Below are 51,458 nucleotides of genomic sequence, written 5' to 3' on the forward strand. Positions count from 1 at the left end.
GTCATGCCCCGGGCCTTCAGGGCCGGCAGGGCGTCCGGCAGCAGCCAGATCGGCGACAGCGCGAAGACGGTGGCGGCGCCCGGCAGCTGCTCGGCCAGGTCGTCGCCGCGCAGGTCGGCGTCGATCCAGCAGGCGTCTCCTCCGGGAGGACGTCGCGACAGCCCCATGGGCTCGTGGCCGGCGGCCTGCAGCCGCGCCATCAGGAAGGTCCCGATCAGGCTGGTGGCGCCCAGCACCAGGATCGGCGTCTTCAGGGTGTTTTCCGCGCTCATCCTCCTTCTATAGTCGCGCTACGGGAGGTTCGCCCATGCCCATGACCTATGAAGAGGTTCGCGCCTTCGCCTTTTCCTTGGCGCTGGTCGCGGACGGGACGTCCTATGGCTATGCCTGCCTCAAGGCGAACGGCAAGTTCCTGACCCGGTTGAAGGAGGACGGCGACAGCCTGGTGCTGACCGGCGTGCCGTTCGACGAACGCGAGATGCTGATCGAGGCCGCGCCGGAGGTGTTCTATTTCACCGACCACTACCGCAACTACCCGATGGTGTTGGCCCGGCTGTCGGCGGTGGAGCCTGGCACGGTGAAGCGCATTCTCGAACGGCAGTGGCGCGCCAGCGTCCCGAAGAAGGTTTCCAAGGCCCATGACCAACAAGGCTGAGCGCGCCTGGCGCCTGGTCGCTGCGGCGATCGTCTGGTTCGGCGTCATGCTGCAATACGGCCTGATGGTTTCCCACAAGGATCCCCTGGCCCAGACCGTGAAGTTCTTCAGCTTCTTCACGATCCTCAGCAACATCCTGGTCGGGACGGCGCTGGCCGCGGCGGCCCTGGCGCCCGCGAGCCGGCTGGGGATCTGGGCGCGGCGGGCCGGAACGCGAGTGGCGGTGGGCGTCTATATCGGGGTGACGGCGCTGGTCTATCACGTGCTGCTGGCCGGACTGTGGGATCCCAAGGGCTGGCAGCTGGTCGCCGACACCCTGCTGCACACCGTGACGCCGCTGTTGTTCCTGGCCGACCTGCTTGTGCTGCCGCCGCGCGAGGCCGCGCGCTGGGGGCAGGCGTGGAAGGCCCTGGCCCTGCCGTTCGCCTTCGGCGTCTGGACCCTGGTCCACGGAGCGTTGTCGGGCTGGTATCCCTATCCATTCCTCAACGTCGCCAAGCGCGGCTATCCGTCCGTGCTGTTGACGATGGTGGTGATGGCCGCCGGCTTTTTCGCCCTCACTCTGGTCCTGACGGGCGTCCAACACCTGCAACTTCGGCTAGCGAAGCGAGGCTGAGCGCCTATATCCGCCTGAGCAGTTTTCAGGAGTATCCCATGTCGCAATCCTATCCCGGCATCCGTTCGGGCGACGTCGTCATGCCGTCCATCGGCCTGGGCACCTGGCAGCTGGAGAACGGTGCGGCCCAGGTGATGACCGAAAAGGCGCTGGAGGTCGGCTACCGCCACATCGACACCGCCCAGATCTACGGCAACGAGCAGGACGTCGGCGCGGCCCTGGCGGCCACCGGCGTGCCGCGCGGCGAGATCTTTGTCACCACCAAGGTCTGGGTCGACAAGTTCGCCGACGGCGACCTGCAGCGCTCGGTCGACGAGAGCCTGAAGAAGCTGCGCGTCGACCAGGTCGACCTGCTGCTGCTGCACTGGCCCAAGCCCAAGCCGGCCCTGGCCGAGACCATCGCGGCGCTGAACGCCGTGAAGGCCGACGGCCGCACCCGGGCCATCGGCCTGTCGAACTTCACCTCGACGCTGATGCAGGAGGCCGCCGCCCTGTCGGAGGCCCCGATCACCACCAACCAGGTCGAGTACCATCCCTATCTGTCGCAGAAGACCCTGCGGGCCACGGCCGACAAGCTCGGCGCCTCGCTGACCGCCTGGTCGCCCCTGGCCCAGGGCAAGGTCGCCGACGAGCCTGTCCTGAAGGCGATCGGCGCCAAGTACGGCAAGACGCCGGGCCAGGTGACCCTGCGCTGGCAGGTGCAGCAGGGCGTGGTCACCATCCCGCGGACCAAGAACCCGGCGCGGCTGGCCGAGAACTTCGCGATCTTCGATTTCGAACTGACGGATGAAGAGATGGCGCAGGTCTATGCGCTGGCGCGTCCGGACGGCCGCATCGGCGACTGGATCGACGCGGCGTACAAGTGGGATGCGGAATAACGTCCTTCTCCCCTTGCGGGAGAAGGTGTCGGCGATAGCCGACGGATGAGGGGTCTCTCAGATCTCGAACGCCGCGACGGGCCTAACGGCTGTCGCGGCGTTTTGCGTTGGTGCGACCCCTCACCCGACCCGCTTCGCGGGCCACCCTCTCCCGCAGGGGGAGAGGGACCAAAGAAAAAGGGGCCGTTTTCACGGCCCCTTCGATAAATAATCAGCGTTGATTATTTTTACAGGTCCAGCAGCAGGCGCTGCGGGTCTTCCAGGGCTTCCTTGACCTTCACGAGGAAGGTCACGGCGCCTTGGCCGTCGACCACGCGGTGGTCGTAGGACAGGGCCAGGTACATCATCGGGCGGATCTCGATCTTGCCGCCCACGACCATGGCGCGTTCCTTGATCGCGTGCATGCCGAGGATGCCCGACTGCGGCGCGTTGAGGATCGGGGTCGACATCAGCGAGCCGTAGATGCCGCCGTTGGTGATCGTGAAGGTGCCGCCCTGCATGTCCTCGATGGCCAGGCCGCCGCTGCGGGCCTTCTTGCCGAGGTCGCCGATGGCCTTTTCGATTTCGGCCAGGTTCAGCACGTCGGCGTCACGGACGACCGGAACCACCAGGCCCTTGTCGGTGCCGACGGCGACGCCGATGTCGTAGTGGTTCTTGTAGACGATGTCGGTGCCGTCGATCTCGGCGTTGACGTCCGGCACGGCCTTCAGGGCGGCGACGACGGCCTTGGTGAAGAAGGACATGAAGCCCAGCTTCACGCCGTGGCGCTTTTCGAAGACGTCCTTGTACTGGGCGCGCAGGGCCATCACCGCGCTCATGTCGACCTCGTTGAAGGTCGTCAGCATGGCGGCGTTGTTCTGGGCTTCCTTGAGGCGACGGGCGATCGTCTGACGCAGGCGCGTCATCTTCACGCGCTCTTCGCGCTCGTGGATCGGACGCGGCGCGGCCGGGGCGGCGGCCGGAGCCGGGGCCGAGGCGCGGGCTTCCAGGGCGGCCAGGGCGTCGCCCTTGGTCACGCGGCCGTCCTTGCCGGTGCCGGCGACCTTCGACAGGTCGAGGCCGGTCTCGGCGGCGATGCGGGCCGGGGCCGGGCTGACCGGAGCGGCGGTCGGAGCGGCCGGAGCAGCAGCAGCGACCGGAGCCGGGGCGGGCGCGGGAGCCGGAGCGGCGGCCTTCGGGGCAGGGGCGGCGGCGGGAGCGGCCGAGGCGGTCGCGCCTTCGGTCACCACGCCCAGGACCGTGCCCGGAACCACGGTGGCGCCTTCCTCGGCGCTGATGGCGGCGAGGACGCCGTCGGCCGGGGCCACGACTTCCAGGCTGACCTTGTCGGTTTCCAGCTCGACGAGCAGCTCGTCCTTCTTCACGGCCTCCCCGGCCTTCTTGGTCCAGCGGGCGACCGTCGCTTCGGTGACGGATTCGCCCAGGGCGGGGGTCATGATGTCGGCCATGGTTAGGTTCCGATGTCTCTTTTTGATCTGGCGGTCAGGGTCGGGTGCGAACTTAGACCGCCGCGCCTATCGAACAAGTCGAAGGGCGCGGCGGCTTGAAGGTTTGAGCTCTTAGGCGAAGGCTTCGGTGAGGAAGGCTTCGAGCTCCTTGAGGTGGCGGCTCATCAGGCCGGCGGCGGTCGAGGCGCTCGCCGGGCGGCCGACGTAGCGGGCGCGCTTGGCCTTGATGTCCATCTTGTCGAGGGTGAGCTCGATCCAGGGATCGACGAAGGTCCAGCCGCCCATGTTCTTCGGCTCTTCCTGGACCCACAGCAGGTCGGCGTTCTTGAAGCGGTTCAAGACGCCCATGACCGACTTCATCGGCCACGGATAGAACTGCTCCAGACGCAGGATGTAGACGTCGTCGCGGCCGTTCTTGGCGCGCTGGTCGATCAGGTCGAAGTAGACCTTGCCCGAGCACATGATGACGCGCTTGATCTGATCGTCGCTCTTCAGCGTGATCCCGCCGACGTCGCAGCCGGCTTCGGCGCCGTCCACCATCACGCGGTGGAAGGCGCTGCCCTCGGCGAAGTCGGCCAGGTTCGAGACGGCGCGCTTGTGGCGCAGCAGGCTCTTGGGCGACATCACGATCAGCGGCTTGCGGAACTCGCGGTGCATCTGCCGGCGCAGGGCGTGGAAGTAGTTGGCCGGGGTGGTGCAGTTGACCACCTGCATGTTGTCTTCCGCGCACGACTGCAGGAAGCGCTCGAGGCGGGCCGAGCTGTGCTCGGGGCCCTGGCCTTCGTAGCCGTGCGGCAGCAGCATCACGAGGCCGCTCATCCGCAGCCACTTGCGCTCGCCCGAGCTGATGAACTGGTCGATGACCACCTGGGCGCCGTTCACGAAGTCGCCGAACTGGCCTTCCCACAGGGTCAGGGTGTTCGGGTCGGCCAGCGAGAAGCCGTACTCGAAGCCCAGCACCGCCTCTTCCGACAGGGCCGAGTCGATGACCTCGTAGTGGGCCTGGCCCGGACGGACGTTGTTCAGCGGCGTGTAGTGCTCTTCGGTCTTCTGGTCGATGACGTCGGAGTGGCGCTGGGTGAACGTGCCGCGGACCGAGTCCTGGCCCGACAGGCGGACCGGGAAGCCTTCGTCGAGCAGGGTGGCGAAGGCCAGGTGCTCGCCGGCGCCCCAGTCGATGCCTTCACCCTTCTCGAACGCGTCGCGACGGTTCTCGATGGCGCGGCGCACGGTCTTGTGGGCGTCGATGCGCTCGGGGATCGTGGTGATCTGGCGGGCCAGTTCCTGCAGGCGGGTCAGGGCGACCTCGGTCTTGCCCTTGCGCTCTTCGTCGCCGGGCAGGGCCAGGCCCTTCCACTTGCCGTCCAGCCAGTCGGCCTTGTTGGCCTTGTAGCTCTTGCCGGCTTCGAACTCGCTGTCGAGGAAGGCCTCGAACTCGCTGACCCAGCCGTCGGACTCGCCCTGGGTGATCAGGTTCTCGGCGATCAGGCGGTTGGCGTAGAGCTCGCGGGTCGGCGGGTGACCCTTGATCTTCGCGTACATCAGCGGCGACGTCATGGTCGGATCGTCGCCTTCGTTGTGACCGAAGCGGCGATAGCAGACCATGTCGATGACCACGTCCTTGCCAAACTTCTGGCGGTACTCGGTCGCGACCTTGGAGGCGAAGACGACGGCTTCGGGATCGTCGCCGTTGACGTGGAAGATCGGGGCTTCGACCATCAGCGCCATGTCGCTCGGGTAGGGCGAGCTGCGCGAGTAGCGCGGGCTGGTCGTGAAGCCGATCTGGTTGTTGACGATGAAGTGGATGGTGCCGCCCGTGCGGTAGCCCTTCAGGCCCGACAGGGTGAAGCACTCGGCCACCACGCCCTGGCCGGCGAAGGCCGCGTCGCCGTGCAGCAGCAGCGGCAGCACGTGGCCGCGGCCGGCGTCCGGCTGTTCGCGCAGGGTGAAGGCCTGCTTGGCGCGGGCCTTGCCGATGACGACCGGGTTGACGATTTCCAGGTGCGACGGGTTGGCCGTCAGCGACAGGTGGACCTTGTTGTCGTCGAACTCACGGTCCGACGAAGCGCCCATGTGATACTTCACGTCGCCCGAACCCTCGACGTCCGAGGGCACCGACGAGCCGCCTTGGAATTCGTGGAAGATCACGTGATAGGGCTTGCCCATCACGGCGGCCAGCACGTTCAGGCGGCCGCGGTGCGGCATGCCCAGGACAATGTCCTTCACGCCCAGCGCGCCGCCGCGCTTGATGATCTGCTCCATGGCCGGGACCATGGCTTCGCCGCCGTCGAGGCCGAAGCGCTTGGTGCCGGGGAAGCGCTTGTGCAGGAACTTCTCGAAGCCCTCGGCCTCGATCAGCTTCTTGAGGATGGCGACCTTGCCCTCCTTCGAGAACACGATCTCCTTGTCGCGGCCCTCGATGCGCTCCTGCAGCCAGGCCTTCTCGTCGGGGTTCGAGATGTGCATGTACTGCACGCCGACGTTGTCGCAGTAGGTGCGGCGGACGATCGACAGGATCTCGCGGATCGAGGCGGTCTCGAGACCCAGCACGAAGTCGAGGAAGATCGGGCGGTCGTAGTCGGCTTCGGTGAAGCCGTAGGTGGCCGGGTCGAGCTCGGGCGCGGCCTTCGGCGGCTCAAGACCCAGCGGATCGAGGTTGGCGGCGAGGTGGCCGCGCATCCGGTAGGCCCGGATCATCATGATGGCGCGCAGGCTGTCCAGCGTGGCGGCGCGGACGGCTTCGGACGAGGCGCCCGGGGCCTTGGCCTCGACGGCCTTGGCGATCTTGGCTTCGACGGCGGGGGCGACGGTCGCCCACTGGCCGTCGAGGGCCGAAAGCCAGTCGGGACGAACGCTGGGGACCTTCTTGGGGGTCCAGGCCGGGTCCTGCGCGGCGCGCTTGACCTGGTCGGCCTGCTCGGCGAGCGAGGCGAAGAAGGCGTTCCACGAGGGCTCGACCGATCCGGGGTTCTCAGCCCACTGGGCGTAGAGGTCCTCTACGAAGGCGGCGTTCGCGCCGTAGAGGAAGGAGGTCTCGGTCAAGACCTGATTGATGATGCCTGCGTCGTCCGCCATCGTCTTCGCCTCGATGCTCGCCCGCCGAGGCCAACCGGCGGGATCACGAGCTCGTTTGAAACATGAAGCGCGACGACCGGTTGGCCGCTATCCATTTTCGGCCGCCACGCTTCGGATCCGTTTACGGGACCGGTGGTTAGACCGGTCCCGTAAATATAGTCTGTCAATCTCCCGTCGCCCGCGCCGGATGGCGAAGCCCAGGTGATTTTTTCGGATCGTCGACTGGCGGTCGCAAAAAACCTGGGCCCCGCACAGGGCGGGGTTTCGGTAGTGTCTTAGCCCTTGAGGACGTCGAGCAGGGTTTCACCCAGCTTCGCCGGCGACGGCGAGACGCGGATGCCCGCTTCTTCCATCGCCGCGATCTTGTCCTCGGCGCCGCCCTTGCCGCCCGAGATGATGGCGCCGGCGTGACCCATGTGACGGCCGGGAGGAGCCGTACGACCGGCGATGAAGCCGACCATGGGCTTCTTGCGGCCGCGCTTGGCTTCGTCCTTCAGGAACTGGGCCGCTTCTTCTTCGGCCGAGCCGCCGATCTCGCCGATCATGACGATCGACTTGGTGGCTTCGTCGGCCAGGAAGAGTTCGAGCACGTCGATGAACTCGGTGCCCTTGACCGGGTCGCCGCCGATGCCGACGGCGGTCGTCTGACCCAGACCGGCGTTGGTGGTCTGGAACACGGCTTCATAGGTCAGGGTGCCCGAACGCGACACGACGCCGACCGAGCCTTCCGAGAAGATGCCGCCCGGCATGATGCCGATCTTGCACTGGTTCGGGGTCAGGACGCCCGGGCAGTTCGGGCCGATCAGGCGCGAACGCGAACCCTTCAGGGCCTTCTTCACGCGCACCATGTCCAGCACCGGGATGCCTTCGGTGATGCAGATGATCAGCGGGATTTCGGCGTCGATGGCTTCCAGGATCGAGTCGGCCGCGAAGGGCGGCGGGACGTAGATCACCGAGGCGTCGGCGTTGGTGGCTTCCTTGGCTTCGCCGACCGTGTCGAACACGGGCAGGCCGATGTGGGTCTGGCCGCCCTTGCCGGGCGTGACGCCGCCGACCATCTTGGTGCCGTAGGCGATGGCTTGTTCGGAGTGGAACGTGCCCTGGGCGCCGGTGAAGCCCTGGGTGATGACCTTGGTTTCAGAACCGATGAGGATCGACATTTAGCGGGCGCCCTTCACAGCGGCGACGATCTTTTCGGCGCCGTCGGACAGATCGTTGGCGGCGATGACGTTCAGGCCGCTTTCCGAGATGATTTTCTTACCGAGTTCGACGTTGGTGCCTTCCAGGCGCACCACCAGCGGAACTTGCAGGCCGACTTCCTTCACGGCGGCGATGACGCCTTCCGCGATGATGTCGCAGCGCATGATGCCGCCGAAGATGTTGACCAGGATGCCCTTCACGGCCGGATCGGCGGTGATGATCTTGAAGGCCGCGGTGACCTTCTCCTTGTTGGCGCCGCCGCCGACATCGAGGAAGTTGGCCGGCTCGGCGCCGTACAGCTTGATGATGTCCATGGTGGCCATGGCGAGGCCCGCGCCGTTGACCATGCAGCCGATTTCGCCGTCGAGGGCGATATAGGCCAGGTCATACTTCGAGGCTTCGATTTCCTTGGGGTCTTCTTCGGTCTCGTCGCGCAGGGCGCGGATGTCCGGGTGACGGAACAGCGAGTTGCCGTCGAACGACAGCTTGGCGTCCAGGACGCGCAGGTGCTCGTCGGCCGTGACGATCAGCGGGTTGATCTCCAGCATGGCCATGTCCTTGGCCAGGAACGCCGTGTAGAGCTGCGTCAGCAGCACGGCGGCTTCCTTGGCCAGGCCGCCGGTCAGGCCCAGGGCCTTGGCCAGCGCGCGCTGGTGGGTCGGCCACACGCCGGTGGCGGGGTCGATCGAGAACGAGTGGATCTTTTCCGGGGTGGCGTGGGCCACGTCCTCGATGTCCATGCCGCCTTCGGTCGAGGCGACCACCGAAACCATCGAGGTTTCGCGGTCGACCAGCAGCGACAGGTAGAATTCCTTTTCGATCGCCGCGCCTTCTTCGATGTAGAGGCGGTTGACCTGCTTGCCCTTGGGGCCGGTCTGGTGGGTCACCAGCACGCGACCGAGCATTTCCTCGGCCGACGCCTTGACGTCCTCGACCGACTTGACGACGCGGACGCCGCCCTTGGCGTCGGGGGCCAGGCCCTCGAACTTGCCCTTGCCACGGCCACCGGCGTGGATCTGGCTCTTCACGACGAAGACCGGACCGCCCAGCTTCTCAGCGGCGGCGACGGCTTCGTCGACAGTGAACGCCGCGAAGCCACGCGGGACGGGGGCGCCGAACTCCGCGAGGACGGCTTTGGCTTGATGCTCGTGAATGTTCATGAGGGACCGGTCTTCCGCGACGGTTCTTGGAATGTGGCGGCGTTATAGGAGCGTGATTTCGCAGGCGCAACCGCATGGGGGCGATAAGGTGTCGCCTTCTGCTGATCGATTGTGTGAAAGAACGTCGGCGCCCGAGCGATAAGCCCGAGAGGCAGGAAAAACCTGCACTTTTTCCAAACCGCTCACAGGCCCCGGCGACGCTTTCGGCAAGCCGCCGTGCGACGAGCGGCGTTTTGCAGCGCACAAGACGGTGAAGGGGGCGATCGCGCCCCTGCCGTCGCAGGCTTTCGGGCGGAAGGCGCGGCTTCGGGCGGTGACGCCCGAACGCGTCGCAGGGGACAAATCTTGCCGCCTTCCAGGCCTCGTCCAACACCGTTCTTGCGGCTTTTCGGCGAGGATCGCTCCACTTGGGGGCGATTGTTGCGGCGATGAGCGCTTTCCCACCGCCGCCGGCCTGTCTCAGCGCTTCGGCGACACCGCCGCCGTCGCTCGGCGTTCCAGCTTGCCCCAGCCGACGCGGCCGCCGCGGGCGGCGGTCAGCACCGATTTGACGACCACGTAGTACATCAGCTGGCGATAGCCGAAGCGCTGCACCGGCAGGTAGGGCAGGTCGGCCCAGGGGGCGCGCTTTTCCAGGGCCATGCCCAGGGCGCCGGCCGACAGGTCGACCAGAATGAACACCGCCCAGTAGAGCAGGCCGCGCACCGTGTCGTCGGGCCGCCATTCCAGCGGGTGGGCGATGGCGCCGTAGAGGCCCGAGATCAGGCTCCAGACGACGGCCAGATCCACCAATGGCGCGGCCACCGCCAGCAGGATCTGGAACAGCCAGATCTGCGGCAGGGCCACGAAGCCCAGCACCGGCGTCTTGGGGTTGAACGTCGCCGAGCGGTGCTTCCACACGCACTGCAGGGTGCCGAACGACCAGCGGAAGCGCTGCTTGAGCAGGCCGGCCACGGTGTCGGGCGCCTCGGTATAGGCGCGGGCGGCCGGGTCGAAGGCCACCTTCCAGCCGGCGCGCTGGCAGGCGATCGTCAGGTCCTGATCCTCGGCCAGGGTGTCGGAGGGATAGCCGCCCAGGGCGTCGAGCACGCTCTTGCGCCAGGCCCCGACCGCGCCCGGCACCACGGTGACCGCGCCCAGCGCCGCCAGCGCCCGCCGCTCCAGGTTCTGGGCGGTGACGTATTCCAGGGCCTGCCAGCGGGTGACGATGTTGAGGCGGTTGCCGACGATGGCGTTGCCGGCCACCGCGCCGATCTTCGGGTCCTGGAACCAGCGCACCAGCCGGCCGATGGTCGAGGCGGGGAACAGGGTGTCGGCGTCCAGGGCGACGACGAACTCGCCCTTGGCCACGGCCAGGCCGCGGTTGACGGCCCGCGCCTTGCCGCCGTTCTCGAACGACAGCAGGGTCACGCGCGGGTCGCCGGCGAAGTGGTCGCGCACCTCCTGGGCCGTGCGGTCCTTGGAGCCGTCGTCGAGAACCAGCACCTCGATATTGGTCCAGTCCGACTCCAGGATCCGGGCGATCGAGGCGGCGATCACCTTCTCCTCGTTGAAGCAGGGGATCAGCACGCTGACCAGCGGCCCGGTCGCCGGATCCAGGTCGCGCGGCGTCCGCTCGGTCGCCTTGTGGACGAGGGCCAGGCAGGCCAGGAACACCAGCCGCGCGACACCGAGTGCGATGGCGGTGATGAAGAGCCCGGCCAGCAGGGCGTTCAGTCCCCGGAAGAAGCCGAAGCCCAGGCGGTCCAGGGCCAGGCCGACCGGGTCGCGCTCGCTCTTGGGCATCACCTGGTCGGGGGTCATGCCGGCCAGCTCGCCGACGGTGACCAGGCGATAGCCGCGGGCGCGGATGCCGTCGATCAGGCCGGGCAGGGCCTTGATGGTGTTTTCGCGATTACCGCCGGCGTCGTGCAGCAGAACCACCTGGCCGGGATTGGCGCCCGGATGGTCGAGGCGGTCGAGGGCGCGGTCGATGATCACCTGCGGCGGCGGCTTCTGCCAGTCGTCGGTGTCGATCCGCAGGCCGACGATCAGGTAGCCCAGGGTCTGGGCGATGACGAGCGGGTCCACCTCGCGCGTGGTCGAGGGCTCGGCGTCGCCGAAGAACGGCGGCCGGAACAGGCGCATCGAGCGGCCGGTGATCACCTCGAACAGGCGCTGGGTGGCGTTCAGCTCGACCTGGGTCTGGGGCAGGGGCGTCTCGCCGATGTTCGGGTGGGTCCAGGTGTGGCCGCCGACGTCGTGGCCCTCGCGCATCTCGCGTTCGACCAGATCGGGATGCTTCTGCATGTTCTGGCCGATGACGAAGAAGGTCGCCGGGGTGTTCTTGGCCTTCAGGATGTCGAGGATCTTCGGGGTCCAGCGCGGGTCGGGACCGTCGTCGAAGGTCAGGGCCACCAGGCCCGGCTTCTGGCCATAGCGCTCGATGACGTAGGAGCTGGGCAGGACGTCGTAGGTCTCGCCGGAGATCAGGCCGGTGTCGGGATCGAACTCCAGGCCGCGCTTGCCCGGCGTGGGCAGGGACGAGACGCGCAGCACCTCGCCGCCGCCGTCGAAGTCGACGCTCTGGCCGGCCGGGATGCGGGTCAGGCCCGCCGCAGTGCCCTTGCCATAGGGCTGACCCAGCACGCTCCACACGCCCGGATCCTCGCCGCCCATCCGCCACAGGCCATAGCCGCGCGGCCGGAACGGGTCGCTGGCCTTGACCTGGTTGAACAGGGTGGGCGCGTCCAGGAACCAGACCACGTGCCTGTCGCCATTGTCGGCCTCGTAGCCGTAGGTCGGGTTGAGGGCGTCGTCGTCCATGCGGATCTGGGCGCCGGCGTCCTGGGCGTTGCGGATCGCCTCGTGGAAGGTGGCCGCGTCGCCGTTGGCCGCCGTGCCGTCGGCCTTCAGCGTCCAGTCGTAGCCGTAGGCGCCCAGGGCCAGCACGGTGCGGGCCGGGTCGAGCTCGACGAAGCGCTTGTCAAGCTCGGTCTCGTACCAGTCCTGGCCGGCGTTAGGGCCGGGATCGCCTCCGCCGTAGTGCTGGTCGTAGGCCATCAGCACGATGGTGTCGGCCGACTGCTGCAGGCGCTTCAGCGGCCAGCCCTGGCCGTCGAACGGGGCGGTGACCCAGACCTCGCGGCCCGAGGCCTTGAAGGCCGCGCGGGCCTCGTCCAGCAGCAGCGGATAGTTGGCCAGGCCCTTGGGCGACAGGTTCTCCAGGTCGAAGATGTAACCGCCGAAGCCGCGGCGCTGGGCCAGGGCGGCCAGGTTGTCGATCAGGGCCTTGCGGGCGGCGGCATCGGCCAGCAGGGCGTCGGCCATCGGGCCGTCGAACTTGGCGTCGGCCGAGTTGTGGACCAGCGGCAGGACGGTGGGGTGGTTGGCGGCGGCGGCGATGCGGGCCGTGCCGATCGGATCGTCGTCGGCGACGATGTCGCCGCCGCGGCCCTTCAGCGCCACCCACTGCGGGGAGACGACGTCGAGGGACGCGATGTGCCGGCGCAGCGACTCGCGGCTGTCCTCGTCCCAGGGCACGTAGAAGCCGACGCTGAGCGGCTTGGCCGCGCCGATGGCGGCGGGGGTCTTGGGCGCGGGCAGGCGGCGCCAGATCGGCGGCTTGGCGGGCTTGAGGCGATGCACGGTCTCCTCGTGCAGGGCCGACAGCACGTGCGGGTCCTTCAGGGTCACCGCCGGCAGGCGCGGGGCGAAGGCCAGGGTCGCCAGGAAGCCGGCCACCACGGCCGCCACGGCCGACAGGGCGATCCCTGCCGTCAGGCTGAACCGCCGGCGCCGCTTGCCGGTGGGGTCGTGGAAGATGTGCCGATCGTCGCCGCTCATCGCGTCCGTCCCGTCCATGTCGCCAATAACACGGTTTCGGCGGCGCAATGATCCTGGATCATGTCCGAACGGTGGCGCTTGAACGTCCGTGAAGCGCCTGCGACCTTTTGGCTGTGATCGTCTCTTCCCCCAACCTTTCCTTCCGTCATTCCCGCCCTTGTGGCGGGAAGCCCTCTGTCAGCCGCAAGGGCAGGAGGAGCGGACTGCTGAGCAGTCCGCCGGCGCCTCACGTGCCAACGGAACCAGGGGTTCCCGCCACAAGGGCGGGAATGACGGGAGGGTAGGGGGCAGGCGGTGAACCTAGTCCACCCAGTCCTTCGCCAGCCGCTTGCTGGCCAGGAAGAACAGCACCGCCGCCAACAGGTAGAAGCCCATCCCGGTATAGATCGACCAGCGCAGCGACTCCGCGCCGAAGGTCGGCTTCAGCAGGTCGGAGACCAGGCCGAAATAGTAGATGCCGACGGCGATGCCCAAGAGGTTGTTGATCAGCAGGAACAGGGCCGAGGCCGTGGTGCGCATGGGCGCGGGGGCCAGGTGCTGGACGGCGGCGGTGATGGGGCCCAGCCACGCCAGGTTCAGGCCGGTGGGGATCAGGAAGATCACGAAGGCCGCCGCCAGCGCGCCCTGGCCGCCGAGCCCGCCGAGCCCGCCGAACAGCGCGCCGCTGTTCATGGCCAGCAGGAAGCAGGGCACCGAGATCAGGAAGGCCACGGCCGGGGTGATCGGGTAGCCGGCCTTGGACTTGGCCCCCAGCTTGTCGGCGACAGCCCCGCCCAGCCATATGCCCAGCAGGCCGCCGAACAGGGCGATGCCCGAATAGTACCAGGCCGTCTGCGACAGGGTCAGGCCCAGGCTGCGCATGAAGAAGCTGGGCAGCCAGGCGGCGACGCCGTAGCCGCAGACCGACGACGAGGCAGCCCCGAACGACAGCAGCCAGAACGACGGCTTGGCGGCCAGCAGCTTCACCACCTGGCCGAACGGCGGGGCCGGGACGGGCGGGGCCGGGACGGGCGGGGCCGGCGGCGCGCCCACGGCGCGGTCGGCCCCGCCGCGCGGCGGGTCCTTGACGATCAGGCGGAAGATCGGGGCCAGGATCACGCCCAGCACGCCCACGGCGACGAAGGCCGTGCGCCAGCCGTAGTGCACGGCCAGCAGGCCGCCCACCAGGGTGCCGGCCGCCGAGCCCAGCGGGATGCCGAAGGCGTAGGCGGCCAGGGCGCGGGCCCGCTGGGACTTGGGGAAGTAGTCGGAGATCAGCGAATAGGCCGGGGCGACGCCGCCGGCCTCGCCGATGCCCACGCCCATGCGGGCCATGAACAGTTGGCCAAAGCCGCCGACGAAGCCGCAGAGGGCGGTGAATCCGCTCCAGATCGTCAGCGCGGCGGTCATGATCCACACGCGGCTGAAGCGGTCGGCCAGCCAGGCGATCGGGATGGCCAGGGTGGTGTAGAGCAGGGCGAAGGCGAGCCCGCCCATCAGGCCGAACTGGCCGTCGGTCAGGCCGAACTCGTCCTTGATCGGCTTGGCCAGGATCCCGAGGATCTGCCGGTCGAGGAAGTTCAGGGTGTAGACGAGGATCAGCGTCGCCAGCACCACGTAGCGGTAGCTGGGCGCGGGCGCCTTCTGCTCATGACCGTCGTCCATCGCCCCGCCCCTTGGAATCATACGCCAGACAGAAAAACGGCGACGGCTCGTTGCAGCAAGCCGTCGCCGGAGAAGATCGTCAGAACTTGTATTGCACGCTCGCCGTCCAGGTGCGCGGCGGGCCGTAGAAGCCGATGATCGAGTTGTTGTAGGTCGCGCCCGGGAAGCTGTAGCCGCCGACGCGGTACTGCTCGTCGGTCAGGTTCTTGCCGTAGACGGCGACCTGCCACTGCTTGCCCGGCGCATCCCAGACGACGCCCAGGTCGACCAGGGCGTAGGCGTCCTGGTCGAGGATCGGGTCGGCCACGTCGAACAGGTGGTAGTCGCCGCGATAGGAGACCGACGGGGTCACCCGCAGGGTTCCGCCGGCCACGTCGCCGCGCCAGGTGACGCCCAGATAGCCCGAGAACTTGGGGGCGTTCTGGAACTGGCGGGTGTTGGAGATGTCGACCGGCGTGCCCGTCACCAGGGTGATGAACTCGTCGAACTCGGCATGCAGGTAGCCCAGGGCGAAATTGGCCGACAGGTTGGGGCTGAAGAAGGCCGAGCCTTCGAACTCCGCGCCGTAGATGGTCGAGGCGCCGGCGTTGTCGACGACACTGGCGATGCCGACGGCCGGGGCGGTCGCCACCTGCTGGGTGGTGATCTGCTGGTCCTTGTAGTCGGAGTAGAACACCGCCGACGAGAAGAACAGGCGGCGGTCGAAGAGATTGCCCTTCAGGCCGGCCTCGTAGGTGTCGACCGTCTCGGGCTGGTAGCCGTTGGCCGTCTGGGGCACCAGGGCCGCGTCGCCGCGCATGTCCCAGCCGCCCGACTTGAAGCCGCTGCTGAACGAGGCGTAGCCGGTCAGGTCGTCATTGAGGTCGTAGGAGACGCTGACCCGGGGAGTGAACTTCTCGAAGCTGTCGGCCGCCACGTAGTTGGTGCGGGTGGCGAAGATCGGCCGCGGCGTGCCGCCCAGGGTCGGCGAGCGCGTGGCTCCCAGGTAGAAGGCGCGGAAGACGTTGGCGTTCTTGTCGTCCTGCGTCCAGCGGCCGCCGACCGAGACCTTCAGCCGGTCGTTCACGTCGAAGCTGACGTCGCCGAAGATGGCCTTGGAGGTGGTGGCCACCTTGCCGGCCGACGAGATCGACAGGCCGAGATTGCCGGCGATGGTGTCGAAGGCGCCCTTGGCGTAGCCGTTCATGTAGTAGACGCCGACCACGCCCTGGATGCGGTCGGTGGTGAACTGGGCCTGGAACTCCTGGCTGAACTGCTCGTCGGCGTAGTAGGCCGGGATGTCGAGCGTCGGGGCCGGGGTGCCGTCGAAGTCGATGATGGTGTCGGTCTGGCTCTCGCGATAGGCGCTGATCGACTTGAAGGTCAGCTTGTCGCTGGCTTCCCACGAGCCGGTGAAGGACCAGCCCTCGGTATCGACTCGGTTCGGGCCCGAGAGGCCGGCGCGGGTGTCGTAGACGTCGCTGAGCACGGCGCTGTCGGCCGTGGAGCCGGCGGTCTCGCGGTGGCCGTGACGGGGGCTCGAATTATCGTTCACCCGGTCGTAGGCGAAGCGGAAGAACAGGTCGTCGCGGGGGGTGAACTCGGCGCTGGCGCGATAGGCGGCCACGTCCTTGTCGTAGTGGTCCTGGCCGGTGGTCAGGTTCTCGCCGAAGCCGCCGCGATCGTAGGAGGCCACCGCGCCGCCGATGGCGAACTTGTCGGTGAACGGGATCGAGGCCTGCAGCAGCACGTCGCGCTGGTCGTAGGAGCCGACCGAGCCGCGCAGCAGGAACTCCGGCTTGTCGAGGTCGAGCTTGGAGGTCACGTACTTGATCGCGCCGCCGATGGTGTTGCGGCCGTACAGCGTGCCTTGCGGGCCGCGCAGCACCTCGATGCGCTCGATGTCGAAGATGTCGAGCACCGCGCCCTGCGGACGGGCGATGTAGACGTCGTCGACATAGAGGCCCACGCCTGGCTCGAAGCCCCACAGCGGGTCCTGCTGGCCCACGCCGCGGATGAACGAGATCAGGGTCGAGTTGGAGCCGCGGGCGATCTGCACCGTGGCGTTGGGGGTCTGCTGCTGCAGGGTGGTGATGTCGCTGGCGCCGGTGGCTTCCAGGCGGGCGGCGCTCAAGGCCGAGACGGCCACCGGAACGTCCTTGAGCGTCTCTTCGCGCCGACGGGCGGTGACGACCACCGCCTCGACGCCGACCTCCGGCTCGGCGACCGGTTGTTCCTGGGCCATCGCCAGGTTGCAGCTTGCGCCCCACGCTGCGCCAGCCAGCAGCGCAGCCTTCCACATCGATTTCATAGGCAAGCCCCTCTTCCCTAGATGCGTTTCGTCCCTCGCCGGGCGGGCCATCTGAAGCGGCCTCATATCCGGCGTTTCCCGCACGATTTCACCGCCGCAGGAATTCGACGTCACTGTCACCTAGGTTGCGGAATTGCGCCAGCACTTTTTCACCAGGTGATGAAAAGTGTAATCCGCGGACGGACTATGGCCTTCCCCCTCGATGGGGGAGGGTTGGGTGGGGGTGGTTACAGCCTTGCCGGCTGAACCGTCGCGTCACCCCCATCCCCGGCCCTTCCCCCATCGAGGGGGAAGGGAGAGGGATCAGGCCTTCTGCTTGGCCACGACCGCCTCGAACCCCGCCGCGCAGTAGGCGAACAGGCGGGCGCGGACGGCCTCCAGGTCGCTGGAATGGCAGAGTCCTTCGGACAGGGAGTCGATGCGGCCGGTCTCCGACAGGGCCAGCATCATCGAGCCGGTCAGGAACTGGTAGCACCAGTAGAGGTCGCGATATTCCGCGTCGGGACGGACGACCTTCAGTGTGTCGACCAACTGGTGGACGACCGGGTCGAAGAACCGGGCCATGGTCTCGCCGCCCCAGGCGGGGGTGTTGTTGACCTGGGCGACGAGGGCGAAATAGCTCTTCCAGCCCTGGCCGCCGTCCTGCGAGATGCGCAGCAGCGGGTCGACGAAGGCGGCGATCACGCCCTCCACCGTCATCCGCTCACCGTGATCCTTCACATAGGCGTCCATCGAGACGCTGCGGGCCTGGTTGAGGATCTCGGCCCGGCGCAGGAACACCGCGTCGAACAGCTCTCGCTTGGCGCCGAAATAGTAGTGGATCAGGGCGGTGTCGACGCCGGCTTCGGACGCCACCTGGCGGGTGGTCACCCCGTGGAAGCCGTGTCGCGCGAACAGGCCCTCGGCGGAGTCGAGGATGGTCTCCTTCAGGTCCAGGCCCGTGGCCTTGGCGGGGCGGCCCCGCCCGCCGGAGCGGGCGCGGGGCTTGGCGGCGGTCATGTGGAGGGACCCATCCGGTGAACAGCGTTGTCCCCGGATAGGCCCGCGCGCGGCGCCCTGGCAAGAGCGCGACTGTTCCGATGACGTCGGGTCAGGCGGTGAAAATCCCGTGGAATCCCAGCGGCAAGGCCGTGTTCGACCGCCAGGTGACCAGCGGCCCGTCGGCAACGCGGCGGGCGTCGAAGGCGTGCAGCTCGGTGGCCTGGGCGTCGAGGTTCAGGCTCGTGCCCACCAGCCAGCCGTCGAATTCCTCCGACCCGCCCGGACGGGGTACGAACACCATCTCCTCGACCAGCTGGCGGCGGCCGAAGTCGAACACCGCCTCGCGGCCGCTCTTCCAGTCGCGCACCGCCAGCCCGTGGAACACCGGCTTGCCCGGCTCGCCGACGGCGGCGTGGACGCTGAAGCGGCGCGCCCGGCCGGCGAAGCGGTCGTCCGAGCGGGGGAACTCGGCGATCGTGTCGAACCGCTGCAGGTCGGCCTTGCCGTCGGCATGCAGGGTGATGAAGCCCAGCTTCGGCGGGGCCACGCCCTTGAAGGGCACGCCGCGCAGCAGCTGCTCGCCGGCGGCGGCCGTGCCGCGCGGATCGTCGTCGATGCAGGCGTCGAAGCGGATGGCCCCGTCCGCATCTTCCCAGGCGTCGCCCAGGTGGAAGAAGAAGAACGGCGGCAGGTCGAACACCCGGCGTTTGCTCAGGTCGGCCTTGTCGAGCACCAGCACCTGGGTTCCCAGTTCCGGCTTCCAGGCCATGCCGGCGATGTAGGGCACGCCGGCCCGCTCCTGCACCCACGGCTGCAGCACGATGACGATGTGGCGCTCGGTGGCGGTGAAGTCGTGCAGGTAGCTGGCGCGGGGCAGGGCGATCAGCTGGGCGTCCTCCAGGCTCCCGTCCGCGGCGAGACGCCAGACGATGGCCCGCCGGCCGGCCAGGCCCAGGTTCCAGGTCCGGCCGTTCGGCTCGCGACGGGGGTGGGCCAGGAACGGCATCGCCTTGAGGTCGGGCCTCAGGGTCTTGAAGCCCTTGGTCTCCAGGGTGACGGGGTCGAGTACGGACGGCGAGCCGGGTTCCCACAGCGCCCACAGCTCGCCGCCGGCCATCATCACCGAGGTGTTGGCGGCGTTGGCGTCGTCGGGACCGCCCAGCGCCGCCCCGGGGCCGGGGGCGGTGCCAAAGCCCGGGGTGATCACCGCGCCCGCGGCCGTGTCGGCGCGGCGCTTGGGGGTATCGACGAAGCGGGCGGAAAGCCGCGCCTCGCCGTCCTGGATCGAAAAGCGCCGCACCAGGCCGTCGCCGTCGAACCAGTGGCCGACCGACCCGCCCGGCCGGCGGAAGCGGGCCGGGCCGTTGCGGACCAGGGCGCCGGCCAGGTCGGCCGGGGCCTTGCCGCGCAGGCGGGTCAGGCTGGACGGGGCGATGTCGGTCTCGACGTCGCAGAAGCCCAAAGTCCAGTCGGCGGCGCCGGCCGCGAAGACGACTTCGGGGCTCAGCAGGGCGGCGGCGCCGGTCAGGCCGGCGGCGCGGAGGAAGGCGCGGCGATCCATGGGGTTCTGTCTGTCTCTGGTCTTCAGCGCAGGGTGATGGTCTGGGCGTTGTCGCCCGGGGTGACGGTGAAGGCGGCCGCGGCGAAGGGCGGCGGACCCATGTTGGCCTTGGCGCCGCCCGAGAAGCCGTAGGGCTCCACCGGCAGGCCGAAGGGGTTCATGCTCAGGCGCTGGTCGCCGTCGAGATCCTGGAACACCCGGGCGGCGTAGGTCCCGGCGGCGAGGCCCTCGATCTTGGCCACCGGTTCGGCCGCCGTGGCTGGAACGAAGGCGACCTGTACGGGCTTGCCGCCGGCCCAGGCCGCCTGGCTGTCGAACAGGGCGACCATCAGCACGCCCTCGTGCGACTTCAGGGCCGGGAAGGTCAGGGCCAGGCTGGCGTCGCCGGCAGCCGGGGCGGTCGGCGCGATCGCGGGGGGCGTGGCAGGGGCCAGGGCGGCGGCGTCCGGGGTCTGGCACAGGCCGGCGGCGGGGACGGTCAGCAGGGCCGCGCAGGCCAGGAGCGGGAGAAGTCGCATCGGAAGGGTCCTTGGTTGGGAGGCTGAAGAGGGATGCTGAGCGACAACGCTCAGCCGAAGAACACGCGCCACAGCAGGCGGCCGGGCAGGAAGGCGAAGCCGCCGGCGACGATCAGTCCGCCGACGAACAGGCCGGTCATGAACCGGCGGTGCAGGCTGACCTTGTGGCGGCGGGCGGCGTAGACGGCGATCGGCAGGGCGATGATCGTCCAGCCCGCCAGCAGATGAATCCAGCTCATGGCGCCGTGGTTCATCTCGCGGATGAACAGCGAGCTGATCGCCGTGGTCGCCATGGCGACCACCCAGGCCCAGCCGAGCGTGCGGTGCAGGGCCGTGCCCTTGACCCCGATCATCAGCACCGTGCCGATGACCAGGGCGGCGACGGCGGCGGTGAGGTGGAGCTGGATCCGGGTCGGGGCGGCGACCACCAGCGACAGGTTCGGCAGGTGAGGCGCGGCGCGCAGAAGCAGCAGCGGCGCGGCGGCCAGCGCCGTGGCGACCAGCACGCCGGCCACGCCGCGACGGCGAATGCGGCGGGTCTGGGCGTCGTGCATTGACAGGCTGGCTTCGGACATCTTGATCTCCGGGGGCGGCGGGTTTGCGTCGCCGCTTTCGAAGACCGCTTTAGGAGCCCGCCGGCCCGTGTCTCAATCGACGTTACGCCAGCCGACGCCTCCGCTTCGCCAATCGCCGCCGCCTGCCGTTCACGCTTCGCGAACGGCGGCCTTCGTCGCCCGGCACGGGCGCGGCTTCCTGGTGGCGGGGATCGCGGGGCTGTTCCTGGCCCTGGTCGGGGCCTTCGGCACCGGCGACGCGCCGCTGGGAATCCGCATCGCCTACTGGCTGGTGCTGTGCCTGTCTGGGGCGGCGGCGGGCATGGGGGTCAGCACCCTCGTCCAGAGCAGCGGCCTGACCGAGCGGGCGCCGTTCGTCGGCGGCGTGGTCATCACCCTGGGCGTGGCCCTGCCGGGCACGATCTATGTCTGGGCGGTGTCGAGCCTGCTGTTCGGCCAGGTCCCGCATGCGGCGACCCTGCCGCGCTTCTTCCTGCCGGTGCTGGTGATCACCGCGGCGATCACGGCCCTGAACTTCGTCACCGCTCGTCGCCCGATCGAGACCCACGCCGCCCCGCCCGAGTCCGCCCCCGTCCGCTTCCTCGAGCGCCTGCCGGCCAAGCTGCGCGGCGCGACCCTCCACGCCGTCGAGGCCCAGGACCACTATCTGCGCCTACACACCTCCAAGGGCGAGGACCTGATCCTGATGCGCCTGTCCGACGCCGTGGCCGAGCTGGAAGGCATCGAGGGCGCCCAGACCCACCGCTCCTGGTGGGTGGCCCGCGAAGCGGTGGTCGAGGCCAAGCGCGGCGACGGCCGCGCCGTCCTGACCCTGCCCTCCGGCGCCGAGGCACCGGTCAGCCGCGCCTATGCCAAGGCCCTGCGCGAGGCGGGCTGGTTCTAGGGGAAAACTCCCTCTCCCATAGGGAGAGGGGAAAACAAAAAGGGCGGCCCTCGCGAGCCGCCCTTTCCGTTTCTAGCTGAACCCGTCGGCTCAGAACTCTTCCCATTCGTCGACCTTGGTCGCGGTCGCCGCGCCACCGGAGCGGCCGCCCGGGCGGACGAAGGTCTGGGCGCGGGCCTGGGCGACGTGCACCGCGTGGGACGTCGGAGCCGCCGGGGTGCGGATGGCGCTTTCGCCGCCGACCCGGAAGCGGCCGACCAGGGCGGCCAGCTCGCCGGTCTCGCCCTTCAGCGAGTGGGTGGCGGCGGTGGCTTCCTCGACCATGGCGGCGTTCTGCTGAACGACCTGGTCCATCTGGTTCACGGCGGTGTTGACCTGGTGCAGGCCGGTCGACTGCTCGGTGGCCGAGGCGGAGATCTCGTTGACCAGGGCGTCGATGGCGGCGACCTGGTCGACGATGCGCTGCAGGGCCTCGCCGGTCTGGCCGACCAGGGCCACGCCCGAGCCGACCTGCTGGGTCGAGGTCGAGATCAGGGTCTTGATTTCCTTGGCCGCCTCGGCCGAGCGCTGGGCCAGGGCCCGCACTTCCTGGGCGACGACCGCGAAGCCCTTGCCCGCATCACCCGCACGAGCGGCTTCGACGCCGGCGTTCAGAGCCAGAAGGTTGGTCTGGAAGGCGATTTCGTCGATCACCCCGATGATGTTGCCGATCTGGCCCGAGGACTGCTCGATACCGGCCATGGCGCTGACGGCCTGGCTGACGATGGCGCCCGAGCGCTCGGCGTCGGCGCGGGCGGCGGCGACCACGCTGGAAGCCTCCTTGGCGCCGGCGGCGGTCTTGCGGACGGTGGCGGTGATCTCGTCGAGGGCGGCGGCGGTTTCTTCCAGGCTGGCGGCCTGCTGCTCGGTGCGGCGCGACAGGTCGTCGGAGGCCTGGGCGATCTCTTCCGAGCCGGCGCGGATGCCGCCGGTGGCGCCGTTGATGCCGCGCATGACGTCCTGCAGGCGGCCGGCGGCGGCGTTGAAGTCGGTCTTCAGCTGTTCGGCCTTGGGGGCGAAGGCCACGTCGATGCGGTAGGTGAGGTCGCCGTCGGCCAGCGAGCCGAGGGCTTCGCCCAGGGCGCTGATGGCGATGCGGTCGGTCTCGGCGTCGGCGGCCTTCTCGGCTTCGGTGCGGGCGCGTTCGGCCTCGCCGCGACGGCGTTGCTCGACGGCTTCCTCTTCCAGGCGCAGCTTGTGGATGGCGGCGTCCTTGAAGGTGGCGACGGCGCCGGCCATCTCGCCGATCTCGTCCTTGCGGCCCGAGGCGGGGACGGCGACGGTGTTGTCGCCGGCGGCCAGGCGGCGCATGGCGGTGGTCATGGCGGCCACCGGAGCGGCGATGCCGCCGGTCAGCAGCAGGCCGCCGCCGACGCCGATGGCCAGGGTGATGACGGTGCCGATCAGCAGCACCAGGGTGTTGAGCATCGAGGCCTTGCCCTGGGCTTCGGCCTGGGCGGTGACCACGGCCTCGGCGTCGTCGGTGATGGCCTGGATGGCGTCTTCCACAGGCTCGACGGCCTTGTCGGCGACGCCGTCGTGCTTGACCAGTTCGACGGCCTGGGCGCGGGTCGCCGGATCGGCGCCCAGCTGCTCGGCCGGCTCGATGGCCTGCTGGCGATAGTTGGCGTAGGCGGCCTCGACCGCGGCGATGCGGGCGAGGTCGGCCTCGTCGCCGGCGGCCAGCTTGCGCAGCTCGTCCAGGGCGCCGAGGAACTTCGGCTTGTGGGCCTCTTCCAGGCGCTTGACGTAGTAGTCGTCGCCCGAGAGCAGGAAGCCGCGCAGCGAGTTCTCCTGGCGGGTCAGGCGGAAGGCGGCGGTGTCGGCGGCGCGGAGGCTCTGCTGGGCGAGCGTCGACTGCTTCACCGAGGCCTCGTAGACCTCCTGGTTGATGAACAGCGTCACGCCCATCGCCAGGATCGCGGCCAGCATGACGCCGAACACGACCATCAGCTTGTGGGGAATCTTCAAATCGCCAAAGCGCACAGCCCGCCTCCAGAGTTCGTCCCGACATTTGTGCGTGGAAGCACATGTCACGAGGCAAGCTCTGGCGACTTCACGGTTGCTACGTCATTAACCGTACCGTGGCGGAATGTCGCACCTAAGGCATTGAAAACGAAAGCCGTTCGCAGCTGGCTGGCGGCTTCGATACTCAGGATTGCGTTCTGTAAGCGGTTACCGCTGATCACCTGGCTCCGGGCTCCACCCCAGGGGGAGCCCGGCCTGCGACAACATCGCCCGCAGAAATTATCGTTCGTGACGGATTTAGTGGGCTTCGTCCCAGTTGTGGGCGGCGCGCGCTTCCACCGTCAGGGGAATGGACAGGGCCACGGCCGGCTCGGCCGCGCCCTCCATCACCTGCTTGGCGACCGCGCAGACGGCGTCGGCCTCGGCCTCGAGGGCCTCGAAGACCAGTTCGTCGTGCACCTGCAGCAGCATGCGCGCTTCCAGGCCCGCCGCTTCCAGGGCTGCGGGCATGCGCACCATGGCCCGGCGCATGACGTCGGCGGCCGCGCCCTGGATCGGGGCGTTGATGGCGGCGCGCTCGGAGAACTGCCGCTGGCCCACCGACTTGGCGTGGATGTCGGGGATGTTGATCTTGCGGCCGAAGATCGTGCTGACATAGCCGTGCTCGCGCACGAAGGCGCGGGTGGCGTCCATATAGGCCTGGATGCCGGGGAAGCGCTCGAAATAGGTCTTGATATAGGCCCCGGCCTCGCCCTGGCCGATGCCCAGCTGGTTGGCGAGACCGAAGGCCGAGATGCCGTAGACGATGCCGAAGTTGATGGCCTTGGCCCGGCGGCGGATCATCGGGTCCATGCCCTCGATCGGGGTGTCGAACATCTCAGAGGCCGTCATGGCGTGGATGTCGAGCCCGTCGCGGAAGGCCTTCTGCAGCTGCGGGATGTCGCCGATGTGGGCCAGCAGGCGCAGTTCGATCTGGCTGTAGTCGGCGCTGATCAGCACCTTGCCCGGCGCGGCCACGAAGGCCTTGCGGATCTTGCGGCCTTCCTCGGTGCGCACCGGGATGTTCTGCAGGTTCGGGTCCGACGACGACAGTCGGCCCGTGGTGGTCGCGGCCAGGGCGTAGGAGGTGTGCACCCGGCCCGTGCGCTCGCTCATCGCGGCGATCAGGTTCTCGGTATAGGTGCCCTTAAGCTTGCTCAGCTGGCGCCAGTCGAGCAGCACGCGCGGCAGCTCGTGGCCCTCGTTGGCCAGGCTTTCCAGCACGTCGCTGTCGGTCGACCACTGGCCGGTGGCGGTCTTCTTGCCGCCCTTCATCGACATTTCGCCGAACAGCACGTCGCCGATCTGCTTGGGGCTGCCCAGGTTGAAGGGCCGGCCGGCCAGCTTCTGGGCCTGCTCCTCGAAATCGGCCATGCGCAGCGAGAACTCGTTGGACAGGCGCCGCAGGGTCTCGGGATCGACGCGGATCCCGTCGTTCTCCATCGTCGCCAGCACGGCCGGCAGCGGGCGTTCCAGGGTCTCGTAGACGGTCAGCAGGCCCTCGCGCGCCAGGCGCGGGCGCAACACGTTGTAGAGCCGCAGGGTGACGTCGGCGTCCTCGGCGGCGTAGCTCGTAGCCTTGTCGAGGGCCACGTGCTTGAAGCTGATCTGGCTCTTTCCGGAACCCGCCACTTCCTTGAAGGGAATGGGCTTGTGGCCCAGCCACAGCTCCGACAGCTCGTCCATGCCGTGGCCGTGCAGGCCCGCTTCCAGCACGTAGCTGATCAGCATGGTGTCTTCGATCGGGGCGACCGTGATCCCCCGGCGCAGCATTACCGCGATGTCGTACTTGGCGTTCTGGGCCACCTTCAGCACGGAAGGGTCTTCCAGCAGCGGCTTCAGCGCGGCCAGGGCGTCTTCCTCGGAGATCTGCTCCAGCTTGGCCGGGGCTTCGAAGATCAGGCCGCCGTCCTGGGCCTTCTCCTCGTGGCTCATCGGGATGTAGCAGGCCTCGCCGGGGGCGATGGCCAGCGACACGCCGCACAGGCCGGCATTGGCCGACGACAGGGCGTCGGTCTCGGTGTCGAAGGCGACGATCCCCTTCGCCCGGGCCTTGTCGATCCAGACCTGAAGCGTGGCGAGGTCGCGCACGCAGACGTAAGATGCGTGGTCGATGGCGACCGGCTCGGCCACCGGATTGGCCGCGGCGCGGGCGGCGGCCGAGGCGTAGGACACCGAGGTGACGGGAGCGGTCACCGGCTTTTCCGACGGACGGACGTCCAGGCTGCGCGGCGCGGCCGCGGCGTTGCCGTCGCCGACCCGGCGGGCCAGGGTGCGGAATTCCATCTGCTCGAGGAAGTCGGCCAGCACGGTCTTGTCGGGCTCGCGCACCACCAGGTCGTCCAGCGGCTCGGGCAGGGGGGTGTTGCAGTCGAGGGTGACCAGGGCCCGCGACAGGCGGATCTGGTCGGCGAAGTTGATCAGGGTCTCGCGGCGCTTGGGCTGCTTGATCTCGCCGGCCCGGGCCAGCAGGGTCTCCAGGTCCCCGAATTCGTTGATCAGCTGGGCGGCGGTCTTGATGCCGATGCCGGGGGCGCCGGGCACGTTGTCGACGCTGTCGCCGCACAGCGATTGCACGTCCACCACCTGCTCGGGATAGACGCCGAACTTCTCGAACACCTCGTTGCGGCCGATGCGAACGCCCTTCATGGGGTCGAACATCGAGACGCTGTCGCCGACCAGCTGCATCAGGTCCTTGTCGGACGAGACGATGACCGCCTCGCCGCCGGCGTCGCGAGCCGCGCAGGCATAGGCGGCGATCAGGTCGTCGGCCTCGTAGCCCGGCAGCTCGATGGCCGGCACGCCGAAGGCCCGGGTGGCGTCGCGGACCAGCGGGAACTGCGGGATCAGGTCTTCGGGCGGCGGCGGACGGTGGGCCTTGTACTGGTCGTACAGCTTGTTGCGGAAGGTCTTTTCCGAGTGGTCCCAGATCACCGCCAGGTGCGTGGGCGCGTCGCCCTGCATGTCGCGCATCAGCTTCCACAGCATGTTGCAGAAGCCCTGCACCGCGCCAACGGGCAGGCCGTCGCTCTTGCGGGTCAGGGGCGGCAGGGCGTGATAGGCGCGGAACAGATAGGCCGAGCCGTCCACCAGGAAGAGGCGCAAGGCGGGACCGTCCTGGGTGAGGGGACGGGTCTGGGCGGAATCGGGCGCGGCGACGTCGGTCATGGCCGCGAACATAGGGGGCCGGAGGCGTGTCGGAAACCGCCTTGGCGCGGCCTGCAAGGTAACGCTTTGCAACCGTCGTTCGCCCAAATATGGCGAGATCGCCCTTAAGGCGCCCCAGGCTGGACCTGTGGATAGTTTACAGGCAAAAGCGCCTCCGCCGCCCCGGCGGACCATCTGCCGCATGGCGCGCCCGGGAACCGACGGGCAAGTCTGCGACTTGTTTTCAGTACGTAAAAGCGCCCTCCCCGACGCGGATACCTTTTTTACCATGACCTTGAAGAAGACCATCGCCCTGGGCCTTGGCCTGGGAACGTGCAGCCTTGTCGTCGCCGGAATCCTGGCGACCGGGACCTTTAGCCCTCCGCCGGTGTCGGACCATCCGACCAGCGAACCGGTCGAGCTACGCGCGCCCCTGGCGCCCGCCGAGCAGGGCGCGCCGCTGCCCAAGCAGTACGTGGTCTGATCCCTCTCCCCTTGCGGGAGAGGGTGGCCTCGCGGAGCGAGGTCGGGTGAGGGGTCGATAGCCCTCGCCGTTGTCGTGGCGGATCTGCTGGGTGCGGCGTCTCCAATTTGAGAGACCCCTCATCCGGCGGCCTTCGGCCGCCACCTTCTCCCGCAAGGGGAGAAGGATCAGGGTTTAGACTTCGCCGGCTCTCCCTCTTCGGGCGCCGGCGCGGGCTCCGGAACCCCCGCCAGGCTGAGATCGAACACCGAGCCGCCCGGCCCCGTCTCCACCAGCGCCAGATCCCCGCCGTGGCCCTGGGCCAGCTCGCGGGCGATGGCGAGGCCAAGGCCCGTGCCGCCGCGGCGCACCGATCCCACGAACGGCTGGAACAGGTTGTTGCGGGCCCGCTCGGGCACGCCGGGGCCGTCGTCGGACAGGCGCAGCACGCTCATGCCGTCGGCCCGGCGCAGCTCGACGAACACCCGGCCCTTGCCGCCGCGATCGGGCGCGCCCTCGATGGCCTCGCGGGCGTTGCGCAGCAGGTTCGTGAGAATGCGGTGCAGCTGGTCGGGGTCGGCCTGCACCTGCTCGCGCGGATCGATCACCGTCTCCAGCGCCACGCCCTTGGGCGACAGGCCGGAGTCCTCGGCCGCCATCTCCAGGGCCGCGCGCAGGGCCACGACGCGGGCGATCGGCGCGGGCTCCTTGGACTTGCCATAGGCCATGACGTCGCTGGCCAGGGTGATGGCGCGGTCCAGGGCTCTCTCCAGACGAGGAAGCGCCTGGGCCACCTTGGGGTCGCCCAGGGCGGCCAGGCGATCGGACGCCATCTGGGCGCTGGTCAGCATGTTGCGCAGGTCGTGATTGATCTTGGCCACCGCCTCGCCCAGGGCCGCCAGGCGCGCCTTGGCCTGGAGCGCGGTGCGCAAGTCGGTCTGCATGGCGTCGAGCTCGGCCTCGGCGCGGCCGATCTCGTCGCGGCGGCGCGAGACCACGACGCGAGCCAGCGGGTCGTCAGGATCGGCGCGGAACCGCTCCATGGCCTTGGTGATGCGCTGCATCGGCCGCACCAGCAGGAAGTTCAGCGACAGGTAGATCAAGCCGCCGGCCATGCCCGCCGCGAACAGGGTGACGCCCGCCAGGCGCCAGAAGTTGGCGATCAGATAGGCCTTCAGCGGGGCGTCGGGCAGCACGATCTCGACGAACTCGGCCTCCTGGCGGAAGCGCGGCTCGGCCATCACCCGCACCAAGCTGCCGGGCCGGCTCTTCAGGGTGAAGAACGGGGCGGCCAGCCACGAGCCGGAGTTCTGGCGGCGCAGGTCGACGAGATAGGGCTGCTCGATGCTGCGCGGCTCGGTCGGCAGGACCAGACGCCGGGCGCCGTCGACCTGCAGCGCCACGATGACGACGCCGGCCTGGTCGAGCAGCCGCTGGGAGACCTGGTCGGTGACCCGCCGCTCGGGATCGGCGTCGGCGATGGTCGAGGCCAGTTCGGCGGCCCGCACGCGGTCGAGCAGCCACTGCTTTTCCAGGTCGGCCAGGGCCGGCGGCAGGATGCAGGCGCCGGCCAGGAACACGAACAGGGCGGTCAGCAGCAGCAGGCGCGCCGACAGGCCGCCGGGCCACGGAAGGCGTCTTCCGGGCGGCTTGTCGGAGGCGGCGGGCGGCGTGACCGGTTCGGCCATCTGTCTGGGTTACTTCACGTCGGCGGCGGGGGCAACGCGGCGCCTGCGCGCGGCCTTCCACAGCGGCGGAATAAGCGCCAGGACGCCCAGCCCGATGATCGGCAGATAGATGCGCGGCGAGGCCAGGGTCGCCAGGGTGACCGGGTCGCCCTTGGCGAACAGGTGGCCCAGGCCCGAGCCGATGCCGGCATAGATGAACGAGCTGGGGGCCATGCCCAGCACCGAGGCCAGCAGATAGGTGCGCAGCGGGATCCGCATCAGCCCCGAGGCGACATTGACCAGCAGCAGCGGGAAGGCCGGGATCAGCCGCAGGGTCAGCAGGTAGGAGAAGGCGTCGGCCTTGAAGCCGTCCTCAATGCGGGTCAACCAGGCGCCGGGTTTCTGGCGCAGGAAGTCGCCGAAGGCGGTCCGGCAGGCCGCATAGACCACGGTCGAGCCGCCGGTGACGCCGGTCAGGGCCAGGAAGCCGCCCAGCGGCCCGAACAGGAAGCCGCTGCTCAGCGAGAGGATCAGGGCGCCGGGCAGCGAGACCGACACGGTGGCCACATAGACCAGCACGAAGATGATCGCGCACTGCACGGGCTTTTCGTGGGCGAAGGCCTGCAAGGCCTCGCCCTGGGCCTGGAGGGTCTCCAGCGACAGCTTGCCGGCCAGGCCCGAGCCCAGAGCCACGGCGAGCAGGATCGCCAGGACCGCCAGCGGTCCGAAGCGTCTCAGCATGGCCAGGCTCTTGTCGGGGCTCATGCGGTCCCGACCGCCTCGGTGACGCTGGCGAAGCCTTCGGCGCGCAGGCGGGCGGCCAGGTCCTTCTTGATGCGGACCACCAGGCCGGGACCGCCGTAGACCAGGGCCGAATAGAGCTGCACCGCGCAGGCGCCGGCCTTGATCTTGGCCAGGGCGTCGGCCCCGCTGGCGATCCCGCCGGCCCCGATCAGGGCCACACGGCCCCTGGCGGCGGCGTGAAACTGGCCCAGCACCGCCGTCGAGGCGCCCAGCAGCGGTCCGCCGGACAGGCCGCCGCCCTCGCCCTTCTGCGCCGACTTCAGCGTGTCGGGCCGGGCGATGGTGGTGTTGGAGACGATGATGCCGTTCAGGCCCGCGGCCAGCACGGTCTCGACGATGGCTTCGACCTCGCCGTCCTCCAGGTCGGGCGCGACCTTCAGGAAGATCGGATAGTCGCCGCCGCTCTTGCGCAGGCTCGCGCGAGCCTCCGCGATCCGGCCCAGAAGCTCCTCCAGCGCCGCCTTGGTCTGCAGGGCGCGCAGGCCCGGCGTGTTGGGCGAGGAGATGTTGACGGTGAAATAGTCCGACAGGCCCCACAGGCGGGTCAGGCCGGTGACGTAGTCGCCGATGCGGTCGGTGGCGTCCTTGTTGGCCCCGATATTGGCGCCGAACACGCCCAGGCGGTCGGCGTGGGCGTGCTTGCGGGCGGCCAGGCGCGCGGCGAAGGGCTCGAGCCCCTCGTTGTTGAAGCCCATGCGGTTGATCACCGCCTGGTCGTCGGTCAGGCGGAACAGGCGCGGGCGCGGATTGCCGGCCTGGGCCAGGGGCGTGACGGTGCCGGCCTCCACGAAGCCGAAGCCGGCGGCCAGCATGGCGTCGGGAACCTCGGCGTTCTTGTCGAAGCCGGCGGCCAGGCCCACGCAGTTCGACAGCGGCAAACCCGCGACGCTGACCGCCAGGATCGGATCGTCGACGCCGCCGTCGCGGGGACCCAGGCCCAGCTTCAGGCCGCGGATCGCCCAGCCGTGGGCGTCTTCCGGATCCAGGACGTGCAGGGCGCGGGAGGCGAGGTCGTGCAGGCTCATGCGGAAAGGCCAAGTTGCGGGACGCCGTCGGCGTCGAGGGACAGCGGCGTTTCCGAAACGGCTTCGGCCGGCGACAGGCTGCGGAACAGGTGCGGGAACAGCGCCCCGCCGCGCGAGGCTTCCCACTTCAGGTCCGGCCCCAGGGCGTCGGCGTCGAAGGCCACCAGCAGCAGGTCGTCCTGGCCCTTGAAATAGAGGGCGGCGGTTTCCTGGGCCTGGTCGGCGCCGGACAGGTGGATGAAGCCGTCGGCGTGGTCGATGGGGGCGCCGTCAAAGCGGCCGGCCGCCTTGGCCTCGTCCCACAGGGTCTGGGGAAGGATCTTGTAGACCAGGGTCATTCGCCGCCGTGCCCGCCGTGTTCGGATGCGTAGAAGACGCGCGCCAGCCGCGGGGCGCCGGACGCGTCGATGTCGAAGACCGCCGCCGTGGCGGTGGGAAAGCGGCCGCGCAGCTTGGCCAGGTCGCCGGCGTCGGCCGGGCCGCTCATGGCGAGGCGCAAAGAGAGGTCGTGCAGGCCGGGATTGTGGCCCACCACCATCACCGTTCCGGCCGGAGCGTCGGCCTCTCGCACGGCGGCCAGAACCTCCTGGGCCTCGGCGTGATAGAGGTCGCGCAGGGTCTCGGCGGTCGCGCCCGGAAAGGCGCCGGCGGCGGCCTCCCAAGTCTCGCGGGTGCGACGGGCGGCCGAAACCAGCACGAGATCGGGCGACAGGCCTTCCGACGCCAGCGCCGAGGCGATCAGCGCCACGTCCTGGCGGCCGCGCTCGGCGAGCGCCCGCTCGAAGTCGCCGCCCTGGGCGGCGTGCCGCTCGGCCTTGCCGTGGCGCATCAGGATCAACCGGTCCATGCGGCTCTCCATAGAGCGGTTTCTGGGCGGGGCAAATGGCGAGGAACGCCGTCTTGTCGATCTCCTCATACGAGCCCGCCGGCCAAGCTCAAAGCGTATGGTTGACACCTTCGCCGACAGGCGGTCCAAGGCGACATGGCCGATCTCGACCTGGACGTTTCCGCGCCGCTCGGCGGCGGTGTCTGGCGCTTCCCCGCCGACCGGCCGCTGGTGCTCGATTCAGGCGCGAAGATCGCGGGCCTGGAAGTGGCCTACCAGACCTATGGCGCGCTGAACGACGACGGTTCCAACGCCATCCTGATCTGCCACGCCCTGACCGGCGACCAGTACGTGGCCGGGGCCAATCCGACGACCGGCAAGCCCGGATGGTGGACGCGGCTGGTCGGTCCCGGCAAGCCGATCGACCCGGCCCGGCACTTCGTCATCTGCTCCAACGTCATCGGCGGCTGCATGGGCTCGACCGGCCCCGCCTCTATCAATCCGGCGACCGGCGAGCCCTGGGGCCTGTCGTTCCCGATCCTGACCATCGCCGACATGGTGCGGGCCCAGGCCATGCTGATCGACGCCCTGGGGGTCGACACCCTGCTGGCGGTGGTCGGCGGCTCGATGGGCGGCATGCAGGTCCAGCAGTGGGCGGTGGACTATCCGGGCAAGCTGTTCAGCGCCGTGATCGTGGCCTCGGCCTCGCGGCATTCGGCCCAGAACATCGCTTTCCACGAGGTGGGACGCCAGGCGATCATGGCCGATCCCGAATGGCGCGGCGGGGCCTATGCGGCCCAGGGCTCGCGGCCCGAGAAGGGCCTGGCCGTGGCCCGGATGGCCGCCCACATCACCTACCTCTCGGAGCCCGCCTTGCAGCGCAAGTTCGGGCGCGAGCTCCAGCGCGACGGCCTGTCCTGGGGCTTCGACGCCGACTTCCAGGTCGAGAGCTATCTGCGCCACCAGGGGGCGGCGTTCGTCGACCGCTTCGACGCCAACTCCTACCTCTACATCACCCGGGCCATGGACTATTTCGACCTGGCCGCGCCGCATGGCGGGGTGCTGGCCAATGCCTTCAAGGCCGCGCGCGACGTGCGGTTCTGCGTGCTCAGCTTCACCAGCGACTGGCTCTATCCGACCTCGGAAAGCCGCCACATCGTCCGCGCCCTGACCGCCGCCGGCTGCCGCGCCGCCTTCGCCGAGATCGACAGCGACAAGGGCCACGACGCCTTCCTGCTCGACGAGCCGGTGATGGACGCGGCTTTGACGGGGTTCATGGGCTCGGTGGAGCGGGAACGGGGGATCGGGCGATGAGGGCGGCTGTCATTCAGGAACCTCTCCCTCTGGGGGAGGCGATCGCGCAGCGATCGGTGGGGGGAGTTTTGCAAGGACGATCCGCCCCCTCGGAAGCTGAAAACGGCCCCCCTCCGGCCTTCGGCCGCCTCCCCCACAGGGGGAGGTTCCTTTGATCCGCGAGGACTTCCGCGAGATCCTGCGCCTCGTCCGCCCCGGCGCGCGGGTGCTCGATGTCGGCTGCGGGGAGGGGGCGCTACTGGAGCTGCTGACCCAGGAGAAGCAGGTCGATGGCCGGGGACTGGAGATCAGCGCCCACGGCGTGGCCGCCTGCATGGCGCGGGGGCTGTCGGTGGTGCAGGGGGACGCCGACCAGGATCTCGACCACTTCCCCGACAAGACCTTCGACTACGCGGTGCTGTCCCAGACCCTGCAGGCCACCCGCAAGCCGCGCCACGTGCTGGACGAGCTGCTGCGGATCGCCGACCGGGCCATCGTCTCGTTCCCCAATTTCGGCCATTGGAGCGTGCGCTGGTCGCTGCTCAGCCGAGGAAGGATGCCGCAGACCAAGGCCCTGCCGACCCCCTGGTGGTCGACGCCCAACATCCACCTGTGCACTCTGGCCGACTTCATGGCCCTGACGCAGGACCTGGGCGTGCGGGTCGACGCCAGCGCCGCCTTCGCCGGCAAGGGTCCGGCGCGCGCCATCGACCCGACCAAGGCCCTGGAAAACTGGCGCTCGGAGAGCTGCCTGTTCCTGCTCAGCCGCGGCGCTCCTGCCCAGAGGGTGGAACCTAGCGCCGTTTCAGGCGATCTCCTGATCCCATGAAGCTGCGGCTGATGACCTATAACGTCCACCGTTGCGTGGGCGGCGACCGCAGGCTCGACGTCGAACGCGTGGCCGAGGTGATCTCGGCCCACGAGCCGGACGTCGTGGCCTTGCAGGAACTCGACGTGGGCCGGCTGCGCACCGGCAACGTCGATCAGGCCCACCGCTTGGCCGAACTCCTGAAGATGGGCTTCCACTTCCACCCGGCCATGACGGTGGAGGAGGAGCTCTATGGCGACGCCATCCTCACCCACCTGCCCGAGAAGCTGATCAAGTCCGGCCCGCTGCCGTTCTATCGCGCCGTGCCGGGGCTGGAGCCGCGCGGGGCGCTTTGGGTCGAGGTGATGGTCGGCGGCAAGCCGGTGCAGATCATCAACGCCCACCTTGGTCTGGTGCCCCAGGAGCAGAAGCGCCAGGCCGCCGCCCTGGTCGGCGAAAGCTGGATGGCGTCCGACCGCTGGACCGCGCCGGGCGTGCTGCTGGGCGACTTCAACGCCACCCCCTATTCGGCCACCTACCGCCTGCTGAAGGCCGCCGCCCGCGACGCCCAGACCGTCTCGGCCGGCTGGGGCAAGGCCCCGACCGCGACCTTCCCGTCGAACTTCCCGTTCATGCGCATCGACCACGTGTTCCTGACCAAGGGCCTGCGCACGGTGAACGTCTTCTCGCCGTATGACGCCCTGGCGCGGGTGGCGTCGGATCACCTACCGCTGGTGGTGGACCTGGAGATTGAGGACTGAGCGGAAGGCCGGAAATCCCGTCAGGATTTTGGGGCGGGAGGATCCGCTCCCGCTATCGACCGCTCCCGAGATCATACAGGCGCGGATCGCCAGCCCTGTAGACGTCTCCGTAGAAGGTGGCGCTTGCCTGCCCGGGCAGGAGGATCGGCCTGACGCATCGCCCCGTGACGATGGAACGGATCGCCTCGACGAAGGTCTCTCCGGCGAACCAGGGGGTCTCCATCATGTCGCTGGTTCCGAAACAGCGTCCGGACGCGCCGATATGGAGGACGGCGTAATCCGCATGGGTACGCCCGATTGCGATGAGGCGCTCGCCGGACAGCCTCTGGATTTCCTGTATCTCGGCCGGCGCATGAATTTCGCCGGTGAAGACGACGTCTCCCGCCGCGCACTCGACCCCCGTCGTGTTCTTGCCGACCTGGAGGCCGGAAAAGGCCTCGAGAATCGACCTGGCGGGATGATCCGCCGGCAGCCCGGGCGCTGTCCTGGCGCGTCGATCGGGTTTCCATCCGGCGTGAGCGAAAAGCGCCATCAGGTCGGGTGGGAGATCGTGCATCGGCCTTGGCGTGATGGCGAGCGTACAGGGCGATTCTAGACGCAGAATCTACAGCTGCAAATGCTCCGGCGGCGCGGGTGGTGGCTCCGTCAGCCGAGCCAGGTCGTGCTTCAGGCGCTTGCGGCGGCCCCAGGGGCGCCAGGCGTCGTCGGGGGCGATGGCGTCGCCCAGGCTCCAGTCGGCGACGAACTTCTTGAAGCCCTTCAGCGGCACGGCGCCCACCGGCTCCAGCCGGCGCGGGCCGGTCTTGCCGTCGAGGGCGTCGATGGCCGGGCCCAGGCCGCCGTATTCGAGGAAGGCCTCCAGCAGCACCTCGGTCTCGACCCCCAGGAAGTGGCCGACCAGCCGGCCCAGGAAGGCGGCGATGGCCAGGCGCTCGTCCTCGTCGCGGGCCTCGAAGCCGATGTCGCACTCGGTGTCGAGGCCGATGGAGCGGTTGTTGAGATTGGCCGAGCCCAGCCGCAGCACCCGGTCGTCGGCGACCGCCACCTTGGAGTGGACGATGATCGGCGCGCCCTTGGGCGTGCGGGCGCTGAAGGCCGAGAAGCGGCCGTGGACGTCGACCTCGCGCAGGCGGTTGATGGCCGCCGTGCGGGCGCTGTCCATGGTGATCTGGTCGAAATAGCTGGGGCTGCGGGCCGGACCGATGGTCACCACCTCGGGGCCGTCGGGCTCGGCCAGGCGCTCGGCCAGGGCTTCGACGACGATCGGCGAGGTCAGGTACTGGTTCTCCACATAGATCAGCCATTGGGCCGTGCGGATCATCTGCAGGTGCAACTGCAGGCACTCGGTGACCTCGACATCGTGGCGCCAGGCCGGCTGGGTGCGGGCGATGCCAACCGGCAGGCGGCGCAGCAGCGGCGTCAGATGCTCGGGCCAGGGCGTGATCGCCGGCCGCTCGGGCGGATCCAGGGTTTCGCCGGTGGCCTTGCGCCAGCGCTCGGCGAACAGGTCGCCCAGGGCCGCGGCGGCCGGCCCGTCGACCAGGGCGGCGACCTCGTGGCGGGCCGGATAGTGGCGCCCGGTCGGCAGGCGCCGGCGCGGGTCGTTGTCGAGGTGGGCGGTGGTGTCCCAGCGGTCGACGCCGATGTCGCCGCCGCTGAGCAGGGCGCTGACGCCGTCGACCACGACCACCTTCTGGTGATGGCAGGCGCTGGCCGGCAGGGTGTTGTCCAGCCGGTACTTGACCTTGGAGCCGGCGAAGAAGGCCGCGCCGCGCTGCGGGCCGAACAGCTGCGAGGCGGCGATCGGGAACGGCATGTCCCAGGCCAGCACCCGCACGTCCAGCGCCGGGTTCAGCGCCGCCTGCCGGCGCAGCAGCAGGCCGATGCGGTCGGCGTGCTCGGGATCGCGGCTCTTCTTGACGCGGTCGGGATCGAGCCTCGTCAGCGGATCGAACACCCAGGCCAGGATCCAGATCGAGTGCTTGGCCGACAGCAGCAGGGCCTTAAGCGCGTCGAAGGCCTCGTCGTTGTCGATGAACAGCGCCAGCCGGTCGGCGGTCTCGACCCGCCAACAGGTCGAGCCCGGACAGAAGACGGATTCGGATTCTGCCATGACGCCCCTACGCCGCTACTCCGCTCGAAAACGTGCGGCGTCGAATATGGCTCCGCTTGGCGGAAAGATCAGCCGGCGATGGCGGCGGCGTCGCGCTCGCCGGTGCGGATGCGCAGGGCCTGCTCCAGGTCCATGACGAACACCTTGCCGTCGCCGATCTTGCCGGTGTTGGCGGTGCGTTGCAGGGCCTCGATGACGGCGTCGGCCACGTCGGTGGGCACGGCGATCTCGAGCTTGACCTTCGGCAGCAGCTTCACCTCGTACTCGGCGCCGCGATAGACCTCGGTCTTGCCCTTCTGGCGGCCGTAGCCGCGGACTTCGGTCACCGTCAGGCCGGAGGCGCCGGCTTCTGTGACCGCTTCGAGCACGGCGTCCAGACGGCTGGGCTTGATCACGGCGACGATCATCTTCATGGCGCGGCTTCCCCTTGATACGCGGCCGGTTACGGCTGTGTCGGCGACTCAAGGCTAGGCCCTGCCGCCACAGCTTCCAATAGTGTTCCGGTCCTTACGGTTCCCGGCGCCTTCCGAACAGGCGCCGCGCCGGCCGGCACCGGCGGCATGACCGGCGCGAACACCCGCGCCCGGGCCCGGGTGCCGCGCGGCTTGACCGCGAAGGTCTGCTTGACGGCTTCCATCAGGATCAGGCCGGCGAAGCGCGGCCACAGGCGCGCGCCGACCTGTTCGAAGCCCTCGGCCCAGCCGGCGGTGAAGGCCAGCGGCGGGGCGTAGAGCGCCCGCGTCCAGCCGGCGGGCTCCAGGTCGGCCTCGCGCAGCAAGTTCTCCAGCTGGCTGCGGCTGAACGGGCGCCCGTGCCCGAACGGCGTGCTTTCCGCCCCGGCCCAGACCCCATCGCGCGAAGCCACGGCGACGATCAGCCGGCCCGACGGGGCCATCACCCGCCACAGCTCGCGCAGCACGGCGGCCGGATCGTCGGCCTCTTCCAGGGCGTGGACGGCCAGGATGCGGTCGAACATGGCGTTGGGAAAGGGCAGGGCGGTTTCTTCCACCAGGGTCGCCTGGTTGGGGCTGGCCTGGTTGCGCTCGCCGCCGGGCCAGACCTCGACGCCCTGCGTCGCCGGCATGGCCGCCACCACGCGGCGGGCCTTGGCGCGGGCCTGGTCGAGGAAGGGGGTGGCGTAGCCCAGGCCCAGCACGTCCAGCCCATTGGCGTCGCCCCAGGCCTCGGCCACCTTGCGGCCGAGCATCTCCCGCGCCACCCGGCCCAGCGGGGCGGCGTAGAAGGCTCTGAGGTCGAGCACGTCGCGGCGCATTGAGTCTCCGTGGCGTCGAGGCCATCTATGTAGGCGGGCGAATCCCCCGCGTCACGCCCGCCGACCCCAGTCCGTGACCAAGGCCGCCCGCATGCCGCTGCAAATCCACCAGTTCCCCTGCCTCTCCGACAATTACGGCTTTCTCGTGCGCGACGTCGCCACCGGCAAGACCGCCTGCATCGACACGCCGGAGGCCGACGCCATCCTGCTGCAGCTGGAAAAGCTGGGCTGGGGCCTCGACATGATCCTCAACACCCACTGGCATCCCGACCACGCCGGCGGCAACGAGGCGATCAAGGCCGCCACCGGCGCGACCATCATCGGCCCCCAGGAGGTGACCCGCATCGCGCCGCTGGACCGCGCGGTGGTCGGCGGCGATGTGGTCGAACTGGGCGAGACGCGGTTCTCGGTCATCGACAGCGGCGGCCACACCCTGGGCCATGTGGCCTATCACGACGCACTAGACGCCGTGGCCTTCGTCGGCGACACCCTGTTCGCCCTGGGCTGCGGGCGGATGTTCGAGGGCGATCCCGAGCAGATGTGGGCCTCGCTGTCGCGGCTGGCGGCCCTGCCCGACGACACCACCGTCTACTGCGCCCACGAATACACCGCCTCCAACGCCCGCTTCGCTTTGTCGGTCGACGCCGACCCGGTGCTGAAGGCGCGGACGGACGACGTGTTCGCCGCCCGCGAGCGCGGCGAGGCCACCGTGCCCACCACCATTGGCCTTGAGAAGGCCACCAACCCCTTCCTGCGCGCGCCGCTGCTGCGGCCGGGCCTGGCGCCGGCCCAGGCCTTCGCCGAAATCCGCGCGGCCAAGGACGGTTTCAAGGGATGAGTGCGATGAGCGTTTTGGGCATTTCCGGCGCAGCCCTTTCGGGTGATTTGGGCGCCCAGGAGATCGTGCGCCTGCTCGGCATGGCGCCGCATCCCGAAGGCGGCTGGTACGTGCGGGTGTTCGAGGACGCCCCCAACGCCGAGGGCCGCCCGGCCTCGACGGCAATCTACTACCTGCTGGAGGCCGAACAGATGTCGGCCTGGCATCGCATCGACGCGGTCGAGGTCTGGCATTGGTACGCCGGCGCCCCGATCTCGCTGACCCTGTCGCCGCCCGACGGCGTCGGCATGACGCCCCACACCCTGGGTCCGGACCTGCGGGCCGGCTGCCGGCCGCAGGTGGTGGTGCCGGTCGGCTGGTGGCAGACGGCGGTGTCGCTGGGGGCCTGGACGCTGGTCGGCTGCACCGTGGCGCCGGGGTTCAGCTTCGAGGGGTTCGAACTGGCGCCCGACGGGTGGCGGCCCCGGGCGTAGGCCTGAGCCTTAAGGCGTCGCTCAAGGAACCTCCCCCTGTGGGGGAGGCGATCGCGCAGCGATCGGAGGGGGGAGTGTCGACAAAGCTGGCTTTGTCAGCGGCGGCTGAAAGCGGCCCCCCACCGGCCTTCGGCCGCCTCCCCCACAGGGGGAGGTTCCTCCAGGATGGCCTTCGCCCGCACCTCTTTCTTCAAGGAAAGGGTCTCTGATTACCGAGCCTTCCACTCCGCCTTCGTCTGCGCCCAGATCTCGTTCGGCACGTCCGCATAGGGCGCCGGCAGGGGCTTGGGCCCCCGGTTCCTGGACCCCAGCCGGATCGCCACCTGCTGCGAGGGCGCGTTCTCCGGGTGGATGCAGTGGATCACCTCGTCCCAACCTAGGTGGTCGAAGGCCCAGTCGATGCTCGCGGCGGCGGCTTCCACCGCATAACCCTTGCCCCAGGCGCTGCGCAGCAGGCCCCAGCCGACCTCGGTTCCGGGCCAGCCCTCGGGCCGCCAGGGACCGATGCGGCCCAGCCAGGCGCCCGTCTCCTTGTCGATCAGCGAGAACATGCCAAAGCCGTTGATCGCCCACGAGCCGGCCATGCTGGCCATGCCGCGCCAGGCGGTTTCGCGGCTCTGGTAACCGCCGATATATTGCGCGGCCTCGGCGTCGCCCATCAGCTGCGCCCAGCCGTCGAGGTCTTCGGCGGCGGTGGGGCGCAGGATCAGGCGGGCGGTCTCCAGGGTGGGACCGGGTGCTATCGCCATCGAACTTCCTCCCTCGTTTTTCTTCTTTCAGATCACGCAGGCGGCCAGGCCGTCGCGGCGCACCGTGCCCGAGGCCGCGCCGATCCTGCGCGAACGCTTCTGGACGTAGCGGCCGGGCTTGACCGCCTTCCACTTCAGCGGGCTGGGCAGGATCGCCGCCAGCCGCGCCGACTGGGCCGGCGTCAGCTTGGCGGCGCTGGTCTTGAAATAGCGCTGGGCGGCGGCTTCGGCGCCGTAGATGCCGGGACCGAACTCGATGGAGTTCAGATAGACCTCCATGATCCGCTGCTTGCCCCAGCCGATCTCGATCAGCACCGTGAACCAGGCCTCCAGCCCCTTGCGCAGGTAGGAGCGGTCCGGCCACAGGAAGACGTTCTTGGCGGTCTGCTGGCTGATGGTCGAGCCGCCGCGCACCTTTCCGCCCTTCTCGTTGCTGGCATAGGCCTTCTGCAGGGCCTCGACGTCGAAGCCGTGGTGCTCGCAGAAGCGGGCGTCCTCGGCGGCGATCAGGGCGCGCGGCAGGCTGGGCGAGACCTTGGACAGCGGCCGCCAGCGGTGGTCCCAGCCCTTGCCCTCGACCGCGCGGATGACCATCAGCGGCGTCGCCGGCACCGGGACGAAGCGATAGACCAGCACGGCCAGGATCGGGCCGGCCACCAGCAGGATGAACAGCGCCAGGACGATGTTGCGCAGCAGAACCTTCAAACCCGACGCCCCTTGCCTTGACCTTGCGGCCGGATGCTAGCCAACCCTAAGCGCTCTCGATAGGGCGCGTTGGTTAGGGAGGCCTTGATGGACGTATCTACTGCGGTCGCCGCGCGGTTTTCGGCCCGGGCCTTCAAGGCCGATCCGGTTTCGGGCGAGACGGTGCGGGCGATCCTCGAGGCCGCCGCCCGCGCGCCGTCGGGGGGAAACCTCCAGCCCTGGAAGGTGCACGCCATCGCCGGCGAGGTGATGGCCGATTTCAAGGCGCAGGTCGCCGCGCGGCTGGGTTCGCCCGACGAGGCGCAGTACGCGGTCTATCCGGCCAATCTCTGGGAGCCCTTCCGCAGCCGCCGCTTCCAGGTTGGCGAGGACCTCTACGGCGCGCTGGAAATCCCCCGCGAGAACAAGATGGGCCGCCTGATGCAGTTCGCCCGCAACGCCGAGTTCTTCGGGGCGCCGGTGGGGCTGTTCTTCTCCATCGACCGCAAGCTGGGCCCGCCGCAGTGGTCGGATCTCGGCATGTACATGCAGACCGTGATGCTGCTGGCGACGGAAGCGGGCCTGGCTACCTGCGCCCAGGAGTTCTGGTCGGCCTACGGCGCGCTGTCGGCACAGTTTCTGGGTCTGCCCGACGACCACATGGTGTTCTCAGGGATGGCCCTGGGCGTCGCCGACGAGGACGCGGCGGTGAACCAGTGGCGCTCGCGGCGCGACGGGTTCGAGGTGTGGGGGGAGCTCAGAGGTTTTTGATCTGGGGTCCCATAACTCCCGTCATTCCCGCCCTTGTGGCGGGAACCCCTCTGTCAGCCGCAGGGGCGGATGAGGCGGATCGCTGGCGATCCGCTTGTACTTCACGTGCGAGCGGAACCAGGGGTTCCCGCCACAAGGGCGGGAATGACGGGAAGTAAGTAGAAGCGGCTACCGCATCCCATACGAAAAAGCCCCGGCCGTTTCCGGCCGGGGCTCTTCGTCAGACGTCTAAGCCGAAGCTCAGGCCGGTTGCTTGACGCCGGCTTCGGCCAGCCATTCCAGGATCTTGGCCTTGGGCATGGCGCCGACCTTCATCGAGGTCATCTGGCCGCCGCGGAACAGCATCATGGTCGGGATGCCGCGCACGCCGTAGCGCGACGGGGTCGTCGGGCTGTCTTCGATATTGACCTTGGCGACGACCACGTGGTCGGCGAGCTCTTCGGAGATCTGCTCCAGGGCCGGGGCGATCTGCTTGCACGGGCCGCACCATTCGGCCCAGAAGTCGACGAGCACGGGGCCCTCGGCTTGCAGGACGTCTTGTTCGAAGCTGGCGTCGGTCACCGTCACGGTGCTCATGGGTAGGCTCCTGGCTGGCGGCGCGGCTCGGGGGCGGTCGCGGCGCGGATAATTCGAAACAGCGGCGGTTCCAACCGCCTCTTGCTCGAAGATGTAGGCGCGGGCAAGCCGCCCGGCAATAACTCAGAACAGGCGCGAAAGCGCCGCGGCCCGCACCTTTTCTGGAACGGCCATCAGTTTGGGACCGTCCGTCCACACGATCGCCGCCTCGATCTCGCGACCCGGGAAGATCTCGGCCAACACCGCCGCATAGACGGCCATCTGGGCCAGATAGGCCGGGTCGGCGTCCTCGATGCGGTCGGGCGAGGGGCGGTTGGTCTTGTAGTCGACGACCAGCACCCGGTCCGGCGCCACCACCAGCCGGTCGACCCGGCCGGAGATCGCCATGCCCTTGGGCAGCTTGGCGGCCGCGCCGGCCAGGGCGGCCTCGGCGCGCGAGCCGGGCCCGAAGACGGCGGCGAAGCGGTCGTCCTCCAGCACCCCGAAGGCGGCGGCGGTCATCTCGGTCCGCTGGGCGTCGGTCAGGTCGCGTTCGGCCGCCAGCAGGCGCGCGGCGGCGCTCCGCCGTTCGGCTGGGGCGATGTCGGGCAGCAGTTGCAGCAGCCGGTGGATCACCTCGCCCCGGCGATAGCGGCCCAGGCCCTCGATTTTCGCCAGGGGCGAGGGGGCCGAGCCGACCGCCTCCTCCTCGGCCTCCAGCGCCGAGGGGGCGGCCCAGCGGGTTCCGGCGGCGACGGGGTCGGCGGCCTTGCGCGCCCAGTCGGGCAGGACGTGAAGCGCGGTCTCGGCGACCTGCGCCGCTGGCGGGGCGGGAACCGGATCGGGGCCATAGCGCAGCACGCCGTCCTCATCGATCGTGCGCACCTCGCCCTCGATCGCCGCATGGGCGAAGGCGGCGCGGGCGGCGGCGTACCAGCCGCCGACGTTCTCGTCCTTGGTGCGGGCGTCGATGCGGCCGCAGAGGATCAGGCGGTCGCGCGCCCGGGTCAGGCCCACATAGAGCAGGCGATAGGCCTCCTGCTGGGCCTTGTCCTCGCGCAGCTTGCGCGCCGTCGCCGAGGCCTCGCAGTCCTGCTTGCCCGAGGTGCACCAGACATAGCCCTTGTCGCCATTCTCGTTGACAGTGGCCAGCAGCGGCGAGCCCCGCGCCCCGCCCTTCATCGTCGTCTCGGGCAGGAAGACGATCGGCGCCTCCAGCCCCTTGGCGCCGTGGGCGGTCATCACCCGCACCTGCCGGCGAACGCCCTCCATCTCGCGCTTGACCACGATGTCCAGCGCCGCGAACTCCGCGACCAGGGTCTCGAGATCGCGCACCCCCCGGGCCTCGGCGTTGGTGATCTGGGTCAGGAATTCGTCCAGCGCGTCGGCGGCCTCTTCGCCCAGGCGCGTGAGGGCGCGGGCGCGGTTGCTGATCCCGTTGATGTCCAGCTTGCCCAGGAACAGGGCGTAGAACTCGTAGGGCTGGCGGCGACGGCGGGCGGTCAGGGCCCAGTCGAGCAGGGCGTGGGCCTCGCGCCACAACGGCCGCTCGTCGGCGCGGGCGATCAGGGTCGCCCACAGGGTCGCCTTTCCGCGCGGCTTGGCCAGGGCGTAGAGGTCGTCGTCTGAAAGACCGCAGAACGGGCTCTTCAGCAGCGCCGCCAGGGTCAGGTCATCGTCCGGGAACAGGCAGAACCGGCCCAGCGCCAGGAGGTCGTCGAAGACGATGTGGGCCGACAGCGACAGACGGTCGGCGCCGGCCACCGGCACGCCGCGCCGCTTCAGGGCCCGCAGCACCTCCTCGAACAGCGCCTTGCGCCGCCGCACCAGCACCAGCACGTCGCCGTAGTGGGCCGGGCGCCAGGCCCTGGCGTCCTTGTCGAACACCGCGTCGCCGCGCTCGACCAGGGCCTTGATCTCGGCGGCGATCCGTTCGGCCAGGCGGCGGTTGGCGCCCTGCTCGGTCTCGACGTCGAGCGGCGCGTCCCAGGCCTCGCGCTCGACGGCGGCCGGCTCGCGCTCCAGCGGCCACAGGTCCACGCACCCCGGATGATCGCGGCGGAAGGCCTCGTGGCCGGGGATATCCTCGCCGGTCGGGGCCAGGCCCAGCCGCGCTTCGGGGGCCTCGAACAGGGCGTCGACGAAGCTCAGCACCTGCTGGGTCGAGCGGTAGGACATCGACAGCGGCACGGCCTTGCCGGTGCGGCCGACGGCCTCGATGCGGGCGATATAGGCTTGCGTCTCGATCAGCAGCCGCTCGGGCTGGGCGCCCTGGAACGAATAGATCGACTGCTTCTCGTCGCCGACGATGAACAGGGTGCGGCCGTCCGAGGCCTTGCCGTCGCGCCCCGGCGCCCCGGCCCCGGCGAAGAAGTCCTCGGTCAGGGCCGACAGGATCTCCCACTGCTCGGGGGCGGTGTCCTGGGCCTCGTCGAGCAGGATGTGGCTGACACCGCCGTCCAGCTTGTAGAGCACCCAGGCCGCGTCGACCTTGCGGGTCAGCAGGTCGCGGGTCTTCTCGATCAGGTCGGAGAAGTCGAGCGACCCGTGGGCCTGCTTCTCCTCGATGAACTTGGCCAGGTACAGCGCCGCCAGCCGCATCGCCGCGACGCTGTCCTCGGCCACCTTGGCGGCGCGCAGATATTCGCGGGCCTCCTCCAGCCGCTCTTGCTCGGCCAGCAGCCGTTCGCGCAGGTCCTCGCGGCTTTTCAGGCCCGAGGTCTTGGCCGGCCAGGCGGCGGGCGTGCCGACGCCCTTCTCGGTGAACAGGGCGGCCAGGGCGTCTTCCAGCGTCGCGTCTGGATCGACGGCCACGGCCCGCATCAGGTCGGCGCACTTGATGTCGGTCTTGCCGCCGCCCGACAGCACGTCGGCGATCGAGCGCCACAGCACCCGGTCGAGATCGGCCATGGCCTCGGCGGCGACTTCGTCGGCGGTGGTCGGTTCGGGGAAGCCGCAGACCTCCCAGAGGTCGGCGATCACCCCCTCCAGCCCGCCGCAGCGGTCCAGATAGGCGCCGATGCCCGAGCGCTGATGCTGGAAGGTGGCGAACATCGCCTCGAACGAGGCGAAGTCCAGCGCCACCGAGAAGCGGGCATAGGCCTCGCTGAACACGTCGCCTGCGTGGGTGACGTGGTCGGCCAGCTTGTGCAGCGCCGCCTGGGCCACGGCCGACGAAGCGCCGTCGTCCATCACCTGGAAGCCGGGCGAGACCCCGGCCTCGATCGGAAAGCGCCGCAGCAGCTTCTCGCAGAAGGCGTGGATGGTCTGGATCTTCAGGCCGCCGGGGGTCTCCAGCGCCTTGGCGAACAGGCTGCGGGCCTTGGACAGGGCGGCCGCGTCGAACTCGTGGGCGGGACGGTCCACCAGGTCGGCGATCTCGGCGCGCAGGGCCTCGTCGGGCGTGATGCACCACTTGCCCAGCCGGTCGAACAGGCGGTGCTGCATCTCGGCGGCGGCGGCCTTGGTGTAGGTCACGCACAGGATCGCCGCCGGCTCGGCGCCGCCCAGCAGCAGGCGCGCGACCCGGTCGATCAGGGTCTTGGTCTTGCCCGAACCGGCGTTGGCCGTGACGAAGGCGGAGATCGCCGGGTCGGCGGCGATGCGTTGGGGGTCGAGGGGGGGCGTCACGAGGAACCTCCCCCTCTGGGGGAGGCGGCCGAAGGCCGGTGGGGGGGCGTTTTCAGCCGCCGCAGTCCTTGCCCATCTCGCAGTGTCTCCCCCCACCGATCGCTACGCGATCGCCTCCCCCAGAGGGGGAGGTTCCTTGAGGATGCGAACGCTCCCCTCATTCCCCGTCCCCTTCGTCGCCGCTGGTCGACCACTCGAACACCCGCGCCAAGTGGCCGTAGTCCCCCGCATGGTCGTGCACGAACTGCGGCGCCGTGCGCGACAGGTACGGGCGCGTCGGATCGTCGTATTTGCGGACCAGCTCGACCAGGCCGTCGAAGGCCTTGCGGGCGGCGTCCTGGCTGTCGCCGCCGGCGGATGCGCGCACCTGCTCCTCGCCGGCCGGGCGGCGGCCGGTGACGCGGATGTAGGTCAGGTCGCCGGGTTCGCGCGGTCCGATCTCCGTAAAGCCGCCGTTCTGCAGGATCGCCGCCGTCAGGGTCAGCTGCGGCGAGAAGCCGGTATCGACCTGCTTCTGGCTGGGGGCGGCGCCGGTTTTGTAGTCGAGAATGTGGGCGGCAAGGCCGTCGCGCGTCGGCTCGATGCGGTCGGCCTTGGCGGTGACGGTGAAGGGCCGGCCGTCGATCTGGAAGGTCAGTTCGCCGGCGGCCTCGACGACGATCTTCTCGGCCCCGACGCGGCGGCGGGCCTCCAGGTCCATGACCCAGGCGGCGGCCTCGCGGGCCAGGGCGCGTTCGCGGGCCAGGGCCGAGGGCGGCATGCCGGCGGCGACCAGTTCGGCGATGTAGAGGCCCTCGAAGATCTCCGCGCCATTGGCCGGCAGGGCGTCGGGGAAGGTGTCGGCGAAGGTCTCGAAGGCCGCGTGGATGGCCGTGCCGCGCGCCCGGGCTTCCACCGGCTCGTCGGGACGATCCAGCGGATAGAGCTTCAGGATATCGCGCGCCCAGACGGCGTAGGGGTCGCGGGTCAGGGCCTCGACGCGGGTGACGGCCATGCGGCGCGGGCGGTCCTCGACCGGCGGGCAGGGGGCGGGGCGCTTGACCGGGGCGTAGGGACCTGGGGCGTCCAGGGCGCGGGCCCAGTCCAGCACGTCGGCGCGGTCGGTGAGCGTGAGGCCGGCGCCGCGCGCCAGGGTCTTCAGCCGCCACAGCCAGCGGCTCTCGACGGCCGGCGCGCCGCCGCGGCGCTGGCTGTGCACCAGGATGACGTCGGGGGCGCTGGCGGCCTGGGCGAAGTCGTGGGCGGTGAGGCCGATCTTGCGCTCGGGCGGCGGCAGGCCGAGCTTGCCGCGCATCGGCCGCGACAGGAACGGGTCGATCGGCGCGGCCTGCGGCCAGACGCCTTCCTCCAGCCCGGCCAGGATCAGCCGGTCGGCGCGCACCAGACGCGCCTCGATGGCGCCCAGCATCCGCAGCTGAGGGTGCGTGGCGCCGCCGACGCGCAGGGTCTCCTCGTCGACCAGCCGGCCCAGCAGGTCGAGGAAGCCCAGCGGATTGGTCGGCGGCAGGGCCTGGCCGTCTTCGATCAGCGCCGAGACCAGGGCCGCCAAGGCTTCGCCGCCCGAGCCGGCCCACAGCAACTGCGGCTCGGCCAGGCTTTCCAGCGCCTTGGCCAGGGCTTCGGCGGCCAGGTGCGGCTGGGCGACGGGGCCGCCGGCATAGGGGGCGCAGGCGATCTCGACGGCGGCGTGGATGCGGCGGATCAGGTCCACGGCTTCCGGATATTGAACGATGCGGCGTTCCAGCGCCGCCGCGTCGGCCGGGGCCGAGCCGCGCAGGCCCTTCAGTTCTAGCGTCCGCGCGGCCTCCTCGGCCTTCAGCAGCGGATGCTTGGCGACGGCCAGCAGGCCGACGGGGTCCAGCGGCGCCAGGACGAGGCCCGCCAGCTTGCGGGCCAGGACAGCGGGCGGCGAGGCGGCCAACGGCGCGCCGGCCGAGCTGTCGGGCACGACGCCCCAGCGGGCCAGATAGAGGCCGGCGCGGCGAGCCAGCTGCTGGTCGGGGGTGACCAGGGCGGCGGTCTTGCCGTCGGTCTCCAGGGCCTCGCGCAGCAGCAGGGCGCAGGCCAGGGCCGCCTCCTCCTCGCCGGACGCATTGACCAGCGACAGGCCCGACAGGCCCTCGGCGATCGGGTCCAGCGTCGCGGACTCGGCGCGCAGCTTGGCGATCTGGGCCAGCCAGTCGGCGGTGGCCTCGGCCGGGCGCAGGGCCTCGTTGACCAGGCGCCTGCGCCAGCGGCCGCGGCTGTCGGCCTCGGTGCGCCAGCGACGGACGGCGCCGCGATCCACGCCCGCGCGATGAAGCAGCCGGCGCATGGCGCCCTGCGGGTGCTGCTCGCCGACCTGGTCCCAGGCGTCGGTCGCCAGGTCCTCGTCGAGGCCAGGCAGGACGACGCACCCCTCCGGAGCTTTGGAGATCGCGATCAGCAGGTCGCGCGTAGCCGGGGCGGTGCCGGTCGAGCCGGCGGCGACCAGCACGCCGGGCGGCGGATTGTCGGTCCACTGCTTGGCCAGCTCGCGCAGCAGCCGCACGCGCCGCTCGCTGACGTCCATCATCTGGAGGTCGGCGAGACGCGCACTCCAGCCCTCGACCATGGCCCGGATGAACCGCGCGGAGACCTGCCAGTGGGCGGCGAGATCGCCGTCGGCCAGGCCGTCGAGGCGCGCGATGATCGGCACCTCCTCGATCTGGCAGCTGTCGAGCAGGTCGGACACGGCCTTGGCCATTTCCAGCGCCTGGCCGGCGCTGGGCGGGCTGTCGAGCAGCGAGGCGTTGTCGTGCACCAGCCGCGCCAGCTCGAACCGCCGACGGCGACTGGAGACGGCCGGCGGCAGGTCGAGCGCGAGATCGCCGGGCTCGAACGGCGGCTCGCCCTCGTCCAGGTCGCCCAGGGGGCGGATCTGCGGCAGCAGCACGGCCCGTCCGCCGCCGACCGCCACGAAGGCGTCGGCCAGGGCGCGGGCGCCGCGCCGGGTCGGGGTCAGCAGGGTGGCGTGCGACAGGGCGTCGGGGCCCAGGTGGGCTAGGCGCTCGACCAGGCCGGCGGCCACGTCGTCGACGAACGGCCGGTGGGCCGGGATCGAGAACCAGCCGGATCCGGCCAGGCCGCTCATCCGCCTTCAGCCTCGGCGAGCTTGGCCTCGGCCTCGTCGCGCGCGCCGGGATCGCCGACATGCATCCAGAAGCCGTCCATGACCACGCCGTGCACCCGGCCCAGCGGAGCGAGCTTGCGCCAGATCGTCGCCAGCGAGAAGGCGCCGTCCGGGCCGCCCTCGACCAGGTCCGGCTTGCAGATGTGCACGCCCATATAGGCGTAGGGCGCGCTGGGAGCCTCGCCCCGGAAGGTCAGTACGCCGTCGTCGGCCAGGAAGAAGTCGCCGGCCCCGTCGAAGCCCAGCGTGCGGTCCAGCCGCGCCAGCAGCAGGCAGACGTCCATCCGCTCGGGATCCCAGGCCTTGGCCAAGCTGGCGATGGCGCTGTCGCCATCCTCGGTCCAGACGGAGTCGATATTGGCGACGAACACCGGCTCATCGCCCAGCAGCGGCCGGGCCTTGCGCAGGCCGCCGCCGGTTTCCAGCAGCTCGCCGCGCTCGTCGGAGATGACGATCGTCGGCGCAGCCGTGCGCGCCTTGAGGTGATCCTCAAGCCGGTCGGCGAAGGCGTGGACATTGACCACGGCGGTCTCGACCCCAGCCTGCGCCAGGCGGTCGAGCATGTGGTCCACCAGGGTGCGGCCGGCGACCTCGACCAGGGCCTTGGGCCGGTCGTTGGTCAGGGGGCGCATGCGGGTGCCGAGGCCCGCGGCCAGGACCATCGCTTTTTTCGGAGCGGCGCTCACGAGCGGGCCTCCGCCGGCACGTGGGCGTCGAACCAGGCCTTCAGGCCCGCCAGCGCCGGATCGGCCAGGCAGGAGTCGAGATAGCGCCACAGGCGGGGCATGAAGCTCTCGTATTTCGGCTTGCCGTCGCGGGTGACCAGGCGGGCGAAGATGCCGAGGATGCGGGCGATGTTGAGCGCCCCCAGCGCGTGGTAGTCGGCCAGGAATTGCGTGCGGTCGAGGTCCGGCCGGGCGGCCAGATAGCGGTCGAGGCCGCGCTGCTCGATTTCCGGCGACACGTCCCGGCGGGCGTCGTGCAGCAGCATCGAGAAGTCCCAGGCCGGGTGGGCGACCACGGCGTCCTGGAAGTCGATCAGGCCGACGCGGGCCGGGCCTTCGCGGCCCGGCAGCCACAGCAGGTTCTCGGCGTGATAGTCGCGGTGGCAGAACACGCTTGCGCCGGCCTCGGCCAGGGCGCGGATCGGATCCCACAGGGCCTGCCACTCGGCGAGGGCGGCGGCGTCGAAGGTCACGGGCTTCAGCTTGGGCAGCCACTCTACGAACAGGTCCTGCGCCATCTGCAGGGCCAGGTCGTCATAGGTCAGCAGCGGCCAGGTCGAGCCGCCGGCTTCCAGCACCGCCGGGGGCTTGGCGGCGTGCAGCGCCACTAGTGCGTCGACCGCGGCGTCGTACATCGCCGGCTCGTCGCCGCCCTTGGCGATGACGCTGGCATAGAGGTCGTCGCCCAGGTCTTCGAGCACCGCCAGGCCGAGGGCGGGTTCGGCGGCCAGCACCTCGGGGGCCGAGAGGCCCTGCGCCCGCAGCCAGCCGGCCACGGCCACGAAGGCGTCCACCCGGCCGGCGGCCAGACGGTAGGAGGCGTTGAAACCGAGAGCGCGCCGCTCGTCCGGCGTCGCGCCTGGCGGGCAGGGGGCGGTCTCCAGGGCTGGCGGCTGATCCATGAAGATATAGCTGGCGCCGTCGCGGTACAGGCGCTCGTACGACCGGGTCGAGGCGTCGCCGCCCAGCGACTGGCGGCGCACGTCCCCATAGCCGTGGCGGGCCAGGAACTCGGCCTTCAGGGTTTCGCGATCAGAGCTCAAGCTTGCGTTCCTTGAAGGCGCCGTAGGACGTGATCCGGACCCGACGCGTCTCGTCGGAAAAGTCCAGAACCGGCGAAATCTCTATATCGAGTCGGTCGGGCGGCAGACGGCCCTCCAGGCGCTGGGGCCATTCGATCAGGGCCGCGCCGTCCTCCAGCGCTTCGGCCAGGCCGATCTCGTAGGCCTCGTCGGGGTCTTCCAGGCGATAGAGGTCGAAGTGGGCCAGCGGGAAGTCGGCCGTCTCGTAGAACTGCACCAGGGTGAAGGTCGGGCTGGGCACCTCCTCGTCGGGCGAGGTCAGGGCGCGGACCAGGGCGCGGGCCAGGGTCGACTTGCCGGCGCCCAGCGGACCGTAGAGGCACAGGGCCGCGCCGGGAAACAGCACGGCGGCCAGCCGCTGGCCGAGCGCCTGGGTGGCGGCCTCGTCGGGCAGGGCGATTTCGAGGAAGGCGGCGCTCGCGGGCGCCTGTGACATGGACATCGCGCCAATCTAGAGTCCCCCACGCGGGCCTCAAGCGGCTTTCAGGAATTTTGCCGTCGCCGAAGGGCGCGCGGCGTCCTATTCACCGGCTGAGTAATTCCTAGGGGATCGGTAGAGATGAAGAAGCTGAAGCTGTGGGCGGGCCTCGTCCTGGTCGTCGCCGTGGTCGGCGCGGGTCTGTGGGCGTGGTGGAATTTCGACCTGCGCTGGCGGCCCAAGACCATCACCAAGAACCAGGCCGAGATCGCCAAGATCCTGGAAAGCTCGGGCTGGGTGTCGCCGGGCCTGAAAGGCGGCAAGCTCTACATGGTCAGCTTCCGCACCTGCCCCGACTGCGTGCGCTTCAAGAAGGAGGAGTATCCCAAGCTCCACAAGGCGGGCGTCGACACCCGCCTGATCGAGATCGCCCGCGCCGACCGCAACGGCGTGCCCAAGTCGACGCCGGTGGAGCGGGCGACGGTGGCCGAGCTGTGGATCAACCGTTCGTGGGCGCTGGCCGAGAAGTGGGACGCCACGCCGGTCGAGGCCTGGAAGGCCCCGGGGATCAAGCCCGCCGACGGCGACATCGCCCGCACCGCCGTCATCGAGGCCGGCCGCAAGTCGGTTGAGGACCTGCGGCCGCTGCTCAAGGAAAACGGCGTGAACTTCGCCTATCCGCTGCTGGTCTGGTGGACGCCGGACGGCCAGATGAAGGCCTGCGCCTGCGAGAAGCGCGAGACGTACCGGTTCGTGCGGAAGGACCTGGGGGTCTAGAAGACTAGATACTCCCCCTCTGGGGGAGGTGGCCCAGAGGGCCGGAGGGGGCCAGCACCGCCTGCGGCGG

Annotated in this window: 43 protein-coding genes (1 of these 43 cut by a window edge); 12 read left to right on the plus strand and 31 right to left on the minus strand. The window is 69.8% G+C overall.

The annotated features are described in order from the left end of the window. Positions 1 to 272, minus strand: the beginning of a protein-coding gene (locus I4Q42_RS21640) for an NAD-dependent epimerase/dehydratase family protein (protein WP_198578171.1). 589 nt of this gene lie to the left of the window's left edge; only the first 272 of its 861 coding nucleotides appear in the window; its start codon is at positions 270 to 272; its stop codon lies off the left edge, out of view. A gap of 35 nt (positions 273 to 307) precedes the next feature. Between I4Q42_RS21640 and I4Q42_RS21645 the strand changes: the two genes are divergently transcribed. From I4Q42_RS21645 to I4Q42_RS21655, 3 genes are read left to right on the plus strand one after another with little or no spacing between them, the layout of a single operon-like run. After that, a complete protein-coding gene (locus I4Q42_RS21645; RefSeq protein WP_198578172.1) occupies positions 308 to 655 on the plus strand; it encodes an MmcQ/YjbR family DNA-binding protein in 348 nt (115 codons plus the stop codon). Beyond that, positions 639 to 1,271 (plus strand): Pr6Pr family membrane protein, encoded by a 633-nt coding sequence (locus I4Q42_RS21650; protein WP_198578173.1) that lies wholly within the window; start codon positions 639 to 641, stop codon positions 1,269 to 1,271. The genes I4Q42_RS21645 and I4Q42_RS21650 overlap by 17 nt, the downstream gene beginning before the upstream one ends. A gap of 38 nt (positions 1,272 to 1,309) precedes the next feature. Continuing rightward, entirely contained in the window at positions 1,310 to 2,149 is an 840-nt protein-coding gene (locus tag I4Q42_RS21655) for an aldo/keto reductase (protein WP_198578174.1), read from the plus strand. Positions 2,150 to 2,376: 227 nt separating this feature from the next. On the opposite strand, the gene odhB is transcribed toward I4Q42_RS21655, so the two are convergent. The 11 genes from odhB to I4Q42_RS21710 form a co-directional block, all read right to left on the minus strand. Then, entirely contained in the window at positions 2,377 to 3,597 is a 1,221-nt protein-coding gene (odhB, locus tag I4Q42_RS21660) for a 2-oxoglutarate dehydrogenase complex dihydrolipoyllysine-residue succinyltransferase (RefSeq protein WP_198578175.1), read from the minus strand. A gap of 111 nt (positions 3,598 to 3,708) precedes the next feature. Then, on the minus strand, positions 3,709 to 6,672 hold the full coding sequence (locus tag I4Q42_RS21665; protein ID WP_198578176.1) for a 2-oxoglutarate dehydrogenase E1 component: 2,964 nt from the start codon (positions 6,670 to 6,672) through the stop codon (positions 3,709 to 3,711). A gap of 275 nt (positions 6,673 to 6,947) precedes the next feature. Further along, the gene (sucD, locus tag I4Q42_RS21670) at positions 6,948 to 7,832 is read right to left on the minus strand and encodes a succinate--CoA ligase subunit alpha (protein ID WP_198578177.1); all 885 of its coding nucleotides are present in this window, start codon (positions 7,830 to 7,832) and stop codon (positions 6,948 to 6,950) included. Continuing rightward, complete coding sequence (gene sucC, locus I4Q42_RS21675) at positions 7,833 to 9,032, minus strand: ADP-forming succinate--CoA ligase subunit beta (RefSeq protein WP_198578178.1); 1,200 nt, start codon at positions 9,030 to 9,032, stop codon at positions 7,833 to 7,835. 459 nt (positions 9,033 to 9,491) lie between these two features. Further along, positions 9,492 to 12,857 carry a glycosyltransferase gene (locus tag I4Q42_RS21680; RefSeq protein WP_198578179.1) on the minus strand — a complete coding sequence of 1,122 codons (3,366 nt, stop codon included), beginning with the start codon at positions 12,855 to 12,857 and terminating at the stop codon, positions 9,492 to 9,494. A 300-nt stretch (positions 12,858 to 13,157) separates the two neighbouring features. Further along, positions 13,158 to 14,501: a spinster family MFS transporter gene (locus tag I4Q42_RS21685; RefSeq protein ID WP_198578180.1), complete on the minus strand. Its 1,344-nt coding sequence runs from the start codon at positions 14,499 to 14,501 to the stop codon at positions 13,158 to 13,160. A gap of 79 nt (positions 14,502 to 14,580) precedes the next feature. After that, positions 14,581 to 16,791: a TonB-dependent receptor gene (locus tag I4Q42_RS21690; RefSeq protein WP_198578181.1), complete on the minus strand. Its 2,211-nt coding sequence runs from the start codon at positions 16,789 to 16,791 to the stop codon at positions 14,581 to 14,583. A gap of 303 nt (positions 16,792 to 17,094) precedes the next feature. Further along, entirely contained in the window at positions 17,095 to 17,790 is a 696-nt protein-coding gene (locus I4Q42_RS21695; protein WP_198578182.1) for a TetR/AcrR family transcriptional regulator, read from the minus strand. A gap of 91 nt (positions 17,791 to 17,881) precedes the next feature. Then, a complete protein-coding gene (locus I4Q42_RS21700) occupies positions 17,882 to 19,333 on the minus strand; it encodes a carotenoid oxygenase family protein (protein ID WP_198578183.1) in 1,452 nt (483 codons plus the stop codon). A gap of 23 nt (positions 19,334 to 19,356) precedes the next feature. Further along, on the minus strand, positions 19,357 to 19,851 hold the full coding sequence (locus I4Q42_RS21705; protein ID WP_198578184.1) for a DUF2141 domain-containing protein: 495 nt from the start codon (positions 19,849 to 19,851) through the stop codon (positions 19,357 to 19,359). Between the two features lie 50 nt (positions 19,852 to 19,901). Continuing rightward, entirely contained in the window at positions 19,902 to 20,426 is a 525-nt protein-coding gene (locus tag I4Q42_RS21710) for a DUF2306 domain-containing protein (RefSeq protein ID WP_198578185.1), read from the minus strand. A 181-nt stretch (positions 20,427 to 20,607) separates the two neighbouring features. On the opposite strand from I4Q42_RS21710, the gene I4Q42_RS21715 reads away from it, so the two are divergent. Then, the gene (locus I4Q42_RS21715; protein ID WP_332873131.1) at positions 20,608 to 21,309 is read left to right on the plus strand and encodes a LytTR family DNA-binding domain-containing protein; all 702 of its coding nucleotides are present in this window, start codon (positions 20,608 to 20,610) and stop codon (positions 21,307 to 21,309) included. A 90-nt stretch (positions 21,310 to 21,399) separates the two neighbouring features. Here the strand turns inward: I4Q42_RS21715 and I4Q42_RS21720 are convergent, their stop codons facing one another. Together I4Q42_RS21720 and polA are read right to left on the minus strand one after the other, a co-directional pair. Then, positions 21,400 to 23,334 (minus strand): methyl-accepting chemotaxis protein, encoded by a 1,935-nt coding sequence (locus I4Q42_RS21720; protein ID WP_198578187.1) that lies wholly within the window; start codon positions 23,332 to 23,334, stop codon positions 21,400 to 21,402. Positions 23,335 to 23,613: 279 nt separating this feature from the next. Further along, on the minus strand, positions 23,614 to 26,523 hold the full coding sequence (gene polA, locus I4Q42_RS21725; RefSeq protein WP_198578188.1) for a DNA polymerase I: 2,910 nt from the start codon (positions 26,521 to 26,523) through the stop codon (positions 23,614 to 23,616). 268 nt (positions 26,524 to 26,791) lie between these two features. Here polA and I4Q42_RS21730 point away from each other — a divergent pair, with 268 nt between their 5' ends. Then, the gene (locus I4Q42_RS21730; RefSeq protein WP_198578189.1) at positions 26,792 to 26,986 is read left to right on the plus strand and encodes a hypothetical protein; all 195 of its coding nucleotides are present in this window, start codon (positions 26,792 to 26,794) and stop codon (positions 26,984 to 26,986) included. Positions 26,987 to 27,153: 167 nt separating this feature from the next. On the opposite strand, the gene I4Q42_RS21735 is transcribed toward I4Q42_RS21730, so the two are convergent. From I4Q42_RS21735 to I4Q42_RS21755, 5 genes are read right to left on the minus strand one after another with little or no spacing between them, the layout of a single operon-like run. Beyond that, on the minus strand, positions 27,154 to 28,653 hold the full coding sequence (locus I4Q42_RS21735) for a sensor histidine kinase (RefSeq protein WP_198578190.1): 1,500 nt from the start codon (positions 28,651 to 28,653) through the stop codon (positions 27,154 to 27,156). Positions 28,654 to 28,662: 9 nt separating this feature from the next. Continuing rightward, positions 28,663 to 29,397: a TVP38/TMEM64 family protein gene (locus I4Q42_RS21740; protein WP_198578191.1), complete on the minus strand. Its 735-nt coding sequence runs from the start codon at positions 29,395 to 29,397 to the stop codon at positions 28,663 to 28,665. Continuing rightward, entirely contained in the window at positions 29,394 to 30,461 is a 1,068-nt protein-coding gene (locus I4Q42_RS21745; protein WP_198578192.1) for a quinone-dependent dihydroorotate dehydrogenase, read from the minus strand. Before I4Q42_RS21745 ends, I4Q42_RS21740 begins: the two co-directional genes overlap by 4 nt. Beyond that, positions 30,458 to 30,799 (minus strand): DUF952 domain-containing protein, encoded by a 342-nt coding sequence (locus I4Q42_RS21750; RefSeq protein WP_198578193.1) that lies wholly within the window; start codon positions 30,797 to 30,799, stop codon positions 30,458 to 30,460. Before I4Q42_RS21750 ends, I4Q42_RS21745 begins: the two co-directional genes overlap by 4 nt. Then, positions 30,796 to 31,308, minus strand: coding sequence for a SixA phosphatase family protein (locus tag I4Q42_RS21755; protein ID WP_198578194.1), 513 nt, complete (start codon positions 31,306 to 31,308; stop codon positions 30,796 to 30,798). The genes I4Q42_RS21750 and I4Q42_RS21755 overlap by 4 nt, the downstream gene beginning before the upstream one ends. Before the next feature lie 135 nt (positions 31,309 to 31,443). Between I4Q42_RS21755 and metX the strand changes: the two genes are divergently transcribed. From metX to I4Q42_RS21770, 3 genes are all read left to right on the plus strand, one after another. Further along, complete coding sequence (gene metX, locus I4Q42_RS21760; protein WP_198578195.1) at positions 31,444 to 32,601, plus strand: homoserine O-acetyltransferase MetX; 1,158 nt, start codon at positions 31,444 to 31,446, stop codon at positions 32,599 to 32,601. Positions 32,602 to 32,752: 151 nt separating this feature from the next. Next, positions 32,753 to 33,409: a methionine biosynthesis protein MetW gene (metW, locus tag I4Q42_RS21765; RefSeq protein ID WP_198578196.1), complete on the plus strand. Its 657-nt coding sequence runs from the start codon at positions 32,753 to 32,755 to the stop codon at positions 33,407 to 33,409. After that, entirely contained in the window at positions 33,406 to 34,149 is a 744-nt protein-coding gene (locus I4Q42_RS21770; RefSeq protein WP_198578197.1) for an endonuclease/exonuclease/phosphatase family protein, read from the plus strand. Before metW ends, I4Q42_RS21770 begins: the two co-directional genes overlap by 4 nt. Before the next feature lie 52 nt (positions 34,150 to 34,201). Here the strand turns inward: I4Q42_RS21770 and I4Q42_RS21775 are convergent, their stop codons facing one another. From I4Q42_RS21775 to I4Q42_RS21790, 4 genes are all read right to left on the minus strand, one after another. Continuing rightward, on the minus strand, positions 34,202 to 34,705 hold the full coding sequence (locus I4Q42_RS21775) for an SUKH-3 domain-containing protein (protein ID WP_198578198.1): 504 nt from the start codon (positions 34,703 to 34,705) through the stop codon (positions 34,202 to 34,204). Between the two features lie 48 nt (positions 34,706 to 34,753). Further along, positions 34,754 to 36,262 (minus strand): phospholipase D-like domain-containing protein, encoded by a 1,509-nt coding sequence (locus tag I4Q42_RS21780; RefSeq protein ID WP_198578199.1) that lies wholly within the window; start codon positions 36,260 to 36,262, stop codon positions 34,754 to 34,756. Positions 36,263 to 36,330: 68 nt separating this feature from the next. Next, positions 36,331 to 36,675, minus strand: coding sequence for a P-II family nitrogen regulator (locus I4Q42_RS21785; protein WP_110120108.1), 345 nt, complete (start codon positions 36,673 to 36,675; stop codon positions 36,331 to 36,333). Between the two features lie 29 nt (positions 36,676 to 36,704). Further along, positions 36,705 to 37,535, minus strand: coding sequence for a class I SAM-dependent methyltransferase (locus I4Q42_RS21790; RefSeq protein ID WP_198578200.1), 831 nt, complete (start codon positions 37,533 to 37,535; stop codon positions 36,705 to 36,707). Between the two features lie 91 nt (positions 37,536 to 37,626). Between I4Q42_RS21790 and gloB the strand changes: the two genes are divergently transcribed. Both gloB and I4Q42_RS21800 read left to right on the plus strand, forming a co-directional pair. Then, on the plus strand, positions 37,627 to 38,373 hold the full coding sequence (gene gloB / locus I4Q42_RS21795) for a hydroxyacylglutathione hydrolase (RefSeq protein WP_198578214.1): 747 nt from the start codon (positions 37,627 to 37,629) through the stop codon (positions 38,371 to 38,373). Continuing rightward, entirely contained in the window at positions 38,370 to 38,846 is a 477-nt protein-coding gene (locus I4Q42_RS21800) for a cupin domain-containing protein (RefSeq protein WP_198578201.1), read from the plus strand. The genes gloB and I4Q42_RS21800 overlap by 4 nt, the downstream gene beginning before the upstream one ends. A gap of 209 nt (positions 38,847 to 39,055) precedes the next feature. Here the strand turns inward: I4Q42_RS21800 and I4Q42_RS21805 are convergent, their stop codons facing one another. Both I4Q42_RS21805 and mtgA read right to left on the minus strand, forming a co-directional pair. Then, on the minus strand, positions 39,056 to 39,595 hold the full coding sequence (locus I4Q42_RS21805) for a GNAT family N-acetyltransferase (protein WP_198578202.1): 540 nt from the start codon (positions 39,593 to 39,595) through the stop codon (positions 39,056 to 39,058). Between the two features lie 27 nt (positions 39,596 to 39,622). Further along, positions 39,623 to 40,300 carry a monofunctional biosynthetic peptidoglycan transglycosylase gene (gene mtgA, locus I4Q42_RS21810; protein ID WP_198578203.1) on the minus strand — a complete coding sequence of 226 codons (678 nt, stop codon included), beginning with the start codon at positions 40,298 to 40,300 and terminating at the stop codon, positions 39,623 to 39,625. Positions 40,301 to 40,387: 87 nt separating this feature from the next. Here mtgA and I4Q42_RS21815 point away from each other — a divergent pair, with 87 nt between their 5' ends. Beyond that, positions 40,388 to 41,050, plus strand: coding sequence for a nitroreductase (locus I4Q42_RS21815; protein ID WP_198578204.1), 663 nt, complete (start codon positions 40,388 to 40,390; stop codon positions 41,048 to 41,050). A gap of 240 nt (positions 41,051 to 41,290) precedes the next feature. On the opposite strand, the gene trxA is transcribed toward I4Q42_RS21815, so the two are convergent. The 6 genes from trxA to tsaE all read right to left on the minus strand — a co-directional run bounded on the left by trxA (position 41,291) and on the right by tsaE (position 50,629). Further along, positions 41,291 to 41,626, minus strand: a complete 336-nt coding sequence (gene trxA / locus I4Q42_RS21820) for a thioredoxin (RefSeq protein ID WP_198578205.1) — start codon at positions 41,624 to 41,626, stop codon at positions 41,291 to 41,293. A 123-nt stretch (positions 41,627 to 41,749) separates the two neighbouring features. Further along, positions 41,750 to 45,235, minus strand: a complete 3,486-nt coding sequence (gene addA, locus I4Q42_RS21825) for a double-strand break repair helicase AddA (protein WP_198578206.1) — start codon at positions 45,233 to 45,235, stop codon at positions 41,750 to 41,752. 157 nt (positions 45,236 to 45,392) lie between these two features. Continuing rightward, entirely contained in the window at positions 45,393 to 48,347 is a 2,955-nt protein-coding gene (addB, locus tag I4Q42_RS21830; protein WP_198578207.1) for a double-strand break repair protein AddB, read from the minus strand. Continuing rightward, positions 48,344 to 49,048 carry an N-acetylmuramate alpha-1-phosphate uridylyltransferase MurU gene (murU, locus tag I4Q42_RS21835; RefSeq protein WP_198578208.1) on the minus strand — a complete coding sequence of 235 codons (705 nt, stop codon included), beginning with the start codon at positions 49,046 to 49,048 and terminating at the stop codon, positions 48,344 to 48,346. Before murU ends, addB begins: the two co-directional genes overlap by 4 nt. A 20-nt stretch (positions 49,049 to 49,068) precedes the next feature. Then, positions 49,069 to 50,154, minus strand: a complete 1,086-nt coding sequence (gene amgK / locus I4Q42_RS21840) for an N-acetylmuramate/N-acetylglucosamine kinase AmgK (protein WP_198578209.1) — start codon at positions 50,152 to 50,154, stop codon at positions 49,069 to 49,071. Beyond that, the gene (gene tsaE, locus I4Q42_RS21845; protein ID WP_198578210.1) at positions 50,144 to 50,629 is read right to left on the minus strand and encodes a tRNA (adenosine(37)-N6)-threonylcarbamoyltransferase complex ATPase subunit type 1 TsaE; all 486 of its coding nucleotides are present in this window, start codon (positions 50,627 to 50,629) and stop codon (positions 50,144 to 50,146) included. The genes amgK and tsaE overlap by 11 nt, the downstream gene beginning before the upstream one ends. Positions 50,630 to 50,752: 123 nt before the next feature. On the opposite strand from tsaE, the gene I4Q42_RS21850 reads away from it, so the two are divergent. Further along, positions 50,753 to 51,388: a hypothetical protein gene (locus I4Q42_RS21850; protein ID WP_198578211.1), complete on the plus strand. Its 636-nt coding sequence runs from the start codon at positions 50,753 to 50,755 to the stop codon at positions 51,386 to 51,388. Positions 51,389 to 51,458: the final 70 nt, after the last annotated feature.

The organism is Caulobacter hibisci (assembly GCF_016135805.1).
Lineage (GTDB): Bacteria > Pseudomonadota > Alphaproteobacteria > Caulobacterales > Caulobacteraceae > Caulobacter > Caulobacter hibisci.

Excerpts from the sequence above, each read along its gene's own strand:
- polA (WP_198578188.1), bottom strand. The coding sequence starts at position 26,523 with ATGACCGACGTCGCCGCGCCCGATTCCGCCCAGACCCGTCCCCTCACC.
- metX (WP_198578195.1), top strand. The coding sequence starts at position 31,444 with ATGGCCGATCTCGACCTGGACGTTTCCGCGCCGCTCGGCGGCGGTGTC.
- I4Q42_RS21790 (WP_198578200.1), bottom strand. The coding sequence starts at position 37,535 with ATGCGCCGCGACGTGCTCGACCTCAGAGCCTTCTACGCCGCCCCGCTG.
- I4Q42_RS21685 (WP_198578180.1), bottom strand. The coding sequence starts at position 14,501 with ATGGACGACGGTCATGAGCAGAAGGCGCCCGCGCCCAGCTACCGCTAC.
- I4Q42_RS21700 (WP_198578183.1), bottom strand. The coding sequence starts at position 19,333 with ATGGATCGCCGCGCCTTCCTCCGCGCCGCCGGCCTGACCGGCGCCGCC.
- I4Q42_RS21680 (WP_198578179.1), bottom strand. The coding sequence starts at position 12,857 with ATGAGCGGCGACGATCGGCACATCTTCCACGACCCCACCGGCAAGCGG.
- I4Q42_RS21645 (WP_198578172.1), top strand. The coding sequence starts at position 308 with ATGCCCATGACCTATGAAGAGGTTCGCGCCTTCGCCTTTTCCTTGGCG.
- I4Q42_RS21650 (WP_198578173.1), top strand. The coding sequence starts at position 639 with ATGACCAACAAGGCTGAGCGCGCCTGGCGCCTGGTCGCTGCGGCGATC.
- I4Q42_RS21750 (WP_198578193.1), bottom strand. The coding sequence starts at position 30,799 with ATGACCCTGGTCTACAAGATCCTTCCCCAGACCCTGTGGGACGAGGCC.
- addB (WP_198578207.1), bottom strand. The coding sequence starts at position 48,347 with ATGAGCGGCCTGGCCGGATCCGGCTGGTTCTCGATCCCGGCCCACCGG.
- murU (WP_198578208.1), bottom strand. The coding sequence starts at position 49,048 with ATGGTCCTGGCCGCGGGCCTCGGCACCCGCATGCGCCCCCTGACCAAC.
- tsaE (WP_198578210.1), bottom strand. The coding sequence starts at position 50,629 with ATGTCACAGGCGCCCGCGAGCGCCGCCTTCCTCGAAATCGCCCTGCCC.
- I4Q42_RS21805 (WP_198578202.1), bottom strand. The coding sequence starts at position 39,595 with ATGGCGATAGCACCCGGTCCCACCCTGGAGACCGCCCGCCTGATCCTG.
- I4Q42_RS21775 (WP_198578198.1), bottom strand. The coding sequence starts at position 34,705 with ATGCACGATCTCCCACCCGACCTGATGGCGCTTTTCGCTCACGCCGGA.
- gloB (WP_198578214.1), top strand. The coding sequence starts at position 37,627 with ATGCCGCTGCAAATCCACCAGTTCCCCTGCCTCTCCGACAATTACGGC.
- I4Q42_RS21735 (WP_198578190.1), bottom strand. The coding sequence starts at position 28,653 with ATGGCCGAACCGGTCACGCCGCCCGCCGCCTCCGACAAGCCGCCCGGA.
- I4Q42_RS21740 (WP_198578191.1), bottom strand. The coding sequence starts at position 29,397 with ATGAGCCCCGACAAGAGCCTGGCCATGCTGAGACGCTTCGGACCGCTG.
- trxA (WP_198578205.1), bottom strand. The coding sequence starts at position 41,626 with ATGAGCACCGTGACGGTGACCGACGCCAGCTTCGAACAAGACGTCCTG.
- I4Q42_RS21780 (WP_198578199.1), bottom strand. The coding sequence starts at position 36,262 with ATGGCAGAATCCGAATCCGTCTTCTGTCCGGGCTCGACCTGTTGGCGG.
- I4Q42_RS21755 (WP_198578194.1), bottom strand. The coding sequence starts at position 31,308 with ATGGACCGGTTGATCCTGATGCGCCACGGCAAGGCCGAGCGGCACGCC.
- I4Q42_RS21770 (WP_198578197.1), top strand. The coding sequence starts at position 33,406 with ATGAAGCTGCGGCTGATGACCTATAACGTCCACCGTTGCGTGGGCGGC.
- I4Q42_RS21785 (WP_110120108.1), bottom strand. The coding sequence starts at position 36,675 with ATGAAGATGATCGTCGCCGTGATCAAGCCCAGCCGTCTGGACGCCGTG.
- odhB (WP_198578175.1), bottom strand. The coding sequence starts at position 3,597 with ATGGCCGACATCATGACCCCCGCCCTGGGCGAATCCGTCACCGAAGCG.
- I4Q42_RS21850 (WP_198578211.1), top strand. The coding sequence starts at position 50,753 with ATGAAGAAGCTGAAGCTGTGGGCGGGCCTCGTCCTGGTCGTCGCCGTG.
- I4Q42_RS21745 (WP_198578192.1), bottom strand. The coding sequence starts at position 30,461 with ATGAGCCTGCACGACCTCGCCTCCCGCGCCCTGCACGTCCTGGATCCG.
- I4Q42_RS21730 (WP_198578189.1), top strand. The coding sequence starts at position 26,792 with ATGACCTTGAAGAAGACCATCGCCCTGGGCCTTGGCCTGGGAACGTGC.
- sucC (WP_198578178.1), bottom strand. The coding sequence starts at position 9,032 with ATGAACATTCACGAGCATCAAGCCAAAGCCGTCCTCGCGGAGTTCGGC.
- I4Q42_RS21800 (WP_198578201.1), top strand. The coding sequence starts at position 38,370 with ATGAGTGCGATGAGCGTTTTGGGCATTTCCGGCGCAGCCCTTTCGGGT.
- I4Q42_RS21815 (WP_198578204.1), top strand. The coding sequence starts at position 40,388 with ATGGACGTATCTACTGCGGTCGCCGCGCGGTTTTCGGCCCGGGCCTTC.
- I4Q42_RS21655 (WP_198578174.1), top strand. The coding sequence starts at position 1,310 with ATGTCGCAATCCTATCCCGGCATCCGTTCGGGCGACGTCGTCATGCCG.
- I4Q42_RS21690 (WP_198578181.1), bottom strand. The coding sequence starts at position 16,791 with ATGAAATCGATGTGGAAGGCTGCGCTGCTGGCTGGCGCAGCGTGGGGC.
- I4Q42_RS21710 (WP_198578185.1), bottom strand. The coding sequence starts at position 20,426 with ATGTCCGAAGCCAGCCTGTCAATGCACGACGCCCAGACCCGCCGCATT.
- I4Q42_RS21695 (WP_198578182.1), bottom strand. The coding sequence starts at position 17,790 with ATGACCGCCGCCAAGCCCCGCGCCCGCTCCGGCGGGCGGGGCCGCCCC.
- sucD (WP_198578177.1), bottom strand. The coding sequence starts at position 7,832 with ATGTCGATCCTCATCGGTTCTGAAACCAAGGTCATCACCCAGGGCTTC.
- I4Q42_RS21705 (WP_198578184.1), bottom strand. The coding sequence starts at position 19,851 with ATGCGACTTCTCCCGCTCCTGGCCTGCGCGGCCCTGCTGACCGTCCCC.
- I4Q42_RS21665 (WP_198578176.1), bottom strand. The coding sequence starts at position 6,672 with ATGGCGGACGACGCAGGCATCATCAATCAGGTCTTGACCGAGACCTCC.